The sequence below is a fragment of the uncultured Capnocytophaga sp. genome (genome assembly GCF_963525585.1).
Lineage (GTDB): Bacteria > Bacteroidota > Bacteroidia > Flavobacteriales > Flavobacteriaceae > Capnocytophaga.
On record NZ_CAURLX010000011.1, the window covers coordinates 1 to 57,671 of the forward strand.

59 protein-coding genes and 1 pseudogene (1 of these 60 running past the window's edge) are annotated in these 57,671 nt (G+C 33.1%); 28 read left to right on the forward strand and 32 right to left on the reverse strand.

What is annotated here, in order from left to right; all coding sequences use genetic code 11:
• The 6 genes and pseudogenes from RYK20_RS04120 to RYK20_RS04145 all read right to left on the reverse strand — a co-directional run.
• Positions 1–555: pseudogene (locus tag RYK20_RS04120) on the reverse strand (hypothetical protein); the annotation flags it as partial.
• A gap of 364 nt (positions 556–919) precedes the next feature.
• Positions 920–1,351: an Rrf2 family transcriptional regulator gene (locus RYK20_RS04125; RefSeq protein WP_297978453.1), complete on the reverse strand. Its 432-nt coding sequence runs from the start codon at positions 1,349–1,351 to the stop codon at positions 920–922.
• Between the two features lie 16 nt (positions 1,352–1,367).
• Positions 1,368–1,703, reverse strand: a complete 336-nt coding sequence (locus tag RYK20_RS04130) for a heavy metal-associated domain-containing protein (protein WP_314894514.1) — start codon at positions 1,701–1,703, stop codon at positions 1,368–1,370.
• 72 nt (positions 1,704–1,775) lie between these two features.
• A complete protein-coding gene (locus RYK20_RS04135; RefSeq protein WP_297978451.1) occupies positions 1,776–2,204 on the reverse strand; it encodes a hypothetical protein in 429 nt (142 codons plus the stop codon).
• Between the two features lie 238 nt (positions 2,205–2,442).
• Positions 2,443–3,036, reverse strand: coding sequence for a lipoprotein signal peptidase (locus RYK20_RS04140; protein WP_297978450.1), 594 nt, complete (start codon positions 3,034–3,036; stop codon positions 2,443–2,445).
• Positions 3,037–3,104: 68 nt separating this feature from the next.
• Positions 3,105–3,551 carry a type I restriction enzyme HsdR N-terminal domain-containing protein gene (locus RYK20_RS04145; RefSeq protein WP_314894515.1) on the reverse strand — a complete coding sequence of 149 codons (447 nt, stop codon included), beginning with the start codon at positions 3,549–3,551 and terminating at the stop codon, positions 3,105–3,107.
• A 43-nt stretch (positions 3,552–3,594) separates the two neighbouring features.
• Here RYK20_RS04145 and holA point away from each other — a divergent pair, with 43 nt between their 5' ends.
• Positions 3,595–4,596, forward strand: a complete 1,002-nt coding sequence (gene holA / locus RYK20_RS04150; protein ID WP_314894516.1) for a DNA polymerase III subunit delta — start codon at positions 3,595–3,597, stop codon at positions 4,594–4,596.
• On the opposite strand, the gene RYK20_RS04155 is transcribed toward holA, so the two are convergent.
• The 3 genes from RYK20_RS04155 to RYK20_RS04165 all read right to left on the reverse strand — a co-directional run bounded on the left by RYK20_RS04155 (position 4,593) and on the right by RYK20_RS04165 (position 8,524).
• Positions 4,593–5,888, reverse strand: a complete 1,296-nt coding sequence (locus RYK20_RS04155; protein WP_314894517.1) for a hydroxymethylglutaryl-CoA reductase, degradative — start codon at positions 5,886–5,888, stop codon at positions 4,593–4,595. The two genes, holA and RYK20_RS04155, sit on opposite strands and share 4 nt — an antisense overlap.
• Positions 5,889–5,917: 29 nt before the next feature.
• Entirely contained in the window at positions 5,918–7,192 is a 1,275-nt protein-coding gene (locus RYK20_RS04160) for a M64 family metallopeptidase (protein WP_311455590.1), read from the reverse strand.
• A gap of 72 nt (positions 7,193–7,264) precedes the next feature.
• Positions 7,265–8,524, reverse strand: coding sequence for a sigma-54-dependent Fis family transcriptional regulator (locus RYK20_RS04165; RefSeq protein ID WP_297978419.1), 1,260 nt, complete (start codon positions 8,522–8,524; stop codon positions 7,265–7,267).
• Between the two features lie 135 nt (positions 8,525–8,659).
• Here RYK20_RS04165 and RYK20_RS04170 point away from each other — a divergent pair, with 135 nt between their 5' ends.
• Positions 8,660–9,520 carry a YicC/YloC family endoribonuclease gene (locus RYK20_RS04170; protein ID WP_314894518.1) on the forward strand — a complete coding sequence of 287 codons (861 nt, stop codon included), beginning with the start codon at positions 8,660–8,662 and terminating at the stop codon, positions 9,518–9,520.
• 51 nt (positions 9,521–9,571) lie between these two features.
• On the opposite strand, the gene RYK20_RS04175 is transcribed toward RYK20_RS04170, so the two are convergent.
• Together RYK20_RS04175 and dnaA are read right to left on the reverse strand one after the other, a co-directional pair.
• Positions 9,572–10,036: a low molecular weight protein-tyrosine-phosphatase gene (locus RYK20_RS04175; protein WP_314803068.1), complete on the reverse strand. Its 465-nt coding sequence runs from the start codon at positions 10,034–10,036 to the stop codon at positions 9,572–9,574.
• A gap of 1 nt (position 10,037) precedes the next feature.
• The gene (dnaA, locus tag RYK20_RS04180; protein ID WP_297977777.1) at positions 10,038–11,465 is read right to left on the reverse strand and encodes a chromosomal replication initiator protein DnaA; all 1,428 of its coding nucleotides are present in this window, start codon (positions 11,463–11,465) and stop codon (positions 10,038–10,040) included.
• Positions 11,466–11,630: 165 nt separating this feature from the next.
• Here dnaA and RYK20_RS04185 point away from each other — a divergent pair, with 165 nt between their 5' ends.
• The 6 genes from RYK20_RS04185 (at position 11,631) to RYK20_RS04210 (ending at position 17,593) form a co-directional block, all read left to right on the forward strand.
• Positions 11,631–12,032 carry a thioesterase family protein gene (locus RYK20_RS04185; RefSeq protein WP_314894519.1) on the forward strand — a complete coding sequence of 134 codons (402 nt, stop codon included), beginning with the start codon at positions 11,631–11,633 and terminating at the stop codon, positions 12,030–12,032.
• An 80-nt stretch (positions 12,033–12,112) separates the two neighbouring features.
• The gene (thiL, locus tag RYK20_RS04190) at positions 12,113–13,159 is read left to right on the forward strand and encodes a thiamine-phosphate kinase (RefSeq protein ID WP_314603168.1); all 1,047 of its coding nucleotides are present in this window, start codon (positions 12,113–12,115) and stop codon (positions 13,157–13,159) included.
• Positions 13,160–13,195: 36 nt separating this feature from the next.
• Positions 13,196–14,776 (forward strand): SPOR domain-containing protein, encoded by a 1,581-nt coding sequence (locus RYK20_RS04195; RefSeq protein WP_314894520.1) that lies wholly within the window; start codon positions 13,196–13,198, stop codon positions 14,774–14,776.
• A gap of 115 nt (positions 14,777–14,891) precedes the next feature.
• Positions 14,892–15,656 (forward strand): alpha/beta hydrolase, encoded by a 765-nt coding sequence (locus RYK20_RS04200; protein ID WP_311455580.1) that lies wholly within the window; start codon positions 14,892–14,894, stop codon positions 15,654–15,656.
• The gene (gene yihA / locus RYK20_RS04205) at positions 15,657–16,271 is read left to right on the forward strand and encodes a ribosome biogenesis GTP-binding protein YihA/YsxC (RefSeq protein ID WP_314894521.1); all 615 of its coding nucleotides are present in this window, start codon (positions 15,657–15,659) and stop codon (positions 16,269–16,271) included. It begins immediately after the preceding gene.
• Positions 16,272–16,282: 11 nt separating this feature from the next.
• Complete coding sequence (locus tag RYK20_RS04210) at positions 16,283–17,593, forward strand: AMP-binding protein (RefSeq protein WP_314894522.1); 1,311 nt, start codon at positions 16,283–16,285, stop codon at positions 17,591–17,593.
• On the opposite strand, the gene RYK20_RS04215 is transcribed toward RYK20_RS04210, so the two are convergent.
• The 5 genes from RYK20_RS04215 to pncA all read right to left on the reverse strand — a co-directional run bounded on the left by RYK20_RS04215 (position 17,590) and on the right by pncA (position 21,702).
• Positions 17,590–18,585: a glycosyltransferase family 2 protein gene (locus tag RYK20_RS04215; RefSeq protein ID WP_314894523.1), complete on the reverse strand. Its 996-nt coding sequence runs from the start codon at positions 18,583–18,585 to the stop codon at positions 17,590–17,592. The genes RYK20_RS04210 and RYK20_RS04215 overlap by 4 nt on opposite strands.
• A gap of 42 nt (positions 18,586–18,627) precedes the next feature.
• Complete coding sequence (gene aroB / locus RYK20_RS04220) at positions 18,628–19,686, reverse strand: 3-dehydroquinate synthase (RefSeq protein ID WP_314894524.1); 1,059 nt, start codon at positions 19,684–19,686, stop codon at positions 18,628–18,630.
• Between the two features lie 26 nt (positions 19,687–19,712).
• Positions 19,713–20,141, reverse strand: a complete 429-nt coding sequence (locus RYK20_RS04225) for a GNAT family N-acetyltransferase (protein WP_314894525.1) — start codon at positions 20,139–20,141, stop codon at positions 19,713–19,715.
• Positions 20,142–20,238: 97 nt separating this feature from the next.
• Positions 20,239–21,093, reverse strand: a complete 855-nt coding sequence (locus RYK20_RS04230) for a glycosyltransferase family A protein (RefSeq protein ID WP_314894526.1) — start codon at positions 21,091–21,093, stop codon at positions 20,239–20,241.
• A gap of 12 nt (positions 21,094–21,105) precedes the next feature.
• On the reverse strand, positions 21,106–21,702 hold the full coding sequence (gene pncA, locus RYK20_RS04235) for a bifunctional nicotinamidase/pyrazinamidase (RefSeq protein ID WP_314894527.1): 597 nt from the start codon (positions 21,700–21,702) through the stop codon (positions 21,106–21,108).
• 150 nt (positions 21,703–21,852) lie between these two features.
• On the opposite strand from pncA, the gene dnaG reads away from it, so the two are divergent.
• On the forward strand, positions 21,853–23,820 hold the full coding sequence (dnaG, locus tag RYK20_RS04240) for a DNA primase (protein WP_314894528.1): 1,968 nt from the start codon (positions 21,853–21,855) through the stop codon (positions 23,818–23,820).
• A 4-nt stretch (positions 23,821–23,824) separates the two neighbouring features.
• Here dnaG and RYK20_RS04245 read toward each other — a convergent pair whose 3' ends face one another.
• From RYK20_RS04245 to RYK20_RS04260, 4 genes are read right to left on the reverse strand one after another with little or no spacing between them, the layout of a single operon-like run.
• Complete coding sequence (locus tag RYK20_RS04245; RefSeq protein ID WP_314894529.1) at positions 23,825–25,006, reverse strand: aspartate aminotransferase family protein; 1,182 nt, start codon at positions 25,004–25,006, stop codon at positions 23,825–23,827.
• Entirely contained in the window at positions 25,003–25,689 is a 687-nt protein-coding gene (aat, locus tag RYK20_RS04250) for a leucyl/phenylalanyl-tRNA--protein transferase (protein ID WP_314894530.1), read from the reverse strand. The genes RYK20_RS04245 and aat overlap by 4 nt, the downstream gene beginning before the upstream one ends.
• Positions 25,690–25,724: 35 nt before the next feature.
• Complete coding sequence (locus RYK20_RS04255; protein ID WP_314894531.1) at positions 25,725–27,635, reverse strand: putative porin; 1,911 nt, start codon at positions 27,633–27,635, stop codon at positions 25,725–25,727.
• 48 nt (positions 27,636–27,683) lie between these two features.
• Positions 27,684–28,787 (reverse strand): formimidoylglutamase, encoded by a 1,104-nt coding sequence (locus RYK20_RS04260; protein ID WP_314802408.1) that lies wholly within the window; start codon positions 28,785–28,787, stop codon positions 27,684–27,686.
• A gap of 258 nt (positions 28,788–29,045) precedes the next feature.
• On the opposite strand from RYK20_RS04260, the gene RYK20_RS04265 reads away from it, so the two are divergent.
• The 4 genes from RYK20_RS04265 to fbp all read left to right on the forward strand — a co-directional run bounded on the left by RYK20_RS04265 (position 29,046) and on the right by fbp (position 33,466).
• On the forward strand, positions 29,046–29,972 hold the full coding sequence (locus tag RYK20_RS04265) for a PfkB family carbohydrate kinase (RefSeq protein ID WP_297979335.1): 927 nt from the start codon (positions 29,046–29,048) through the stop codon (positions 29,970–29,972).
• 3 nt (positions 29,973–29,975) lie between these two features.
• Complete coding sequence (locus RYK20_RS04270) at positions 29,976–31,877, forward strand: amidophosphoribosyltransferase (protein ID WP_314894532.1); 1,902 nt, start codon at positions 29,976–29,978, stop codon at positions 31,875–31,877.
• A gap of 160 nt (positions 31,878–32,037) precedes the next feature.
• The gene (locus RYK20_RS04275) at positions 32,038–32,391 is read left to right on the forward strand and encodes a winged helix-turn-helix domain-containing protein (protein WP_314603155.1); all 354 of its coding nucleotides are present in this window, start codon (positions 32,038–32,040) and stop codon (positions 32,389–32,391) included.
• 64 nt (positions 32,392–32,455) lie between these two features.
• Entirely contained in the window at positions 32,456–33,466 is a 1,011-nt protein-coding gene (gene fbp, locus RYK20_RS04280; RefSeq protein WP_314894533.1) for a class 1 fructose-bisphosphatase, read from the forward strand.
• A gap of 51 nt (positions 33,467–33,517) precedes the next feature.
• Here the strand turns inward: fbp and RYK20_RS04285 are convergent, their stop codons facing one another.
• Positions 33,518–34,627, reverse strand: coding sequence for an adenylate kinase (locus RYK20_RS04285; protein WP_314603154.1), 1,110 nt, complete (start codon positions 34,625–34,627; stop codon positions 33,518–33,520).
• Positions 34,628–34,746: 119 nt separating this feature from the next.
• Between RYK20_RS04285 and RYK20_RS04290 the strand changes: the two genes are divergently transcribed.
• Genes RYK20_RS04290 through RYK20_RS04315 form a run of 6 tightly spaced genes read left to right on the forward strand, consistent with a single transcriptional unit; the run spans position 34,747 to position 39,824 of the window.
• Positions 34,747–36,111 (forward strand): exonuclease domain-containing protein, encoded by a 1,365-nt coding sequence (locus RYK20_RS04290; protein ID WP_314894534.1) that lies wholly within the window; start codon positions 34,747–34,749, stop codon positions 36,109–36,111.
• A 59-nt stretch (positions 36,112–36,170) separates the two neighbouring features.
• Positions 36,171–36,716, forward strand: coding sequence for a redoxin domain-containing protein (locus RYK20_RS04295; RefSeq protein WP_297979346.1), 546 nt, complete (start codon positions 36,171–36,173; stop codon positions 36,714–36,716).
• Positions 36,717–36,743: 27 nt separating this feature from the next.
• The gene (locus RYK20_RS04300; protein ID WP_297979348.1) at positions 36,744–37,370 is read left to right on the forward strand and encodes a PASTA domain-containing protein; all 627 of its coding nucleotides are present in this window, start codon (positions 36,744–36,746) and stop codon (positions 37,368–37,370) included.
• A gap of 44 nt (positions 37,371–37,414) precedes the next feature.
• The gene (locus RYK20_RS04305; RefSeq protein ID WP_314894535.1) at positions 37,415–38,080 is read left to right on the forward strand and encodes a hypothetical protein; all 666 of its coding nucleotides are present in this window, start codon (positions 37,415–37,417) and stop codon (positions 38,078–38,080) included.
• Positions 38,077–39,102 (forward strand): RluA family pseudouridine synthase, encoded by a 1,026-nt coding sequence (locus RYK20_RS04310; protein ID WP_311455549.1) that lies wholly within the window; start codon positions 38,077–38,079, stop codon positions 39,100–39,102. The genes RYK20_RS04305 and RYK20_RS04310 overlap by 4 nt, the downstream gene beginning before the upstream one ends.
• Before the next feature lie 35 nt (positions 39,103–39,137).
• The gene (locus RYK20_RS04315; RefSeq protein ID WP_314894536.1) at positions 39,138–39,824 is read left to right on the forward strand and encodes an RluA family pseudouridine synthase; all 687 of its coding nucleotides are present in this window, start codon (positions 39,138–39,140) and stop codon (positions 39,822–39,824) included.
• A gap of 73 nt (positions 39,825–39,897) precedes the next feature.
• On the opposite strand, the gene RYK20_RS04320 is transcribed toward RYK20_RS04315, so the two are convergent.
• The 5 genes from RYK20_RS04320 to RYK20_RS04340 are packed head-to-tail and all read right to left on the reverse strand — an operon-like array spanning position 39,898 to position 44,652.
• Positions 39,898–40,542 carry a rhodanese-like domain-containing protein gene (locus RYK20_RS04320; protein ID WP_314894537.1) on the reverse strand — a complete coding sequence of 215 codons (645 nt, stop codon included), beginning with the start codon at positions 40,540–40,542 and terminating at the stop codon, positions 39,898–39,900.
• Positions 40,543–40,561: 19 nt separating this feature from the next.
• Positions 40,562–41,584, reverse strand: coding sequence for a UDP-glucose 4-epimerase GalE (gene galE / locus RYK20_RS04325; protein WP_314894538.1), 1,023 nt, complete (start codon positions 41,582–41,584; stop codon positions 40,562–40,564).
• A gap of 22 nt (positions 41,585–41,606) precedes the next feature.
• Positions 41,607–42,455, reverse strand: coding sequence for a mechanosensitive ion channel domain-containing protein (locus RYK20_RS04330; RefSeq protein ID WP_314894539.1), 849 nt, complete (start codon positions 42,453–42,455; stop codon positions 41,607–41,609).
• 8 nt (positions 42,456–42,463) lie between these two features.
• The gene (ftsA, locus tag RYK20_RS04335; RefSeq protein ID WP_314603145.1) at positions 42,464–43,873 is read right to left on the reverse strand and encodes a cell division protein FtsA; all 1,410 of its coding nucleotides are present in this window, start codon (positions 43,871–43,873) and stop codon (positions 42,464–42,466) included.
• A 59-nt stretch (positions 43,874–43,932) separates the two neighbouring features.
• A complete protein-coding gene (locus RYK20_RS04340; RefSeq protein WP_314894540.1) occupies positions 43,933–44,652 on the reverse strand; it encodes a hypothetical protein in 720 nt (239 codons plus the stop codon).
• 213 nt (positions 44,653–44,865) lie between these two features.
• Between RYK20_RS04340 and RYK20_RS04345 the strand changes: the two genes are divergently transcribed.
• The 5 genes from RYK20_RS04345 (at position 44,866) to RYK20_RS04365 (ending at position 49,166) form a co-directional block, all read left to right on the forward strand.
• Complete coding sequence (locus tag RYK20_RS04345) at positions 44,866–45,783, forward strand: UDP-3-O-(3-hydroxymyristoyl)glucosamine N-acyltransferase (RefSeq protein ID WP_314894541.1); 918 nt, start codon at positions 44,866–44,868, stop codon at positions 45,781–45,783.
• A 17-nt stretch (positions 45,784–45,800) separates the two neighbouring features.
• A complete protein-coding gene (locus RYK20_RS04350; protein WP_314894542.1) occupies positions 45,801–47,081 on the forward strand; it encodes a glycosyl transferase family 1 in 1,281 nt (426 codons plus the stop codon).
• Between the two features lie 118 nt (positions 47,082–47,199).
• A complete protein-coding gene (locus RYK20_RS04355; RefSeq protein ID WP_314894543.1) occupies positions 47,200–47,679 on the forward strand; it encodes a hypothetical protein in 480 nt (159 codons plus the stop codon).
• A 199-nt stretch (positions 47,680–47,878) separates the two neighbouring features.
• Positions 47,879–48,379, forward strand: coding sequence for an Imm26 family immunity protein (locus RYK20_RS04360; protein ID WP_314894544.1), 501 nt, complete (start codon positions 47,879–47,881; stop codon positions 48,377–48,379).
• Between the two features lie 307 nt (positions 48,380–48,686).
• A complete protein-coding gene (locus tag RYK20_RS04365; protein WP_311455530.1) occupies positions 48,687–49,166 on the forward strand; it encodes a hypothetical protein in 480 nt (159 codons plus the stop codon).
• A 119-nt stretch (positions 49,167–49,285) separates the two neighbouring features.
• Here RYK20_RS04365 and RYK20_RS04370 read toward each other — a convergent pair whose 3' ends face one another.
• The 3 genes from RYK20_RS04370 to prmA form a co-directional block, all read right to left on the reverse strand.
• Positions 49,286–49,450, reverse strand: coding sequence for a hypothetical protein (locus RYK20_RS04370; protein WP_314894545.1), 165 nt, complete (start codon positions 49,448–49,450; stop codon positions 49,286–49,288).
• 577 nt (positions 49,451–50,027) lie between these two features.
• A complete protein-coding gene (gene ribD, locus RYK20_RS04375) occupies positions 50,028–51,074 on the reverse strand; it encodes a bifunctional diaminohydroxyphosphoribosylaminopyrimidine deaminase/5-amino-6-(5-phosphoribosylamino)uracil reductase RibD (RefSeq protein WP_314894546.1) in 1,047 nt (348 codons plus the stop codon).
• Positions 51,075–51,076: 2 nt separating this feature from the next.
• Positions 51,077–51,907: a 50S ribosomal protein L11 methyltransferase gene (gene prmA, locus RYK20_RS04380; protein WP_314894547.1), complete on the reverse strand. Its 831-nt coding sequence runs from the start codon at positions 51,905–51,907 to the stop codon at positions 51,077–51,079.
• Positions 51,908–52,050: 143 nt separating this feature from the next.
• Between prmA and RYK20_RS04385 the strand changes: the two genes are divergently transcribed.
• The 4 genes from RYK20_RS04385 (at position 52,051) to RYK20_RS04400 (ending at position 55,765) form a co-directional block, all read left to right on the forward strand.
• Positions 52,051–52,914, forward strand: coding sequence for a helix-hairpin-helix domain-containing protein (locus RYK20_RS04385; protein ID WP_314894548.1), 864 nt, complete (start codon positions 52,051–52,053; stop codon positions 52,912–52,914).
• Positions 52,915–53,012: 98 nt separating this feature from the next.
• Positions 53,013–53,792 (forward strand): DUF3108 domain-containing protein, encoded by a 780-nt coding sequence (locus RYK20_RS04390; protein ID WP_311455524.1) that lies wholly within the window; start codon positions 53,013–53,015, stop codon positions 53,790–53,792.
• Between the two features lie 5 nt (positions 53,793–53,797).
• Positions 53,798–54,445 carry a pyridoxamine 5'-phosphate oxidase gene (gene pdxH / locus RYK20_RS04395; protein WP_314894549.1) on the forward strand — a complete coding sequence of 216 codons (648 nt, stop codon included), beginning with the start codon at positions 53,798–53,800 and terminating at the stop codon, positions 54,443–54,445.
• A gap of 138 nt (positions 54,446–54,583) precedes the next feature.
• Entirely contained in the window at positions 54,584–55,765 is a 1,182-nt protein-coding gene (locus tag RYK20_RS04400; RefSeq protein ID WP_297979129.1) for an SPOR domain-containing protein, read from the forward strand.
• Between the two features lie 151 nt (positions 55,766–55,916).
• Here RYK20_RS04400 and RYK20_RS04405 read toward each other — a convergent pair whose 3' ends face one another.
• The 3 genes in view from RYK20_RS04405 to ccoN are tightly spaced (at most 9 nt apart) and all read right to left on the reverse strand, a layout consistent with a single transcriptional unit that may run on beyond the window.
• Entirely contained in the window at positions 55,917–56,774 is an 858-nt protein-coding gene (locus RYK20_RS04405; RefSeq protein WP_297979130.1) for a cbb3-type cytochrome c oxidase N-terminal domain-containing protein, read from the reverse strand.
• Positions 56,771–56,962, reverse strand: a complete 192-nt coding sequence (locus RYK20_RS04410) for a CcoQ/FixQ family Cbb3-type cytochrome c oxidase assembly chaperone (RefSeq protein WP_297979133.1) — start codon at positions 56,960–56,962, stop codon at positions 56,771–56,773. The genes RYK20_RS04405 and RYK20_RS04410 overlap by 4 nt, the downstream gene beginning before the upstream one ends.
• A gap of 9 nt (positions 56,963–56,971) precedes the next feature.
• Positions 56,972–57,671: the end of a cytochrome-c oxidase, cbb3-type subunit I gene (gene ccoN, locus RYK20_RS04415; RefSeq protein ID WP_311455520.1), read on the reverse strand. It continues 1,493 nt past the right edge of the window; only the last 700 of its 2,193 coding nucleotides appear in the window; its start codon lies beyond the right edge, outside the window; the stop codon is at positions 56,972–56,974.

Consider the following 57,671-nt stretch of genomic DNA (forward strand, 5'->3'; position numbering starts at 1 on the left):
AAACTCACTATCATACCAGCCAGCCCCTGTTTTTAAATCAATAATCCCTTTCTTCTGCAAAAAATTCATCACATAATCGATCTTTATCTTCCCAAATTTTTTATCTTCATCTATGATAGTGAGAGAGCCCTTTCTATCATAAAGTAACGTTTTTCCTATATGAGTATATATGCCCACAGACATCATTTCTTTTTTAATATATCCATCCTCATAGAATTCTTTATAAATTGAATAATAAGGATATTTGTGCACAAGTTCTTCCTGAAAATATGTTTCTTCTATAACACCTTTTTTTTTGAAAGTTTCGTCTTTCTCCATAGCTATAATAATATTTCCATTTTCTCTTATGTAATGATACCCATTCTCTTTATATTTTTTATATAACTCAAAATCAAATTTTTCTCTTTCTACGGGTTGCCCCTTACAAGTAATGCTCAATAATAATAAAAATAAGAATACAGATCTCATAAAGTTTATTTTTAGTGGCTGAAATGATTTACCCCAAAAGCCTTTTCTTATTTCGTTTAGCTTGGTGTTTTTCCCTTTGTTTATCATTGTATATTGTTTATGTTTTTATAATATATGAAAATCAATTTTTCCCTTTTTCCATACTTTTGCAAAAAAAAACACTCAAATTTCAGTAATGAAAAAAGCAAACCTACTCACAAAAAAAATTTTGTAATCAGGCTTACTTTTATCAAGAACTTCACATTGGCTAAAAAGTTAAGGCTAGTATTACACGTTTTACCACTGAAAATATCATAATATATTTAACCTTTAAACCTCTACAAAGATAATGAAAATTATAAGAAGTGGTTCGTTTATTGATTATTTTTTTTATTTTCTATTTCTTAGTAGCTCAAATAATTGTTTTTTTCAATCTTATAAACGCAGTTATACTCCAAGAACAAATAAAATGTTATATCAATAAATAGGTTTCTCCTTTTTTTACTTTATCAGCAAAATATTCTATACTATGTTTTTGAAGTTCTTGGAGGAATTGTAATTTAAAAGGATAAACAGCATAATGCATAGGGCAAGGTGTTTCTTCTGAACATTTTCTTAATCCAAGAAGGCAATTAGCAAACTTATCTATTCCATCTATATAATGAATGATATCCACCAAAGGAGCTTTTGCCTTTTGCTCCGTGAGATAAAAGCCTCCTCCAGGACCTTTGGAAGAACAAATAGCTTCTTTCTTTGCTAGAGTTTGTAGTAACTTAGCTAAAAAAGCTGTAGGGATATGTAGTGCTTCTGCTATCTCTCGGACTCCTATTTTATTTTCTACAGAAGAATTAACTGCCAGATAAAGGACTGCATTTATAGCATATTTACTTGAATTGGAAAGCATTATCAGATTTTTTTAGTTATTTTAATACTTTATAAGCGTCTCCTCCGTTCATTCCTTCAATGATGGAGATAAGAGTACTTTCTGTAACCTGCTCTTTATCATAGGAAATGACAGCCTGCTTTGATTCAAAATCCACTTTAGCTGACTGAACACCTTGAGTTTGAGATAGTTTTTTCTCTATATTAGCCGCACAACCATTGGCGCACCTCATTCCTTCTATCTCTAGGGAAACTTTTGTAAGGTTTTCATTTGAGATAGATTCTTTATGATTATCAGCATTTTGCTTATTGGGAATATTATTAGAACAACCCAAAGAAAGCGAAAGAATAAATAATAAAATAATTTTTTTCATCATAATATCAAATAAAATATAGAAAAAAAGCTCTCCACTTGGAAGAGCATTTTTATTGTTAGGTAAACTATATTAGAAGAATAATCTTCTTCTTACAGTTTGTTGTTCTTCTGTTGAAGGAACATAGCTTTCTTCTACTGCCTTGAAGAACTTCTCGTGTAACATCTTAGTAATAGCGATATTATACTTAGAACCATCAAGGATAAGATGCACTAAGAACTGACGATTATTTGATGAGAATAATACGTGTAGTTGTTCTTTAAGGGCGATTTCAATACGTTCTATATTTTTATCATTAAGCCCTTCTACATATCCTAATGCCTTAGTAGCCTGTCTTAAGATTTCTACTTGGAAAGCACTTGAAAGACGGTTATCTACACTACTAGCTGCTTCATAAGCAATAGTATTACCATCATTTGTACTTACCACAGTGATAGAGATAAATCCTGGCACTTCTTGGTGCATAGATTTTACATACGTTTCAAATAGATTTGTATCCATAAAATTACTCTTTATTTACTTGTTCAAATTTTGCACAAAGGTATAAACTTTTTTTTTATTTAAAAATAAAATGTCACTTTTTTTTCAATTATTTTTGAAATCATCATTTTAGCACCTCCAAAATGATTTTCTTCATACAAATATATCCACAATAAATTCGTTAATTATTCTAAAAAAATAATACTGAAAATAATTTTATTGTGAATTAAAATAAAATAAATATTATTGAAAATCAAAATTATTTCTTAAATGCAGCCTTATTAAAAATTATCAACAATCCTACAGCTATACTGATTGATGTGTCTGCAATATTGAAAATAGGATCAAAAAAAGTGAATCTTGTTCCTCCATAATAAGGTATCCATTCAGGAAGAATTGTATCAATCAGAGGGAAAAAGAGCATATCTACTACCTTTCCGTGAAAAAGAGTACCATAAGGATGTTCACTCATAAAGGTTGCTACATTATTTATACTTGTATCAAAGATAACGCCATAGAAAACGGAATCAATAATATTTCCTAGAGCTCCAGCAAAAATAAGAGCTATTGAAATAATTAAAATCTTTGAGGATTTTTTCCTTACAGAGTCCCACAACCAATAGCCAATTCCTATTATGGCTACTATTCTGAAAAGAGTTAGGGCAAGCTTTCCATACTTACCAGGGATTCCCATCCCCCAAGCAGCCCCTGGGTTTTCGGCAAAGCGTATATGAAACCAGTCAAAAATATGAATAGACTGATCTATCATAAAATGTGTCTTGATATAAATTTTACTTGCTTGATCTAATAAAAGTATAAGGAATATAATAATAGTAGCGTGTGATAATTTCATATTTAGTAAAAAATAATTTGCCTGCAAAGATACAACTTTTAATGATTTGTAATAACTTTTTTAATGTTTTATTTGTAAAAATCAGGAAGTTCCTCAAGAAATACATACTTTTGATTTACATAATCTATTTGATAGAAAATATGATGTAATCCATTGGTAACCATCAGGTTTTCAGCCTTTAAAGTCATATTATAGCGGGCTATTTGGTCAAAAATTTGCTGTGTTATTTTCACCTGAGGAGCTTTACATTCCACCGCTAGGAAAATGCTACCATCTGAACGATAAACTACAATATCATACCGCTTAGTTAGCTGATTTACTTGTATTTGCTTCTCTACATTCATCAAGGACTGAGGGTATTTTTTTTCTTTTAAAAGAAATTGTATTGTATGTTGCCTAACCCACTCCTCTGGAGTAAGAGAGACAAATTTTTTTCGTACTATATCAAAAATATATAATTTATTTTCACTATTTTTGAACCGAAATTCATACAATGGGAAATTTAATATTTGCATAGGTGCAAATATACAAAAAGTATATTATATAAGAATATAAAAAATGAATGAAGTTGAAAAAATTTTAGCTGAATTAGAAAAGAAAAATTATAGTCCTATTTATTATTTATATGGGGAGGAACCTTTCTTTATTGATGTTATCAGTGATTACATTGAGCGGAATGTTCTCTCTGATGATGAAAAAGCTTTCAATCAACAAATTGTATATGGAAAAGATATTACTATAGATGCTCTAATTCATTATGCCCGTGAGTACCCTATGATGGCGGAAAGAAGAGTCATTATAGTTAAGGAGGCAAAGGAACTTAACAGAACCATAGCCAACTTAGAACCTTATGTGAAAAATCCTTCTCCTACTACCCTCTTAGTAATCTGTTATAAATATGGGAAAATAGATGGAAAAACTAAATTGGCTAAGGAACTTAATAAGTATGTTTCCCTAGAAAGCAAAAAGCTATATGAAAGTGATACCCTTAAATGGATTACTAAGTATTTGAAAGATAATAATTATACCATTACGCAAGTGGCAAGCCAACTCTTAGTTAGCTTTCTTGGCATAGATTTAGGGCGTATAGCTAATGAGCTGAACAAGCTCAAGATTATTCTTCCTAAAGGTACAGAAATAACTCCTTCTCATATAGAAGAAAATATAGGTATTAGTAAAGATTTCAATGTATTTGAACTACAGAATGCTATTGGGAAAAAAGAATTTCCTAAAGCTATGCAGATTATCAAATATTTCAATGAAAACCAGAAAGACAATGCTATGCCTATGATTACTGAGAACTTATATCAGTATTTCAAAAAATTATTTATCTATTCTAGCTCTATCGGAAAGGCTGATGCTGAACTAGCAAGAGAAATGGGTATCAATCCTTTCTTTCTAAAAGATTACAAGGTAGCTGCAATGAATTATCCTTTGAAAAAGATTAGTTTTTGTATGGAAGTAATCAAGCAAACAGATCTTAAGAGTAAAGGTGTAGAGAGTGGTTCCATTAGCTATTATGACCTTCTTAAGGAGCTTATAGTAAAGATAATTTTTTAGCTACTCCTTAGTTGATTAAGGAACTGTACTACTTCTCTATGAGAAACCGTTTTATCTATGAAATGTGCTATCACCTGTTCTTTTTCCTGAATAGTTGCTCCTAATTGATTAAGTATATTTACCAGATGCATTTTCATATGCCCTTTCTGAATACCGTGAGTAATAAGAGAGCTAACAGCTGCGAAATTCTGAGCTAATCCTACACAAGCAATAATTTTCATAAGAATCTCAGCTGTAGGATTCTCAAGAATTTTCAAAGCTATCTTTACCATAGGATGAAGCTTAGTAAGCCCTCCAACAGTTCCTATTGCTAAGGGTAGTTCTATTTTAAAATGAAATCTATCTTCCTTTATATAAGCCTGTGTAAGGCTCTTGTATTTTCCTCCTCTACAGGCATAGGCGTGGCAGGCAGCCTCCACTGCTCGAAAGTCATTACCTGTGGCAATCACTACAGCATCTACCCCGTTCATCACTCCTTTATTATGAGTTACCGCTCTATATACATCTGCATCAGCTACAGCGATAGCCCGAACAAAATCCCTAGCAAAAATATTACCTTCTATATCATTATAGGTCATTTCACTTAAAGGAGCAGAAACTTCTGCCCGTACCAGACATTGAGGCGTATAGTTAGAAAGTATACTCATAAGAACCTCCAGAGAGCCTTCCGAAAGATGGATGAGAGCTTCTCTCTCTATTATTTGAGTCATTTGCTCAAGGCAGGAGTTAATAAAATTAGCTCCCATAGCATCACCTGTAAGGAAAGTAACAAACACTTGATAGTGATGTTCTAAATTATCAGTCATATCCTTAAGTATAATAGAAGAAATTCCTCCTCCTCGCTTACGCATATTTTCAGTGAGAGGTTCTGTTTCTTTATACAATATAGGCTCTATTTGATTAAAAAAGTTAAATAATATTTGTTTATCCCCCTCATAAAACAGATGTATATGACCTACTTTTTCCATACTCTGCACCTCGCACTTGAAACCACCTCGTTCTGACCAGAACTTCGCTGCCTTACTAACAGCTGCAACTACAGAGCTTTCCTCCAGCACCATAGGTACTGTATAATAATGTCCATCTATAGAAAAATTAGGTGCTATAGCAAAAGGCAACAGATAATTACCAATTGTATTCTCTATAAAATCATCGTGTAACAATTGAAGCTTCTCATCTGATAAATCATATTTAGAAAAAATCTCTAACTCTTGCAGATTATTCGATAGATATTTATTATAAACCCAATTTCTCTTTTCTTGTTTATTAAGTTTGGAAAAACCTTTTATCATAATGTATTTTTACCTGATATTTGTTGAATTTATTCTGTATAGAGACGCATTACTCGTTCTATCGCTCGAGTACAAATAGGACAAAAACCTTTTGGCTCATTGGATTTCATTCTACAATCCTGCATTGGACTATAAATTCCTTTAGATAGATATCCTCCTCCTTCAAAAGCTCCTATTTTATTCTTATATTTTTCAGTACGGGGTGTAGGAATAGGAGTCTTTTTATCCATCATATCTTTCCATTTACTCTGAAAATCAACCAAAGTGGTGATATTTGCTTCCCAAGGCTCCAGCTTCAAGTTATAGCGATTTCCCATATCTGTATCATAGTAATATTCATCGGCAAGACCTATAAATCCGTGCCCAAATTCGTGAACAAATACTTTATCAGAAAGCCGATCATCTGCTGTAACCAAATTTAGAAAATTATAAAATCCCCCTCCTCCATATTGATCAGTATTGACAAGAATACAAATCTGATCATATGGTAATTGTCCTGCTACATCAGCTACTTTGAAAATAGAAGGACAAGTAAGATAATATGGAATATCAAAAGTGTAGAAGTGTGTGTCAAACAATGTATTTTTATAAATCCTTTCTCCATCTATATCTGTTCCTTTCTCTAAAGAAGGAGCTTCTATAGCATAAATATTAAAATCTTGTTTATGTTTATCATATGGAGGTATTGTAAAAAGGTAATCTACCATTCTTTTCACATCACTGATAAACTTAGGAATATCATTTTGAGTATAGCCTTCTGGTAGAAAAACAAGGTCAACTTTTTTATTAGACTCCCCGTTATGTAAGATTGTTGTTACCGGATATTCTCGAATTGATTCTTTTATTATATGATAATCATCAGGAAGTATTTCTTTGGAATACAGGCTCTTGAATAATCCATCACTATATTTTCTTCTAGAAATTTCTACAATAATGGGCACTTTAGGAAAAGGTATTTGTAGAGGTATTTCAAATATTTGTACAGAATTTTTATCTTTTTCAGAACTCTGCCATTCCTCTACCAGTGTATTAAACCCCTTGGAATATATTATTTTATTCTCCTTAGCATCTTTTACTTCTATACGATATTCTCCCTGATTAGGGTGAATTAAGTGTGTATATGAGCCTCCAAAAAAAGGCTCCTGCTTCAGTCCTTTAAGAGATACAAAGGTGTTCTCTGAAGTTCCATAAAAATAAAAATCCAATCGTAAAGATTCTTTTGTAAAATAAGTATCATAAGATACTTGAGCTTTACCCAACCAATGACTTAATATCAAGAAAGAAAGCAAAAATATGTTTTTCATAATTAAAAATTTATATCTCCCTTGCAAAGATACAATTTTTTCCCTATAAAAAGAAATTTTTTAGCAGTAAATTTATTCTAATTTGTATTGCTTAATTTTTCTATAAAGGGTCCTCTCTGAAATTCCTAACTCTTTAGCTGCTTCCTTGCGCTTACCTCGATGTCTTTCTAATGATTTTTGGATAAGTTCAACTTCTTTATCCTGCAATGAAATAGGCTCTTCTTCTTGTATTTCTTCAGCAAAATCATAATTATTATGTTTATTGATTATAGAGGATGTTTTCTCGTTAGCAAGAAGCATCATTGTAGGTTCATCAGTATCTTTAGGATAAGTAACTTCCTGAGAACCGTATATTTTATGTATTAAGTTCTGGTTTTCTTCTTGTACTTTAGTCGTATTTCCTTCGTGAATGAGCTTGAAAGTAAGTTGCTTAAGATCATTCAAATCATTTCTCATATCGAAAAGAACTTTATAGAGAATCTCTCTCTCTGAAGAAAAATCATTCTCTGCCTTAGCTTGTGATACAGTAACAGGAAGATTATTACCTGCATCCTGAGGTAAATAAGAAAGAAGTGTCTCTGCTGATATTTCACGTTTTTGTTCTACAACAGAAATTTGTTCAGCTATATTCTTAAGTTGCCTAATATTACCAGGCCAACGATAACGAAGTAATTCCCTTACAGCTCCCTCTGAGAGCTGAATAGTAGGCATTCTGTATTTTTGGGCAAAATCTGAAGCAAATTTCCTAAATAATAAGTGAATATCTTCCTTTCTATCTCTCAATGGAGGAAGAAAAATTTCAACTGTATTTAACCTATAATATAAATCCTCTCGGAAAAGCCCTTTCCTAAGAGCATCTTGCATTTTGACATTAGTCGCCGCCACAATACGTACATCAGTTTTGCGAGGTATGGAATCGCCCACACGGATAAATTCGCCATTCTCCAATACACGTAGGAGCCTTACTTGAGCTGTAAGAGGTAGCTCTCCTACTTCATCCAGAAAGATAGTCCCTCCATTAGCCTCTTCAAAGTAGCCTTTTTTGTCCTCTTTTCCTGTATGTGTAAAAGTCCCTGCCTTAAATCCAAAGAGCTCCGAATCAATCGTTCCCTCTGGGATAGCTCCACAATTAATGGCTATATATTTCCCGTGTTTTCTATTAGAAAGTGTATGAATAATCCTAGCAAAAGCCTCCTTTCCAACCCCACTCTCTCCTGTTATAAGAACAGAGACATCCGTAGAAGCAATACGAACAGATTTTTCTATAGCAAGGTTTAGCTTAACATCATTCCCTATGATGCCAAAACGCTGTTTTACTGATTGAATGTCCATTTTATGGATTCCTAAATTAAAAATATAAAAACTTGGCAAATGTACAAAATTAATTTACAATACACAATTTACAAAGAATATTTGCCTTATCTAAAATATTTTTTATTACCTTTGCAGTTACAAATACATAGTTATATGATACAATCAATGACGGGTTTTGGAAAGAGCTCATTCCAAGTGTATAATAAGAAAATCACCCTTGAGATAAAATCACTTAATAGCAAATCCATAGACCTCAATATCCGTATCCCTCAGATATATAAAGAAAAAGAACTCTTCCTTAGAAAAATTATCTCTGATTATCTAGAACGAGGTAAAGTAGATTTTATCCTCAGTATAGAGAACTCATCTGAAAACACCTCTTCTTCTCTAAATATTCCTGTAATTCAGGGATATATTAAGCAAATGCAACTTATTACTCCTGAGGCTCCAGAAGTAGAACTTCTTAAAATGGCTGTACGTATGCCTGATGCACTTACCACTCCACTAGAAGAAGTTGATGAACAAGAGTTTAGCCTAATAGAAAAGAATCTTTACCTTGCTCTTGAACAATTAAAAGAATTTCGTTCTACAGAAGGAAATATACTAAAGAAAGATTTCTTGTTACGTATTGATAATATCCGAAAATATTTAGAACAAATAGAAATAATAGATATTGAACGACTTTCTGGAATACGTAATCGTATGGAAAAGTCAATTGAAGAAATTAAAGAACGAGTAGATGCAAATCGCTTTGAACAAGAAATTATTTTTTATCTTGAAAAATTAGATATTACAGAAGAAAAAGTTCGCCTTGCGAATCATCTCAACTACTTTATAACAACCTTAGAGGAAGCTCAATCCAATGGAAGAAAACTTGGATTCATTGCTCAAGAAATAGGAAGAGAAATAAACACTTTAGGTTCTAAAGCTAATAACGCCCAAATGCAACAAACTGTAGTTCTAATGAAGAATGAATTAGAGAAAATAAAAGAACAAGTATTGAACATATTATAATTATAGAGAACTCTAATTTGTAGAGTTCTCTATATAATTGAGAATTAAAAACTATATCTTTAATTTACTTGAAATTACCTCACAGGCTTCTTTTATTGCTAAATAAGTAGATATGAAATCTTTTTCATCACCATAGTATGGATCTGGTAGTTCTTTCATCTTCATTGGGGTATTAAGTTTATCCAATAAGAAAGATACTTTCTCCTTGTGTTCTTGGGAATTAGATAAGCTCAAAACATCTCTATAATTATTCTTATCCATTACAAAAATATAATCAAACCTTTCAAAGTCTTCCTTTACAAAAACTCTTGCCTTTAAGGATGAAATATCTATACCATATTGCTTTCCAACCCAAATAGAACGTTTATCTGGAGAATCTCCTATGTGATACCCTGCTGTACCAGCAGAATCTATTAAAAAAGAATTTTTGTCTAACATAGAACGTAATACACCCTCTGCCAAAGGAGAACGACAAATATTCCCCAAACAGACCATCAGTATACGTATCTGCTTCACTTTATTGCTTTATTTTTAAGGTCAAATCTGACAAGAATTTCCTAAACTGCTTATCTGTTTCATTGAGATTATCTACTGTTTTACAAGCGTGTAACACAGTTGCGTGATCTCTTTTTCCTATATATTTTCCTATATTTGCAAGAGATAATTTTGTATATTTTTTAGCAAAAAACATAGCCAACTGACGTGCTTGAACTACGTGCCTTTTCCTTGTCTTGGACTGTAATTCTTCCACTGTAAGCTGGAAATATTCAGAAACAATCTCTTGTATATACTCTACTGTAATCTCTTTCTTTATATTTTTTACAATCTTATCAACTGCTTTTTTAGCCAAATCAAGTGTTATTTCTCTCTTATTAAAGAGAGCTTCAGCCATAAGAGAAGTATTTACTCCTTCAAGTTCTCGGATATTTGTTTTTACATTTTGAGCTATATAATCCACAATTTCTTCGCTCATCTGAACACCATCACGGTATAAAATAGCATCTAAAATACGCTTTCTTGTCTCATAATCTGGTATTTGTAATTCTGCTGAAAGTCCCCACTTAAAACGAGAGAGTAGGCGCTGTTCTACATCTTGTATATCAACTGGAGCTTTATCAGAAGTTAGAATTAATTGCTTCCCATTCTGATGAAGATGATTAAATATTTGGAAAAAAACATCTTGTGTTCCTTGCTTAGAAGCAAAGAATTGTACATTATCTATAATAAGAACATCTATTTGCTGATAAAAATGAATAAAATCTGGACGATTATTATTCTTTGCTGCAACAGCATATTGCTTTGTAAAATCTTCAGCCTCAATGTATAACACTTTTTTCTTTGGAAATTTCTCTTGGATTTCATTTCCTATTGCGTGAGCTAAGTGAGTTTTACCAAGCCCAACTCCACCAAATATAAATAACGGATTAAAAGAAGTTCCACCTGGCTTTTGTGTAATAGCCATCCCTGCTGAACGGGCTAAACGATTGCTTTCTCCTTCAATAAAAGTATCAAAATTTTTATTAGGATTCAGTTGTGAATCTACTTCCACTTCCTTAATCCCAGGAACTGCGTAAGGACTAAATGGTTCTTGAGGTTTCTGCCCATAACCTAATCCCCCTACATCTGTTTTAGATTTTCGGTTTGTACTAGGTAATTGCTCTGTAGCTTGCTCTACTTTATTAGGATTATTCTCCATCTTGATATTATAAATCAATTTAGGACGAGTTCCTAATTCCTTAGTCAATGCACTCCAAATCAAATCAATATAATGATCCTCTAGCCATTCCATAAAGAACATACTAGGTACCATTATCACTAATGTATTATCTGAATTAAGTTCCACAGGTTCTATTGGCTTGAACCAAACTTCAAAAACTTCATCAGTTACATTATCTTTGATAAAGGACAAACAATTTTCCCAAATATTTCTTACATTGGCATTCATTAGTTGATATAATTTTTATACTTTTGCGTCTGAAAAAATAAGCAATAAATCATTGGGGCAAAGTTGCAACTTTTTTTTGAATAAAAAAAATTTTTTGAACTTTTTTTATAGTTCATATTCATTTATAAGTAGTGTTTTGTTTATCAATTAATTACATTAATTTTTATGGAAGATAAATTTATTTTTCAAATTCGCACTCGGTATGGAGAAACTGACCAAATGGGAGTTATCTACTATGGTGTTTACCCTCAATACCTAGAGGTTGCTAGAGTAGAGTGGCTTCGTAGCTTAGGCATCTCTTACAAAAAATTAGAAGAAATGGGAATTATGTTACCTGTAGTCTCTCTGCACATTGATTATAAAAAGCCTGCTGTATATGACGAACTTTTATCAATAGAGACTTCATTAAGGGAAAAACCTACTTCAAAAATCATTTTTGATTATCAGATATTTAATGAAAATAGAGACCTAATCATCTCAGCAAATACTACTCTTGTTTTTGTTGATAAGGTATCTTTCAAACCTATAAAATGTCCTACTTTTATCCTTGAAAAAATTCTTTTTTAAAATTTATTTCCTAATTCTTTCAAAATTATTGGAATTAGTAATTTATTTATTACCTTTGTGGCGAAAAACACTCATAAATTATGCTTGAAAATAAGAATATATCTAGAACAGAGCTTTCTGAAATAGGAGAATTTGGTTTAATAGATATTCTAACAAAGAACTTTCCTATAGAAAATCCATCTACTATTAAAGGAATAGGAGATGATGGAGCTGTAATAGATTTTGGGAATGAAAAAGCTATCATTTCTACAGATTTGCTTATTGAAGGAGTGCATTTTAACCTTGCTTATGTTCCTCTGAAACACTTAGGATATAAGGCTGTTATGGTGAATCTTTCTGATATTTATGCAATGAATGCTATTGCTACTCAGATAACCGTTTCTATAGCTGTCTCTAATCGTTTTCCTTTGGAAGCCCTAGAAGAATTATACGAGGGAATTCGACTTGCTTGTAATCATTACAAAGTAGACTTAGTGGGGGGAGACACTACCTCTTCTACGCGAGGACTCATTATTTCTATTACGGCGATCGGAAAGGCTTCATCTGATAAAATTACTTATCGAAACGGAGCGAAAGAAAATGACATAATCGTAGTTAGTGGAGATTTAGGAGGTGCTTATATGGGATTACAGGTGTTAGAAAGAGAAAATGAAGTATTCAAGATAAATCCAAACTCACAACCTGATCTTGATAATTACCAATATCTTATAGAACGACAATTAAAACCCGAAGCCCGTCAGGATATTGTTTTATTATTAGACAAACTTGGGGTTAAGCCTACTGCAATGTTGGATATTAGCGATGGACTTTCCTCTGAATTATTACATATATGCAAGCAATCCCAAGTAGGTTGTAGGCTGATGGAAGAGAGAATTCCTCTGGATCCTACTTTGATAAATGCTTGTGAGGAATTTGAATTAAGTAGTACAATGATAGCTCTTAGTGGAGGAGAAGATTATGAATTACTTTTTACAATTTCTCCATCCGATTATGATAAAATTAAAGGAAATCCCAATCTTAGTGTAATTGGTTATATTACTGATTATTCTCAAGGTTGTAATCTTATTACTCGTAATAATGAAGCTATTCCATTAGTCGCCAGAGGATGGAATTCTTTTAGGCAATAATATTTAGTTTTTCAGTTAATAATTAAAACAATCATTATGAAAACATTTTTTTATTTTATTTTTTTAACATTTATAACAGCTATAACCGCTCAAGAAAGTGACACACTAACCACTCGTTATAAAGTCCTTGCAAAAGGAAGTCTTTTTGTTACAGGAAATAATATATTGAATAGACAAGAAAAGAAAACCTCTGCCAATGACCCTAATAATGATATTTCTGGAAGTAGAAGTAATGATGATTTAACGATGGAATATATTGATATTGATAGAGATAAGCATACTTTTTCTTCCAGTTCATCCTCTGTTATTATTCCTAAAAAAAGTAAAATTTTATTTGCAGGACTTTATTGGACAGCCACTTATCCTTTTGAACGAGGAGAGAAAAAAGGAGATAAAATCTCTATAGTCGATACTCGAAGAGAACCTGTTGAGGAGGTCTTATTAAAGCTTCCTAAAGGGAAATATACTCCAATAAAAGGAGAATTTGTATTTGATGGAAATACTGACTCTCGATTTATAGAAAAAAATGCTCCCTATATCGTTTTCGCAGATATTACTTCTTTGGTTCAGAATGCTAAAAGATATGATGGAGACTATACTGTAGCCAATATTCGTTCGGCAAAAGGCTCCATTGAGGAGGGGGCTTGTGCTGGTTGGTCTTTAGTAATTGCGTACGAAAATACACAAGATCCGCTTAGAAAAATAGAAGTAAAAGATGGATTTATAGAAGTCAAAAATAGTAAAGATATTATTTTCAATAATTTCAAAATCCCTTCTAGTAGAAAAGAGGTCTTCCCTATCCTTATAGGAGGGGCTCTGGATGCTGATCTCCAACAAGGAGAGAATAAAATAGGTGTTTTTTCTAAAAAAGTAGGCGTTTATCTAGAAACAAAAACAAGAAAAGTTAAAAATTTCCTAAATAGTTCTGTCACTTATGCAGAAGACTATTGGGAAAACAGAAAGCCTAATAGTAAAAACACATTAGGTTTTGATATTTTTTCACTAGAAGTTCCTAACTATGATTTTGAAATATTTCCCATTGGAGGAGATTTTCTGAGAGTTAATTTCAGTACGACTAAGAATAATTTCTATACTTTTTTACTAGGTCTTGCTATTGATACAGAAGAAAATATCTCTCTAAGAGACGCCGAAGTAGATAAAATTCTCGGGAAACCTACCCAAAAACCAGTCGCTACGCCTACAGATAATGTAGCTCAAACGACTCCAAAAGAAAGTTCTCCCATCTCTAACGTTTCTCAGCCAGCAACACCTAAAAACAATACTACAAATACTAGTGTGGCACCTAATAAGCCTGAAACTATTCCTTCCAATGTTCATAGAATAAGTGCTGAAAATGTAAAAAAAGGATTCTACCTAATACTTGGAGCATATTCTAATAAGCAAAATGCTGAAAAATATATGTTTAACTTAAGGCAAAAAGGCGTTCACGCTGAAGGTTCCTTCTTCTACCCTACCAAGAACCTATACTATGCTTATTCATACTATGTTTCTTCCTATGAAGAAGCTTTAAAAAAGCAAAAAGAAGTCAATAGTATAAAAAATGGAAAGCCTGAACTTGAAAAAATGAAAGATGTTTGGATACTAATTGTGGAATAAGTATCAGAAAATCAATAATAAGGAATCATATATTTTATTGAAAATATTTTTTATATCAAACACCATAGATTTGATAAATATTTCATACTTTTGTAGTCTCAGAATTTGATTAGTAATGATAAATTTATTTCGAAAAAAAGAAGACAAATTTTCATATATAGAAAAGGGAGAAGGTTCTCCTATAATTCTTTTACACGGACTAATGGGAGGGCTTAGTAACTTTGATAAAGTCATTGACTTTTTTTCAAATAAATACAAAGTAATTGCTCCAGAGCTACCTATTTATGATTTACCTTTGCTCTCAAGTACTGTGAAAAATTTAACAAATTGGTTAGCAAGATTCATTACTTACAAAGGATTTGAAGAAGTTATTCTCTTAGGAAATTCTTTGGGAGGGCATATAGCTTTATTATATACCAAGCTTCATCCTCAGAAAGTGAAGGGACTCATCCTAACAGGAAGTTCTGGGCTATATGAGAGTGCTATGGGTGATAGCTATCCCAAAAGAGGAAGCTATGAATTTATCCAGAAAAAATGTGAAGATGTATTCTATGATCCTAAGGTTGCTACTAAAGAACTTGTAGATGAGGTATTTTCTATTGTTAATGATAGAGGTAAAGTAATCAAAACACTCTCTATCGCTAAGAGTGCTATTCGGCATAATATGGCAAAAGATCTCCCTAAAATGATGACTCCTACTTGCCTTATCTGGGGGAAAAATGATCCTGTAACACCTCCTAAAGTAGCCGAAGAATTCTATGAATTACTCCCTAATGCTACTCTTATCTGGATTGATAAGTGTGGGCACGCTCCTATGATGGAACATCCTGATGAATTCAATAATCATCTTCTTAGTTGGTTATCTAACAATAATTTATAAATGGAAATTAAGCAGGCTACCTTTGTAATAAGTAACACAGATGTAAAAAAGTGTCCTACGCACTCACTTCCTGAGTATGCTTTTATTGGACGCTCCAATGTGGGAAAGTCTTCTCTTATTAATATGCTTACTAATCACAAGGGGCTTGCTAAAACGTCTTCTAAACCTGGAAAAACTCAATTAATCAACCATTTCCTAATTAATAAAAACTGGTACTTAGTTGATTTGCCTGGATATGGTTATGCACAAGTTTCTAAGCAATCTAAAAAAACTTTCCAGAAATTTATCACTGATTATTTCAAAAAACGTAAGGAATTAGTCTGTGCTTTTGTTCTTGTCGATATCCGTCTTGAACCTCAGAAGATTGATTTAGAATTTATGCAATGGTTAGGTGAGAACCTTATTCCTTTTTCGATTATCTTTACCAAAGCTGATAAATTAACAGAAAAATCTATCACGGACAATATAGATAGGTATAAGAAGAAATTATTAGAGAACTGGGAGGGCATTCCTCCTTTCTTCATAACATCGTCAGAGAATAAAACAGGTAGAACAGAACTTCTTACATACATAGAAGAAATAAACTCCTCTCTAAAAGAAAAAAATATCTTTTAATCAGGCAAATAATGATACCAGATATAGAAAGACAAAGCAAAGAAATAATCAAGCAGTTTCAAGAGAAAAAATTACAAGAGTTATTACACTATCTGAACAAATATTCTCCTTATTATCAACGACTCTTCAGAGAGAACTTTATAGATATTTCACAGATTACCACTCTAGAAGATCTTTGCAAAATCCCCTCTACTTCCAAAGATGATTTACAACAACACAATAGAGATTTTCTATGTGTACCTCCTACAGCTATTGTAGATTATGCTGCTACCTCTGGTACTTTAGGGCTCCCCGTAACTTTTGGATTAACTGAAAATGATTTAGACAGATTAGCATATAATGAAGCTATTTCGCTCAATTGTGCTGGTATCCAAAAAGGAGATATTGTACAGCTTATGACTACTATTGACCGGAGATTTATGGCAGGGCTAGCCTACTTTTTGGGAATTCGTAAGCTCGGAGCAAGTATTATTCGAGTAGGAGCTGGTATTCCCGAGTTGCAATGGGACTCTATTACTTCTCACAATCCAAAATTCCTAATAGCTGTTCCTTCATTTCTATTAAAAATGATAGAATATGCTGAGAAAAATAACATTGATTACTTAAATTCCTCTGTAAAAGGAGTCATTTGTATAGGAGAAGCTCTTCGTCTTCAGGATTTTTCCCCAAATCTGCTTACTAAGAAAATTATGGAAAAATGGCCTTCTATTGAACTATTTTCCACCTATGCCTCTACTGAAATGAGTACAACATTTACTGAATGTAATCATAAAAGAGGAGGACATCATCATCCTGAGCTAATTATCACTGAAGTATTAGATGAAAATGGAAAATCACTTCCCTACGGAGAATATGGAGAACTTACAATAACGACTCTTGGGATAGAGGGAATGCCTCTTCTTCGCTTTCGTACAGGAGATATAGTTACTCTGTATGAAGGAACTTGTTCTTGTGGAAGAAATACCCTCAGAGTGAGCCCTGTTTTGGGAAGAAAACAACAAATGATCAAATATAAAGGCACAACCCTATATCCTCCTGTATTAATGGATTTGCTTTCTTCTTTTGGACAAATAGAAAATTACATTATTGAAATCAGTAATAATGAAATCCTAACCGATGAAATTCTCATAAAAATAGGTTCTCACACTCCTAGCGAAAGACTGAAAGAAGAGATTGCAGATCATTTCCGAGCAAAAATACGCGTTGTTCCTAAAATAGAATTTCATAAAATTGAAGATTTAGAAAAACAACTCTATCCAAAAGGCAATCGAAAACCTTTGAAATTCATAGATAAACGTATAAAAGATAAGAATGTATTCTAATTTTTGATGTTTTTAAAGAGTTTTATTTTTCTGATGTAATAAAGATAAATAATGGATTGTACAAGAAAATAATTTTTTTGTACTGATTTTTCTCTCTTTCGATAAAAATGAACTATATATCTATAAAATGAAAAATGTGCTTTTATGATAGCTATAGTATTTATTAATTTCCCTTGAAAAACAAAGTAAATACCCGCTATTCCATCCTGAACCATCCTAAAGAAAATAATAAAAATTAATCTTTCCTTAGGAAGATTTTTTAAAAGCGTAAAAAGACTATTACGAAAGTTTAGATATACCTTTTTAGGATTTTCGTATGATAAAGTTGCTGCCCCCAGATGAAATACTTCAGACTTACCTGTGTAATATACCTTATCCCCCCTATGTAAGGCTCTCCAACAGAGATCAATCTCCTCCTGATGAGCAAAAAAATCTTCATCAAATCCATTTAATTCCAGAAATACAGATTTTCTGATAAAAAAACATGCTCCTGAAGCCCAAAAAATCTCTCTATCATCATTATATTGTCCATTGTCCTCTTCTAAAGTATCAAAAATACGCCCTCTACAAAAAGGAAAACCATATTTGTCTATATATCCACCTGCCCCACCTGCATATTCGAATAAACTTCTATTGTTATAAGACTTTATTTTAGGCTGTATAATAGCAATTTCTTTATTTTCTTCAAAAATAGAAATTATAGGCGTTATCCAATCTGGAGTTACCTCTACATCGGAATTAAGTAAGCAATAAATATCAGCATCTATCCTTTTGAGTCCTTCATTATACCCCTTCGCATAACCATAGTTTTTAGAATTTTGGATAATTGTTACTTCTGGAAAATTATTTTTCAGAAAATTTATAGAATCATCTGTTGAAGCATTATCTATAATATATATTTTAGCTTCTTTAGAATAGGAAATTACTGATGGTAAATAATTCTCTAGAAGATGCTTTCCATTCCAATTAAGAATGACTACAGCTAATTTCATATTAAAATATTTTTGTGTCTCCTTATTTTCTCCAAAGTAAAACTATTCGAGATAATAATCAAAAGCTTCATAGATAACACTTTCTTCAACTTCTATGTTCCATATAGGAGTAGCTATATCTTTAAGTAAGACAAAATAAATATGACCATAAGCATTTTTCTTATCATACTTAAGAAATTTAAGAATTTTATCAATTTCTGCTGAAGTAAAATTCTCCTTGGGAAAATATTCTAATAGCGTTTTTTTTATCTCATTGAGCTTACTCATAGGAAAATCAAGTGTTTTATAGGATAGAAATGAAGCTAAGATCATTCCTATAACGACAGCTTCTCCGTGTAATAATCTCTTTTCCCTATGTTTTATTGAATATGATTCAATAGCATGTCCCAGAGTATGTCCAAAATTCAATATTTTACGTATATTTTGCTCTTTTGGATCTTCAGATACAATTTTATTCTTAATTTCTATCGATTCAAAGATAATTTCTTCAAGATTTTCGGTAGTAAATGTATCCAAATGTTTCATTTTTTCCCAATAAAAAGAGGATTGAATAAGACCGTGCTTGAACATTTCAGCAAGTCCACTGCGAAACTCCTCTTTAGGAAGTGTATTAAGATAGTTTATATCTATGAGAAGAAGTTTAGGATTATTGATAATCCCTACCTGATTTTTCAAAACTCCCAAATCTACTCCTGTTTTTCCTCCTATAGAAGCATCCACCATCGCTAAAAGGGTAGTTGGTATATTAATAAAATCAATGCCTCTTTTGAAAGTAGAAGCAACAAAACCTCCCATATCAGTAATAACTCCTCCTCCTATATTTATAAGCAAGCTTTTCCTATCTGCCCCTAAATCAGAAAGTGCATTCCAGAGAGAGATACAAGTCTCCAAATTCTTATTCTCCTCCCCTGCTTCCACTTCTATAATTTCTACTTCAAAAGGGAATTTCTGTAGAAATGTATAGACGCAACATTCGTGAGTATTAGTATCCGAAATTAAAAATATTTTAGAATATTTTTCCTTATTAATCCACTCTGATAAATATTTATATCCATCTTCTCCAAAATAAATCGTATATTCTTTTGTTTTTATCTCTTTCATTAGTTTGTAAAATTAGTCATAGAAATCTATCTTAAATTTTTCTGAAAAGCCTCTCTTTCTCCATCTCTCACCTGAATTATACCACAATAAGCATAATTTTTCTTTTCTAAAATATGTTTCATCACATAATTATCAAAATTTGTATCTACTCGAATTGAAAAAATAGAAATTTCCATAGAAATTTCTTCAGCCTGATCCATTATGTAAGAGGCAATCCCTTTCCCTCTGCCTTTCTCCCCTACAGCCATTCTGTGTATCACTGTATAAGGCTCATTATTAAGCCAAGCCCCTTTTATTTCTTTGTAAGTAGGTTCCTCCTTGTGACTGATTACTACATAAGCTATAATTTCCTGTTCTAAAGTAACTACATAGGCATATCCTTGTGCTATATCATTCTTTATAGTTTTCTCAAAAGGATAGCCATCTTGCCATTGTTGGCTTCCTTTTTGTTTCATAGACTCTTTTGCAAATAGAATAATATCCCAAACACATTTAAAATCTGAAATTTCTGCTTTTCTAAAATATTTTTCCTCCATTTACCCTTCTTAATTTCTATTTTTTCAATAATATTTTTTTTAAAATCATCTTTTTTCTATAACTTCTAATCCATTCTCCTTCTTCCTCAGTGACTAAAAAGGGATTATTTAGCTTCTTTCCTCTAAAATATCCAATTATATAATCAATAAATAAAGAAAATTTTCTCTTTTTATATGACAACTTAAGGCTTGCTAGGAAAGAAAGAAAAAAACCATAACGCAATCGATAGAACATCTCTCCTTGCATATATTGGGATTGCTTGTTATAAGCACTTGCTGTAGGTCTCAGATGCTTAACTATCAGGCTATCATCTACTTTTACTTCCCATTGATGGTACAGAGCTAATAATTCATCCACGGTATCCCACCCCATTGCTTCTTTTAGCCCTCCTATGGCTTGAAAGCAACTTTTTCTATAAGATTTTAAGGCTCCTCTAAGATGGTTTTTATTGGTAAGGCTCTCTAGCACCCACTCCCCTTTTTTTTCTATACTACAAACACCTCCACATATTCCTATTTTAGGGTTATTTATAAAATAGTTATTAAGTGTTTCTAAATAATTAGAAGGGAAAATAAGGTCTGCATCAAACTTACATATAATATCGACCTCTTCTAGCATTGAGAGTCCTGAATTAAAAGCTTGTACAACTTTCGCTCCTGGCAACCTAGAAATAGAGGAATTACGGTAATTACTCTGTATATTAGGATAATTTTGACAATAAAAAGATAATACCTCCTGAGTATTATCAGAGGAATTATCATCTATAACGATTATTTGATAAGGTAAATAGGTCTGTGCTAATAAAGAATCAAGAGTTAAAGACAAAAACTTTCCTTCATTATGAGCAGGAATAATTATCCCAAATCGCATCTTCTTAGATATTTATGGAAGCAAAGTGAAGTTCGAATAGGTGATAAGCTCCTTTTTCTGAGCTTCAAACTGTTCTTGACTGATAGCTCGAGTACATTTTTCGTGCAAGAAAACAGAATACCCAAGATTCAAGGCATCTATCATCGAAAAATATACACAATAATCTGCTGCCAAGCCTACAAAATGAAGCTCCTTAATGTTTAATCCTTTCAAATATCCATTAAGTCCTGTGTCTTTTAGCTTTTGATTATCAAAAAAAGCACTATAACTATCTATATTAGGATCCATTCCTTTTCGGAATATAGCTGCTACAGTATTAGTGTGTAATTCTGGACAGAAATCAGCTCCTGAGCTTCCTTGCACACAGTGTGGAGGCCAAAGTGTCTGAATATAATCATCTTTAGTTACTGAATCAAAGGCTTTTTTATCTTTATGCTGTGTAAAAAAGCTAAAATGATTCTCAGGATGCCAATCTTGGGTAGCTATAACGTGACCAAATTCAGTAATAAGCTGATTCACAGGACTTATTATAGACTGTCCATTAGGAACTGGTAGGCTACCTGTGATAAAATCATTTTGAATATCTATTAATATAAGTACTTTAGACATAAGTTAATAAGAATAAATAAATTAAACACCTTTTAGGTACAAAGATACAATTTATTGCCAATATAAACAAATTTTTTTACCTTTGTCTCCTGAAATAATATAGATGCAAATAAGAATTCATACCTTATTGAGTATCAAAAACAAATAATAATGATTACCAAAGAAAGCATAGATAAGGTATATGATGCTATTCGTATAGAAGAAGTTATTGGTGATTTTGTACAGCTAAAACGGGCAGGTTCTGGATACAAAGGATTAAGCCCTTTTACTAACGAACGCACTCCAAGCTTTTCTGTATCTCCCTCTAAGCAAATCTGGAAGGATTTCAGTAGTGGCAAGGGGGGAAATGCTATTGCTTTCCTGATGGAACACGAACATTTTTCCTACATAGAAGCCATTCGATATTTAGCAAAAAAATATAATATTGAATTGGAAGAAACAGAACTAAATGATGAAGAAAAGGAAAAAGCCAATGAAAAAGAAAAATTATTCTTGGCAAATGATTTTGCTAGAGATTTTTTCCACCAATCATTATTAGAAAGTGAAGAGGGAAAAGCCATAGGTATGACTTATTTTAAAGAAAGAGCTTTCACTGATGAGACTATAAAAACTTTCCAATTAGGATATGCTATTGACCAAAAGAGTGCCTTCACCGATACAGCTCTTAAAAAAGGAATAAAATTGGAATCTCTTGAAAAAACAGGACTTACCATTGTAGATGAGCAACAACACAAACTAGACCGCTTCAGAGGACGTGTAATTTTCCCTATTCTCTCTATGAGCGGGCGTGTTCTTGGATTTGGAGGACGTATTCTTTCCACTGAAAAAAAATTAGCCAAGTACCTCAACTCCCCAGAAAGTGAAATTTATCATAAAAGTAATATCTTATATGGTCTTTTCCAAGCTAAAAGCTTTATTAGTAAAGAAGATAACTGTTACTTAGTAGAAGGATATGCTGATGTAATTCAGCTATATCAAAGAGGAATCAAGAACACAGTAGCCTCAAGCGGTACAGCTCTTACTCAAGAACAGATACGCCTAATACACCGATTTACACCCAATATTACAATCCTTTATGATGGAGATTCAGCTGGACTAAAAGCAGCTCTGCGGGCTGGTGATATGATACTAGCAGAAGGAATGAATGCACGCATTTGTACCTTTCCTGACGGAGATGACCCTGATAGTTTTGCTAAAAAGAATCCATTAGAAGATATTTTAGAGTATTTTAAGGAGAATATACAAGATTTTATCCGATTCAAGGCATCATTATTAATCAAAGAAGCAAATAATGACCCTCTTAAGCGTGCTGATACAATCCGAAATATGATTGAGAGTATCTCTAAGATAAGCGATAATATCAAAAAAGAGATATACATCCGTGAGTGTGCTCAAATTATGGATATATCAGAACAAGTTCTTTTTGCTTCTCTTTCTCAAATATCCCAGCAACAACTTCTTAAGGCTGATAAAGAACTCCAGAGATCCAAAAAGGAACCGAAACCTCTCTCCGTTATAGTTCCTCAGGAAATCAACCCTATTCTAACATTAGAAAAAGAACTCATCAGATATCTTTTATTATATGGCCTTGAAGAATGTACTTTTGAAGAAAAGTTTCTTTTCTTTGATAAAGAAACAGGAGAAGAAAAAACACAAATATTCTCACAAAAAATGAAAGTTTTTGAGAAATTATTCTTAGAGCTACAAGCTGATGAAATAGAGTTAAGCACTCCTGAATTTAGAGATTTTTATACTTTTTTTATGAAGAAATTCCAAGAAGGATTACAAGATACATCTTCAATTATCAATGAAATCCCTCTTGAAATAGCCAATCAAGTCGCTTCATTTCAAGCTCAAGAAGAAAGCCTTCATCTAGATAAATGGTTTAGTAAAAAAGGGGTCGTTGTCAAGTCCAAAATAGAGGAGCTTCCTTATACTATCACAGGAATTATCCTAAATCTACGCAAAAGATTAATTGACAATAAAATAAAAACTCTAAAAGAAGAAATCTCTATCCTAGAAAATGAGGATAAAGACCCTTCTTCTATTTTCCTTGAAGTAATTGAATATAATACACTTAAAAATACTATAGTAAAGCGTTTAGGGTGGAATATGTAATGCTTTATCCTTTATAATTTTCAATTGCTTCTAAGATTATAGCACAACCTTTCTCTATTTCCTCCTCCGATATAGTAAGAGGTGGAGAAATTCTCACTGCACGAAGCTCAAATAACAACCAAAAGAATATAAAACCTCGCTGATGTGCATATAAAATAATGTGATTAGCCAAGTCTATATCTTCTACAATTACAGCAAGCATTAATCCTTTACCATTAATGGATTTTATTTTAGGATGCTGTAAAAGTTTCCTGAAAAGTTGCTCTTTTTCAAGAGTTTCCTGTATCAAATTTGTATGTAATAATTCCTTCAATGTTGCTAAAGAAGCAGCCGCCACCACAGGATTTCCTCCAAAGGTAGTAATGTGAGACATCTTGGGATTATCAGCAAGTAAGTGCATCAAATCATATGAAGCTACAAAAGCTCCACAAGGTAAGCCACTTGCCATTCCTTTTCCTATAGCTAAAATATCAGGAACTACATTATAATTTTCAAAGCCAAATAACTTTCCTGTTCTACCAAAACCAGGTTGTATTTCGTCCAAAATCAATAATGCTCCTACTTCTTCACAACGTTTCTTTACTTTTAACAAATAGTCATTCTCTGGAGTGATAAAACCAGCTCCTCCTTGGATAGTTTCAAGAACAACGCCCGCTGTTTTAGTCGTGATTTTCTCTATTTCTTTCTCATTATTGAACTCTATCCAGGCTACATCTGGTAAGAGAGGACGAAAAGGTTGTTTACGAAGCTCATAATCCATAATACTCAAGGAGCCTTGTGTATTTCCGTGATAAGCCTTTCGAGCCGCTATAATCTGAGAACGTCCTGTTGCTCGTTTTGCTAGCTTAATGCTCCCTTCTATTGCTTCTGTTCCTGAATTTACAAGATATGTAGTTTCCAATGGATCAGGAAGATTCTCCGCTAATAATTTACAAAATTCCACAGCTGGAGCTTGAGCATATTCTCCATATACCATTACGTGCATATACTTACTAACTTGCTCTTGAATAGCTTTTACCACCTTAGGATGACAATGTCCTAGAGTACAAGCAGATACTCCTGCAACAAAATCCAAATAAGCCTTTCCTTGAGTATCATAAATATAAGATCCTTCTGCCCTTTCTACTTCCAATCCTAATGGATATAATGAAGTAGGTGCTTGATATTGTAAAAATTCTTCTTTCATTTTTGTTCTGATTGTTTCATTTTCTTTATTCTAAGGAGAATATTTCCTTGTAATAGGATTTTCATATATTCTGCTCTAGGAATTTCAAAAGCTCCTAGATTATGTAGGTGATCATTATATACTTGACAGTCCAATAGTAAATAATTTTTATCCTTAAGTTCCTTTACTAGGCTTATGAAAGCTACTTTACTAGCATTAGATTCTTTCGAAAACATACTCTCTCCACAAAAGATTCCATTTCCTAAATCCACTCCATAAAGCCCTCCTACCAGTTGTTGGTCTTTCCATACTTCTACAGAACGAGCCAACCCCAATTCATATAATTTTGTATAAGACTCTATAATACTATCACTTATCCAAGTGCCTTGCTGATCTTTCCTAAAAATATCTTTACAAGAGGTAATTACCTCCAAAAAATTTTGATTAAAAGTTACAGAGAACATATGCCTATTAAGAATATTTCTCATCGTTTTATTCACTTTGTAATCCTTAGGAAATACCACCATTCTCTTACTAGGAGCCCACCAAAGAATAGGTTCTTCTTTATTAAACCAAGGGAATATTCCACTCTTATAAGCTAAAATAAGCCTTGGAACAGACAAATCTCCCCCAATTGCGAGAATACCTGTTTTATCAGCTTGCTCGACAGGAGGAAAAAAAAGATTTTGGGTTAGTATATACATTAAAATATTGGTTACATAACAAAAAATTCTTTACATTACTTGAAAAAATACCAAATAATACCCAACCGGATTTTCCAATCTCTGTAGGGTTGTGAAGGGGCTACATAATAATTATTATTACCTAAAAGTGCCTCCAGATGTTCCACCGTAAAGAAAATCCTCATTGTTCGCACTTTTGCATTAAGAAAGAAATCTGTAATAGAATAATTTCCTATTTTTTCTCTTGATTGAACTTCAAAATCAGCGATCAAAGGATTATACTGATTGGCATAATAACGTGTAAAATACCTAAAAGATAAGCCTGTCTGTAAATACATTGCCTTTTTAAACAAATATGAACTAAAATACAAAGTATTACGTGTGGTAAAAGAAGGCACATTGAATATATTGTCGCTATTCTGTAGTACCTGCTGATACATAAGAGTATTATCTAGGCTCCATTTACCAAAATGTAATTCTTTTTCACCTACTATTTTAAGATATTGTATATTTCCAGCATATTGAGAAGGCTGTGATAGCCCTCTTTCTCTATTATTAGTAGAAACTAGCTTAAAATAAGTGTAATTATTGATATTAGTGATATCTAATGAAAGTTTTCCCCATTGCGTTTTTGCACTTGCGAATAAAGATTGTATATTCTCCTTGGAAAAATCATCCAGATGATACCAATTATAATTTTTATAATCACTTTGATAAAGTAAAAAGTTGAAATTAGGCACTTTAGAAGTTAGATTCACACCTGCTGAAAGAGTGTTTTTTTCATCAAAATCATAGGACAAACTCCCTTTGAATTCTGTACCTAATAATTTTCCTAAAATCATTTGTTCCGCTTGTGCGTCGATAGAGAATCCTTTATAATATTTTTGCCAATGCCCCCCTAAGCCATAATCTGTTCCTTTAATTTGGTGAGGTATGAGGTTTCCCGAAGTATCTATAAAGATACCTTTTGCAAAATAATTATAAAAATAAGACTTCCCATAAAGATATGTCTTTCCTAAGTACGGCAAAGAAAGCTCTGCTCCTATCCTATTGGTAAAAGTTTGTAAAGAATGCTTATCGTGAAGGTTCCTTAGTGTGAAACTTTCCCCAAAAAAATTATTTGTCGCTACAGCTGACTGGTCATAATAGTAATTTTTTGTTTCATAAAGCATTTGGTGCTTTAGAAGGACTTCCGAGTTTATTTCTCCTGAAGAACGTAAAAAATTATACTGATGCTGTAAGAAATAATGCTTTGTTATCTGAGCAGAAGTAACATCCGAAAGAGCTATATCAAGCCTTGCACGGTTACGAAACTGCTGTTCTCCTTGCGAAAACTGTTCAGGATATAATAACCCTCCATTCTCTTGCCTACTAACGTCCTGATTGGCATAATGAGTCATCAGCAAGTATTTTTTATTCTTAGAAAAATAGGAACCTCCTATAAAAAAATTCCCTACTGAAGAGAGAATATTCTTATAATCTCCTAATGAACGTAAGGCATTATAACGAACAAAAAAATTAATTTCAGGAGTTAGGTTGGCTGAAAAGAAAGATTGTAACATCTGTCCTTGTGAAATTCCTGACTTAAAAGAAAACTCTGACATCGGAGTCGGAAGTCTATAATAAGGAACATCAAGAGCTTCTGTAAAATAGAAACTATTCCCTCTCATTCCAAAATTTGGAGTAATTCCATTTTTTCTATAATCATAAGCCAGTGAAGTATAAGTCTGCCCCATATTCTGGAATGGAAGATAAGCAAAGAGATCCTTTCTAAGAGGATTTTGCTTATACATAGCCTTTACAGTAAGAGTTGTATCTATAGAAATTGTATCTCTGAAGACAGAAATAAGTTTGTAATCACGAGATGACAATTCTATACTATCTTTCTGCTTTATTTTAGGTCTTATTGACTTAAATCTAATACTATCTTGTGCAAAAACACCTATAGAATATAATATAATTAGCAAAAAGAATAGTTTTTTATACATTTAATTTCTTATTTTAATAAAATTACACTAAAGCAATGTTTTCTGATACAAGTTCCACCAGCGTTCAGGAATAATTCCTTCACAAGCTCTTAAATAATCTTTCTCTGTACAAGGAAGCATAGAAGTACCTAAGGAATCTTCATTAGGAAGTATCCACCAGCGACCCGTACGATTACTTTTATAAAATTCTATTGTGAAATCTTCCAGAAGAACTATATGTTTTGTATAGTTTGTATCATTTATAGTAGGAAATTCTTTTATTCTGAAATTAACTCCTTCTATAAAGTACCATAATATTTCTCCTAGTAGCATTCTTCCTCTTACTGTATTGGGAATATTAGATATTCCCAAAACCGAGAGCTGAGAGCTCAATCCCGCATACCTACTTATAGTACATATTTCTCTTCCTGTGAATCCATTGACTAATCCCTCTGGTTCGTCTATATCAGAAGCCTGAATAGATGTCATATTTAGGCTCATAATATCTATATTTCTCAGAATAGGCTCTACTTGCTCCATATATTGAGTAATTTCCCCTAAACGATAGCTCTCAAAGTACATTTTTTGTAGTAAATCCTTTGATTCTTGTGGATTATAGTACGTTTGATAACCTATATTAGTAAAATGTTGCAAATTTGTTGGCGGTTCCATCAGTATACGGCTCACATAGCTCTGCTCAGAAAAGATTTCAGTATCATCACCAAAATCAAAAAAAGCACTTACTGAAGCAATATTCACAAGCTGTTCCAAATGGTCAAAAGCACGATACAAAGCATAGGTATTATCCTGATTTCCTCCTATTAATACAGGTATTATTCCTCTTTTTAATAGATATAATGAAGTCTCCTTAATAGCTAAAAAAGTATCTTCTTGAGTGATTCCTTCTGGAATATTACCTAAATCTGCCAATGAAACACCCCAATTCCCTAAGTAAAGAGAATAAAAATACTCCCTGAATGAATTTTTTAGTATATTCTCGCTATTATATAAAGAAAAAAAAGCTATTTGAACACCATCTAGAGAAGGAATTCCTTCTTTTCTTGTATGCTTGAGTATTTTTCCTCCTATTGTTTGTGGAAAATAGCTTTTATTTATAAAATAATCTTCTATAGGATATAAGAAATCTAACATCTTAAAAAATATGACATTATTATATCTCTAAAATTTATTTTTTAGAGTCGTGCAAAGATACATATTTATGTCTATCCTACAATAAAATTAGTAAATTTTGTGAGTCTTATTTTTTATTTGGTATTTTTTTATTGGTTTTTAAGTCAATAAATCAGAAATCTTTACATTCTACATAATAGAAATTTATAAAGTATTTTTCTTTGGAGTATCAAAAAAAATTGTACCTTTGTACCTTTCTTTTCAAGACTAAACTAAAGTATGAATAATAAGGTATTGACTGTAGGTTCTTTAGCCTTTGACACCATTGAGACTCCTTTTACAAAAATAGAAAAAACTATGGGAGGAGCAGCGTCTTATAGTGCCTTGGCTACATCTATATTTGATGTGGAACAAACATTAGTATCGGTTGTAGGAGAGGATTATCCTTCTTCTTTTATGCAAGTTTTTGTAGATCGTGAAATAGATATCTCTGGAGTAGAAATTGTAAAAGGAGAAGATACTTTCTTCTGGAGCGGTCGTTATAAGACCAATATGAACGAAAGGGAAACACTTGAGACGAAAGAAAATGTATTGAGAGATTATACACCAATATTACCCCTTAATTTTAGAGATGCTTCCTTCATCCTCTTAGGAAACTTAAGCCCCAAAACTCAGCTACAGGTCTTGGAACAGCTTGAAAATCCCAAGCTAATATTATTGGATACAATGAACTATTGGATAGAACACAGTTCTGAACTACTAGAACAAGTAATCTCTAAAATAGATGTTCTTTGTATAAATGAAGAAGAAGCCCAATGCCTTACCAAAGAAAGAAGCCTTATTAAAATGGCAAAAACACTCCAAGATAAAGGTGTTTCTTATATAATTATAAAAAGGGGAGAATATGGAGCTATGCTCTTCCATCAGGATAAGTGTTTCTTTACACCTGCCTTACCCTTAATAGATGTATGTGACCCCACAGGAGCAGGTGATACTTTTGCAGGAGGATTCATAGGATATATAGCTAAAACAGGAGATACTTCTTTTGAAAATATGAAAAATGCACTTGCATATGCCACGACCTTAGCTTCTTTCTGTGTAGAAAATATAGGAACTGAACGATTACTTACAGTAAGCAAAGAAGAAGTACTTCGTCGTCTTTTCTGCTTAAAAGAATTAACCCAATTTGATATTAATATTGTTTAGAAAATGAGTGATGCTATAAAACACGAATGTGGAATTGCTCTTCTAAGACTTCTCAAGCCTTTAGAGTATTATAAGGAAAAATATGGATCCGCTTTCTATGGTATCCATAAAATGTATCTGTTAATGGAAAAACAACATAACAGAGGACAAGATGGAGCTGGAATTGCCAATATAAAGTTGGATATGGAGGCTGGAGAACGCTATATTAACAGAGTTCGCTCAAATGATACCCAATCTATTCAGGATATTTTTAAGCAAATAACCTCACATATCAATGATATATTAAAAGCATCTCCTGAAATCAAAAATAATATACCAGAACTAAAACGTCTTATTCCATATTTGGGAGAAGTATATTTAGGACACGTTCGTTATGGTACTTTTGGGAAAAATAGTATAGAAAATGTACACCCTTTCTTGAGGGAAAATAATTGGATTTACCGAAATCTAATCTTAGCTGGGAACTTTAATATGACTAATGTTACTGAACTATTTAATAGATTAGTAGAATTAGGACAGCACCCTATAGCAAAATCAGATACTATTACCATTATGGAACGTATTGGGCATTTCTTGGATATGGAAGTGGAGGAATGCTACCGAAGACTCAAACAAAATGGAATAAGTAAAAAAGAAGCTTCTCCACTGATAATGGAACAGCTAGACGTGATCAAAATTCTCAAAAAAGCAGCTTCCCGATGGGATGGAGGTTATGCTATGGCTGGAATTATAGGGCACGGAGATGCGTTTGTAATACGTGATCCTGCAGGTATTCGTCCTGCTTATTATTACAAAGATGATGAGATAGTTGTAGTAGCTTCTGAAAGAGCTGTTATTCAGACTGCTTTCAATGTTAATTTTGAATCCATACAAGAGATTCCTCCCGGAGCTGCTATTATAATTAAAAAAAATGGAAGCAGTTTTATAGAGCAAATATTACCTGTTCTGGAAAGGAAAGCCTGTTCTTTTGAGCGAATATACTTCTCTCGTGGAAGTGATCAGGAAATTTATCTGGAAAGAAAAAAATTAGGTGCTTTACTATTACCAAAAGTACTTAAATCAATTGATAATGACCTTGATAACACCGTTTTTTCTTATATCCCCAATACAGCAGAAACTTCTTTCTATGGGCTTATAGAAGCTGTTTCAGAGAATCTTAACGAGGAGAAAAAACAACTTATTCTTCATTCTAAGAAATCTCTTACTGAGGAAGAACTTACACGAATTCTTTCTATCCGACCTCGTATTGAAAAAGTCGCTATAAAAGACGTTAAGCTTCGGACTTTCATTACAGAAGATGCTGGCAGAGAAGATATGGTAGCTCACGTGTATGATATTACTTACGGATCTGTTCGGAAAAATAAAGATAATCTAGTCATTATTGATGATAGTATTGTTAGGGGAACAACTCTTAAGAAAAGTATTCTCAATATTCTTAATCGGTTAGAACCTAAGAAAATCACTGTGCTTTCTTCTGCTCCTCAAATTCGTTATCCTGATTGTTATGGAATAGACATGGCTAGATTGGAGGATCTTATTGCTTTTGAAGCAACCCTTGAGTTACATAAACAAAGAGGAACCTATGGAATCATAGAGGATATTTATAAAAAATGTCTCCTACAGAAATCAAAGCCTGATGAAGAAATTGTTAATTATGTAAAAGAACTTTACGCCCCTTTTACTGATGAAGAAATCTCTCAAAAAATTACCGAATTGTTACGTCCTGAGGCGATGCAATGTGACTTAGATATTATCTTCCAGAGCGTGGAGAATTTACATAAAGCCTGCCCTAAAAACTTAGGTGATTGGTATTTCACAGGTAATTATCCTACTCCTGGAGGAAATAGAGTGGTAAACCAAGCTTTTATCAACTTCTATGAAGGAAATAAACAAAGAGCTTATTAAAATTCAATTATAATAAACTACTAGAATAATTATGATATATTGAGTATTTATAACATTACTTATTCAAGCTATATCCCAAGATAATATTAGTTTTTATGTACTTTGACTTAATATAATTAATAACAGATAACCACAAGAGGTAAATCAAAAAGATAAAAATATGGAAAATCTGAAAATTAAAGGAAATATTTGGATAGAGACAGAATCAGGATTAGAAATTGGAGCTATAAAAGCCTCTTTATTGGAACAAATTGACTTATTAGGTTCTATCTCAGAAGCAGCAAAAAAACTAGATATTCCTTATCGCCGTGCTTGGGGAATGATACAAGAAATGAATACCCATTCGTCATTTGAAATTGTAGCCAAAGAAGCCGGAGGAAAAGCTGGTGGACATAGCATCCTTACTGAAGAAGGAAGAAAAATACTCCAATATTTCAAAGATATAGATAACTCTCTGAAACAATATGATAAGGATAACAATAATAATTGTTTCACTGGTTGGAAAGATATATAAAAAGTTATTGTATATATGCAAAAAAAATTGTAAATTTGCATAACAATAAAAGAAAAATACTGATATGGAAGAAAAAAGTCTGCCCACCTTGGGTGAGTTCATTATTGAAAAACAGCGTGATTTCAAGTACTCTTCAGGAGAGTTCTCACGGCTGATAAGTTGTATTCAAATTGCCTCTAAAATGGTAAATAGATCCATCAATAAAGCTGGAATAGCCAACATATTGGGTGAAGCTGGAAACCAGAATGTGCAAGGAGAGGAACAACAGAAATTAGATGTTATTGCTAATGAAACTTTCATCAAATCACTTTCTCAACGAGAAGTAGTTTGTGGTATTGCCTCTGAGGAAAATGATAGCTTCATAGAAATCAAAAGTGGAGCCAATTCTGAACTAAGCAAATATGTTGTTTTAATTGATCCCTTAGATGGCTCTTCTAATATTGATGTGAATGTCTCTGTAGGTACTATCTTTTCTATTTATAGACGAATTACCCCTGCAGGAACCCCCGTTCAGCTAGAAGACTTCCTACAAAAAGGAGTTAATCAAGTAGCTGCAGGATATATAGTATATGGTTCCTCAACAATGCTTGTATATACAACAGGAAATGGAGTAAATGGATTTACCTTAGATCCCTCTTTAGGAAGCTATTACCTTTCACATCCTAATATTAAATTCCCACAGAAAGGGAAAATATATTCTATTAATGAAGGGAATTATATTAAATTCCCTCAAGGAATTAAGAATTATATAAAATACTGTCAAGAAGAACAAGGAGATCGCCCTTACACTTCTAGGTATATAGGTTCCTTAGTTGCTGATTTTCACAGAAATATGATAAAAGGAGGAGTATATATGTATCCTTCGACTTCACAATCTCCTAACGGAAAATTGCGACTATTATATGAGTGTAATCCAATGGCTTTCCTAACAGAACAAGCGGGAGGAAAAGCTTCCAATGGATTTGAAAGAATTTTAGAAATAGAGCCTTCTGAATTACATCAGCGCATACCTTTCTTCTGTGGAAGTCGTGATATGGTAGATACTATTGAAAAATTTATGAGAGAAGCCCAATAACTAAATAAAAAATACCCATTATTTTATTAATAATGGGTATTTTTTTATTTACTATAAAATATCTATTACTTTGGAAAGTCTTTCTGTAATTTCTTCTATAGAGCCTATACCATTTATAGAATGATACTTCCCTTGCTTTTTATAAAACTCTATAAGAGGAGCCGTTTTGTTATTGTATTCTTCAAAACGGAATCGAATTTTATTTTCATCCATATCATCTGTACGACCACTGACCTTTCCTCTTTCTATAAGCCTTGATATTAATATTTCATCCTCAGCATCAAGTGCTAAAGTGCCACTAATATTCATATTTTTAGAAGCTAAAAACTGGTCTAAGGCTTCTGCTTGAGCTATGGTTCTAGGAAAACCATCAAAAATAAATCCCTGAGCATTAGGATTTTTCTCTATTTCTTCTTGGAGCATCTTGATAGTTACTTCATCAGGAACCAATCCTCCATTATCCATATAGGATTGAGCCAATTTCCCCAATTCTGTATTTTCTTGTTTATGCTTTCTGAATAAATCTCCTGTAGAAATATGGATAAGACCATATTTTTCTTTCAAGAAAGCCGCCTGTGTACCTTTCCCTGCTCCTGGTTTTCCAAATAAAACCAAATTTTTCATATTTTCTATATTTAATTGATATATTTCCGGAAGATTTCTACCTAATTCGTCATAATCTAATCCATAACCTACAATAAATCGATTGGGTATAGAGAAACCTATGTTATGCACTTCTAAATTCTTTTTATAAGCTTCTGGCTTAAAAAATAGAGTTACAATACGCAAAGAAGCTACTTTTTTATCTTCAAAAAAAGCATAAATTTCCTCTAAAGTATTCCCTGTATCCACGATATCTTCTAGTACCACAACATCTCTTCCTTCAATATCAAAAGGAAGCCCAAAAAGTTGCTTAACCTTATGTGTAGTTTGCAAGCCTTCATAAGAAGAAAATCTTACAAATGATACCTGACAATCCCCTTTATATGCTCGAATAAAATCAGAAGCAAACATAAAAGACCCATTGAGAATAGAAACAAAAAGAGGAATTTTCCCTTTCATTTGTTCAGCTATCTCTTTTGTTAGTCTCTCCACTTCTATGGCTATTTTCTCTGCTGAGATGTATGGACGAAACTCTTTGTTATGTATCTTGATTAGCATAAAACGAATTTTTGAAGCTACAAAGTTAATATTTTTTTTCAAATTGAAAAAGTTTTTCATACTTTTTCTTTTGAAGAAATACAAAAATATTCTATCTTTGCAGTGCTAAATAAAATATTTTGTACGCTATCCTAGATATCGAAACTACGGGAGGAAAACTCAATGAAGAATCCATTACTGAAATTGCTATTTATAGATTTGATGGTATTTCTGTAACTGATCGCTTCATTTCCTTGATTAACCCTGAGAGAAAAATAGATACATTTGTCCAAAAACTAACAGGAATATCTGATAAAATGGTGCGTAATGCTCCTAAGTTCTATGAAGTAGCTAAGCGTATTGTAGAGATTACAGAGAATTGTGTTCTTGTAGCTCATAATGCTTCATTTGATTATAGGATGCTTCGCTTGGAATTTCGCAGATTAGGATTTGATTTTCAAAGAAATACAATCTGTACTGTAGAAATGTCACAAAGATTACTTCCTTCACAAAAATCATATAGTTTAGGAAAGCTAGCCCACTCATTAGGAATTCCTCTAACAGACAGGCATAGAGCTAATGGTGATGCTTTGGCTACTTTACATTTGTTCAAATTATTAATTACTAAAGATATTGAAAAAACTGCCCTGACAAAATATGTTAAGCAAAATATAAACAATTCTATCTCCTTTCATTTGTTATCCATTTTGGATACATTACCTAATGAATTAGGAATATACTATATTTACAACAAAGAAGGTAATATCATCTTTTTATCAAAGGGAAAAAATATATACAAATCTGTAAATGAACATTTTACATCTTCCCGTAGAAGAGATATTTACATACAAAAGAATGTAAGTAAGGTAATGTACGAACTCACTGGAACAGAACTTATAGCTTCCTTAAAAGAAAAACAAGAACTCTCTGTAAATACCCCTCTACTTAATAAAACTAAAAAAGAAAAAGAGTTTCCTTACACCTTAATAGCAAAAACTACCTCAAAAGGATATACAGCTCTTTCCATAGAATTAGCGACACCTTCACAAGAGATACTTGCTATTTTCAGAACGAAAGAAGAAGGACTAAATTTCCTTTTCAGAATAACTGAAGAATATACTCTTTGCACTAAAATTAATGGTTTTTCACAGGCTAAGACTTATTGCTTTAATCACTCAATAGGCAAATGTAATGGAGCCTGTATGAGCGATGAAGCTCCCGAAGAATATAATATCCGAGTAGAAAAGGCTCTTGAACAATATACTCTTCGAGAGAGAACTTTTGTAATCCTTGATAAAGGGCGTTCTTTAGAAGAAAAAAGTATCATTTTTATCGAAAGAGGGTGTATCAAAGGATATGGATTTGTCCAATTAAACCACCAACTTGAAAGCCGATTCTTACATAATATTATCCAACCCATTGAGCACACATTCAACAATAGATATCTTGTAGAATATTCACTGAGAAAACACTCTTTAGCAAGACAAATTGCAATAAAAGACTAATATATTAGTTGCTATAATATTTTTTTTGTACCTTTGCCACTCAAAATTATCATAAAACTATGAAGAGACGAACTGTCTTTAATTTAGTAATCTTTGCTTTTATCCTCTCTTTTTTCACAACTAATTTAGGATATGAATCAAAAATATTATTGCAAAGAATTTTCTCTTCTCAAGCAATAATACTTCCTTCTGAGGAACAATATTTGATAGATCCAGACTGGACTCTCAAGGATAGAAATAATAAGGAATTTTCTTTTTCTCGCTCCAATGGAAAAGTAAAGTTTGTCTATTTCTTTTCTTCTTGGAGAGCTATGAGTATCGCAGACCTCATAGGAATCCAAAAGCTATATGATGACTATTCTCAAAAAGTAGATTTCTATATCATTACCAATGAACTTCCTGAGCCTGTAGAACAAAAACAGAAAGATAGAAAATTTACCTTTAAGGTAACTTATCTTATTCAAGAAGTAAAAATGCCTTTTGACCCTGAAAAAATACCTTCTGGTTACATTATTGACCAGAATAATAAAGTTATCGCACAAGGCTTTGGAAATACTCGTTGGAATAGTGACAAAGTACGTACTCTATTAGATTCTCTTTTATAAAAATCAAAAAATACAAATATAATCATAATGAAAAAGATATTACAAAATAAGGATATTCGTTTTTGGGGGCTTCAAGTTCTCTTAGCTATTTTGCTTGTATGTACACTAATATATATAGCTCTTATATCTCTGGATAGCTGGACTCGCCATAATGAGTTTGTAATTGTCCCTGATTTATCTTCTAAACCCTTGAGTGAAGTTGAGAAAATCCTAGAGGATAATCACCTTCGGTTTGAAGTAGTTGATTCTGCTAACTATAATGATAAAATTCCCAAATATGCCGTTATCAGCCAGAGTCCTGAAGCCAATGAAAAGGTTAAGAAAAATAGAAAAATATACCTTACTTTAAATCCATCTAACTACCCAAAAGTTACAATACCTAGAGTTATCCAGCTTACTTACAGAAGTGCTGATGCTACCTTAAAGTCTGTAGGGCTTTCTGTAGGGAAGGTAACTTATGTGAATAATATTGGAAAAGACGTCGTTCTTAGAATGTTTTACAAAGGAAAAGAAGTAAAACCAGGAGACTTACTTATCAAGAAATCTATTGTAGATTTGGAATGTGGTAACGGATTTGATCCCAATAATCCTGAAATAAATTTCCCAACAAGTACAACTGAAGATAATTCACAAGAAAATCAGATTGATTTCTAAATTATTGGAAACCAATTTGTAAGTACTTTTAACAAACTCAATTTATGAAATCAAGAAAGATACTCTTTTCTCTCTTTTTTATAGGAATTATTTTCACTTCTTTCTCTCAGAAAAAATACAAATTATATGTAGAAGGAGAAAAACATTGGGCTTATAGAGAGAACGTTCTCACTGATTTTGTATATGCTTTTTGTACTAAGAATTTTGAACAGATGGCAACTTCGCCTATAATAGCTGACAAAGAAAAAACAACTCTTTTCGAAGAAATTTACAACGAATTATTAAAAAATATTCCTAAAGATAATAAGGAAAAACAAATTAGTTTGTTTTTTGGAGAAAGAGAAATGAAATTTGGAGAGCGAAAAATTACTAAAAAGCGTATATTCTTTATGAATTTCTTTTTAGGAAATCTCCAAGAAAAGCGAAATGATGCTTTTTTCCAAATTTATCTTATCGGAGATACAAAAGAAGCCAACTTTATGTGTAAATCTATTGATATTCCTAATAAAAAAGATATAATTTCATATAAAGAACCTTCTCCTAAGGAAAAATTTAAATATCAAAAGGATATTATGGATGAATTTTCCTCTAATGCACTCTCTGAGGACAATCACAAAATTCTAGAGGAGTATTTTGAGAAAAGGAAACGTTGGAAAAATCTTTTTATTGAAGAATCTTTAGATAATTTATCTTTTAATTACGCCGAATGAAAGAAATAGAAGAAGACTTCTCCACTGATGATGAATTATACGAACACTATAGCTTCAAGGCTGGGAAAGGACAAGAACCATTACGAGTAGATAAATTCTTAATGAATTTTATTGAGAATGCCTCTCGTAATAAAGTCCAACAAGCTGCAAAAGAAGGTAATATATTTGTCAATGGGATTGCTGTAAAACCTAATCATAGAGTAAAAGCTAATGATGAGGTTAAAGTAATGTTTTCTCACCCTCCTCACGAGTATCTACTTGTTCCAGAACCTATTCCTTTGAATATTGTTTATGAAGATGAAGAACTTATTATTATTAACAAACCTGCAGGATTGGTAGTACATCCTGGTCACGGAAATTATCAAGGCACTCTTATTAATGGACTTATTTATCATTTCGAGCATCTGCCCCAGAATAGTTCACAACGTCCTGGATTGGTACATAGAATAGATAAAGATACGAGTGGGCTTCTGGTCATTGCCAAAACAGAATATGCAATGAATCATCTCTCCAAACAATTTTTCAACAAAACTAGCGAACGGGAATATATAGCTCTGGTTTGGGGAAATATAACTGATGATGAGGGAACTATCATTGGAAATATAGGAAGGCATCCCAAAAATAGACTACAAATGGCTGTCTTCCCTGATGGAAGTCAAGGAAAGGAGGCTATTACACACTTCAAGGTACTTGAAAGATTTGATTATGTAACTCTTATTTCTTGTAGACTAGAAACAGGAAGAACTCACCAAATACGAGCTCATTTTACCTCTATAGGACATCCTCTTTTCAATGATGAACGGTATGGAGGTGATAGGATATTAAAAGGAACTTCTTCTGCCAAATACAAACAATTTGTAGAAAATTGCTTTAAAATACTTCCTAGGCAAGCACTACACGCCAAAACATTAGGAGTAGAGAAACCCTCCACAGGTGAATTTCTTCGATTTGATAGTTCTCTTCCTGAAGATATGGTAGAATGCATAGAAAAATGGCGGATTTATATACAAAATCGTCTATAATAGATATAATTCCCGTAAAAAAACTAAATAAGTAAATGAAAACTTCTGTTGAAAATTTACAAGTTCTCTATGAGGATAATCATCTCATTGCTATTAATAAGCGAGCAGGGGATATTGTCCAAGGTGACAAAACTGGAGATATTCCCTTGAGTGAAATCATTAAACAATATCTTATCAGAAAATATAATAAAACAGGAGAAGCCTATCTGGGAGTAGTTCACCGCTTAGATAGACCTACTACAGGGGTCGTTCTTTTTGCCAAGACATCTAAAGCGCTTCCTAGATTAAATGCTTCTTTTGCTAATAAAGATGCCGTCCAAAAACGATATTGGGCTTTAATAGAAAAGAAAAAAATTATTCCTAAAGAAGGAACCCTTACACATTGGCTTGTTCGCAATACAAAACAAAATAAATCTTATGCATATCCTCAAGAGTGTCCCGATTCACAAAAAGCAGTTCTTAGTTATAAAATACTTAAGGAACTTGACCATTATCTATTAGTAGAAATTACACTACTTACAGGAAGACATCACCAAATTCGTAGCCAATTTGCCCACTTGGGATGTCCCCTGAAAGGAGACTTAAAGTATGGAGCCAAACGCAGTAATCCTGATGGAAGCATCTGCCTACACGCTCATTCTTTAGAATTTATTCATCCTGTAAAAAAAGAAAAAATTACACTTACGGCTCCCCTACCCAGTTCTTTTGAAAAAATTTTCTAAAAAAATAGTTCTACATAAAAGAGATTAAAAAACTCTAATATGTAGAACAAAATATTTGGCTTGTAACAGAATTCTATTTGAAGTATTTTGTTTTGGTTAGTATAAATACATTTTCTTCTTCTACACCTATTACTTCGTGTTCCACATCCACTGGGATATCATAAGTATCAAATGTATTCAAAAGAATTTCCTGATTATTAATAAGAAAACGCAATTTTCCTTTAATTACAACAAGGATAGCGGGTTCATTGGTTGTATGTTTTTTGAGGACTGCTCCTTTTCCTAGAGCCACAGCTACTTGCTTAATTCCTTCAGCTCTCTTTATAATAGTAACTGTTTGTTCATCTGAACGAAAAGTAAGTTGATCTAGTAGATTTTTTTTCTGTAAAGCAGCAACTTCTTGATAAGTACCTCCATTTACTGCCTCTATATTATACTTGGCTAGTATTTTTTTTGCTTGTTCGGCTCTTCTACCCGCTCTACAGAATAAAATAATATTTGTTTTTCCTTGGAATTGTCCTTTCTCTATTTCTATTTTATTTAAGGGAATATTTACCGCATTAGCCACACTTCCTTTAGCAAATTCTTCTGGAGTTCGAACATCTACAAGAAAAACATCTTTCTCATTAATAAGTGTTGCCAATGATTTTTCTTGTGCTTTTACTATTGTTGTTCCTAGTAATATAAAAAAAATACAAAATAAGTTTATTATTCTCATTTCTAATATTATTTAAAGATTATTTCCCTCTTAATTTCTTTTCCCAATTCCAAGCTGATAGAAGTGCGTCCTCCAAGGTCAGTTCTGCTTTCCATAGAAGTTCTTTATTAGCTTTATAAGTATTTGCATAAGCCGAAACTACGTCTCCAGCCCTTCTTCCTACTATTTTGTATGGAAGAGCTTGCCCTGTTACCTTTTCAAAAGCCTTAATTACTTCTAATACAGAAGAACCTTTTCCTGTACCTATATTAAAAACTTCATAGTTAGACTCATTATTTTCTTTAAGAAGTCTTTCAAGAGCAGCTATATGTGCTTTAGCTAAATCTACCACGTGAATATAATCACGGATACAAGTACCATCAGGTGTTGGGTAATCATTTCCATATACAGAAAGTGATTCACGTAAGCCTATAGCTGTCTGAGTGATATAAGGAACTAGGTTCTGAGGAACACCATTAGGCAATTCCCCTATAAGGGCTGAAGAATGAGCTCCAATAGGATTAAAATACCTTAATGAAATAGCTTTAATATTGGCAGATATATGACAAGTATCTCGAATTATTTCTTCGTTTATTTGCTTAGTATTACCATAGGGGGATTCGGCTTGCTTAAAAGGAGCATTCTCAGAAACAGGTAGTTCATCAGCTTGACCATATACTGTACAAGAGGAACTAAATATAAAAGAGACTTTTTCTTTTTTCTGAAGTTCTTGGAGAATATAAATAAGAGAAGCTATATTATTTTCATAATATAATAAAGGCTTTTCAACACTCTCTCCGACTGCTTTAGAAGCTGCAAAATGGATAACTCCTTCTATAGAGGTGTAACGCTGAAAGAAATCTTGTACTTTACCTTTCTCTCTAAGATCTATTTGCTCAAAAGCAGGCTTTTTACCTGTAATTTTACTAATTCTATCTAGCACTTCTATAGAAGAATTTGATAAATTATCAATAATAATCAACTCATAACCAGCTTGTTGTAATTCAACAACTGTATGAGAACCTATAAATCCTAAACCTCCAGTTACTAAAATAGTTGGCATATTTTTCTATAATTTTGTTTGTCTAATTTTTATCTGTATAAGTAATATGGATATCCCTTTGTGGAAAAGGAATTTCAATATTTTCTTGATCAAATTTTATTTTTATATTTTCCATCAAATAAAAACGAGTATCCCAATATTTTTCTGTATTTGACCATATTCTTAGAGATAAATTAACGGAACTATCTGCTAACTCCTCTACATATACAATAGGTGCTGGCTCCTGAAGTACAGTAGGGCATTCTTTTGCTAAGGAATATAGAATTTCCTTTGCTTTCTTAATATCTGAGCCATACCCTATTCCTACCATAATCTTATCTCGACGTTTATTATTTTGAGAGTAGTTGATAATACTATCCGAAAACAAAGGACCATTAGGAATCATTACTTTCTCATTCCCAAACTTAATTAATGTAGTATAGAAAGTTCCTATACGTTCTACTGAGCCTATTTGTCCTTTTGTTTCAATTGTATCACCTACCTTAAACGGCTTCAAAATTAACAACATAATCCCCCCTGCAAAATTAGAAAGAGACCCCTGTAGTGCGAGACCAATAGCAACTCCTGCTGCTGCTAAAGCTCCTAAAAAGGAAGATACTGGCACACCTACTTTCTGTATAACTGTCAAGAAAAGAACTATATAAAGAAGCCAACGTAATAATTCATTAACAAAATTCTGAATCGTAACATCTACTTCCCTATTAATCATTAAGCGTTTTACAAACTTCCTGATAAACCTACACAGCCATATCCCTACAAATAAAAGTATTATAGCTCCTATAAGATTTGGTAAAAAAGAAATAATCTTATCAACAAACTTAGTTGATAAAAGACTTACTTCCGAAAAAGATGATGAAATATTCTGTTCCATAATTACACTTAATTCATTGTTCTAAAGAAATCTGTAATTTTCTCTGATATAGATTTTATAAAGGTTTTACCTTCAGCCTTATTCTCCTCAGGTTTCTCTTCCTCAGTAGCTTGAATTGGGCTAGGTTCTATTTCCTTTTCTATCTTCACATCGGTTACAGGAAGTTCTTGTGAAGTTTCTTCTACGGAAGCTTCTTCACGGGATTGAGCAAACCCCATACGTTGTTCTTCAGCACGTTCATTCTCTATAGCATTCAAAAGAAGTCCTATTGAAGTTGCATAAATAGGTGATTCAAGCTCTTTAGGAGTATTATTAGCTAGGTGCTTATTGGGCAAACCAATGCTTGTGGTAATACCTGTTACATATTCAACCAATTGTCTCAAGTCCTTTAGCTCGCTTCCTCCTCCTGTAAGGACGATCCCTGCAATAAGTTTTTTACGAGGATCATTATAACCATAATTATTTATTTCATTAAAGATAGCTTCTATAATCTCTATCATACGACATTTGATAATATTAGCTAGCGTAGTTACTTGGATTTGCATTGGAGGTCTATCTTTGAATCTCTGGATATTAATCACCTCATTTTCTTTTGTACTTTGGGGCCAAGCAGAACCAAACTTAATTTTTAATGATTCAGCGTGTTTTTCAGAAACATCACATCCTGCTACAATATCCTTATTGATAACATTCCCTCCAAAAGGAATAACTGCTGTATAACGAATATATCCTCCTTTAAAAATAGCCAAATCAGTTGTCCCACCTCCTATATCTACCAAGGCAACTCCTAATTCCTTTTCTTCATCTGTCAATACTGATGCTGCAGAAGCTATAGGTTCTAATGTTAATCCTTTTAGTTTTATATTTGCATTAGCAATACATGTATGGATATTTTTAATAGGAGTTACTTGCCCTGTTACAATATGAAAGAGCCCTTCTAGCCGTGCCCCTACCATTCCTATAGGCTCACGGATATCATCCTGATTATCTACCTTATACTTTTGAGGTATAATATGAATAATTTCTTGCCCTGGGAACATATTTTTCATTCCCCTGATGCGAGAAGAAAGCATCTCCATATCCTCCATAGTAATCATTTGGTCAGGATTCTTTCGGGTAAGATAATCTGATACTTCATCACTATTAATATGAGACCCTGCAATTCCTACATAAGCCTCTGTAATAGTGATTCCAGCTTTAGCTTGCGCTTGTGTAACGGCTTGCTGAATGGCTTTAGTAGTTGTTAATATATTATCAACCATCCCTCGAGAAATTCCCTGACTCTTAGCTTTTCCATAGCCTAAGATTTCTAGTTTCCCGAACTGATTTTCTGCTCCTACTACAGCTACGATTTTTGTCGTTCCGATATCAATTCCTACAAAATATTTCTTCTGATTCATTTGAGTTTCCATTTTCATCTCTAAAATTTTATTTTACGATTTTCTTATATTTATGTTGTTTTATGTTTTATTAATAATTAATTAATATTTTCTTCTAAATCCGTATTATTAGCCTTTACACAAACTACCTGATTGGTATATTGAAGGTTAATCTGTGCATATTTATCTAGGAAATGATCCTTAGAAGCTTTTTTATAAAAAGATTTTAAGTTATTGAATTTCATATGAATATTATCACTATTTCCTATATATACCAGAAAATCAGTATCTCTCATTCTTGCTGAGAAAGTTCCTTTTTCTGAGATAATTTCCACGATATTCTCTTTTAGAAATTGATCTGTATATATATACTTAAGAATATGATAAGCATCCTGCCAAACAGTTTCTGTAACTCCCCTAACTATAGGCACTCTAGCTGAATAAGCATTGGAAAGAGGCATTCTATCTCCTTGCATATCCATATAATAGAACTGATTATTAGCATATACTCTTGCTATAGGTTCTCGTTGCTTTACAATAATCTTAAGAATCCCATCAATTGTAAGATAAATATCAGCTTTTTCTACCATTGGGCTAGCATTCAATTGCTTTTCCAATAAGCTTATTTTCAATTCCTTAAAGGAGTGTTCTTCTGCATTTTTTGTTGCAAATAATAAGCTCTCAATAGCATCATTTGTAATATATTGTATAGTTGGGTTCTCTACACGAAATATCTCAATTCTCTGAACCTTACGGATATTATTTCGATGAGTAGCGAAAGATTGCAATATAATAGGAAGTCCTATGATACAGCTCATTTTCAGTAATTTAGAAATATTATTCCATTTATTATTCATCAGAAAATTATCTATAAAATTCTATGGCAAAAATAATAATATTTAGTTGCAAGAGATAGTGATTTACCCCATTTTTATTAACAATTTAAAACTTGTTTTTTTATGAAAATTTTACTATTTTGTATTTTTCATTTTCACTACTTTTGCATTGAATTATCTCAATATTATAGTACAATGAAATTTCCACATACTTACACTCTAGAACAAATAGCTACTATTATAGGTTGTGATTTCGTAGGTGACAAGGATTTCCCCATTCTAGGAATGAATGAGATTCACGTAGTAGAAAGAGGAGACATTGTTTTTGTTGATCACCCCAAATATTATGACAAAGCCCTACAATCCAAGGCTACTACTATTTTAATCAATAAAAAAGTAACCTGCCCAGAAGGAAAAGCTCTTCTTCTATCTGAGGATCCTTTCCGTGATTTTAACAAACTGACTCTTTTCTTCAAGCCTTTTGAGCGAGCAACCTCCCTAATAGCTCCTACTGCCAAAATTGGTGAAAATACGATTATCCAACCAGGAGCTTTTGTAGGTAATCACGTGGTTATAGGAAAGAATTGTCTCATTCACGCTAATGTTTCTATCTATGATCATTGTGTAATCGGTGATAATGTAACTATTCACTCTGGCACTACTCTCGGTGCTGATGCTTTCTATTATAAGAAACGCCCAGAAGGCTTCGACAAGCTCCTATCTGGAGGTCGTGTAGTAATAGAAGACAATGTAGACCTCGGAGCTCTCTGCACTATAGACCGAGGCGTAACAGGTGACACTACTATCAAGCGAGGTACCAAAATTGATAATCACGTACATATTGGGCACGATACTATAGTGGGAGAAGAGTGCCTTATAGCTTCTCAAGTAGGTATTGCTGGCTGTGTAGTGATAGAAGACAGAGTTACTCTGTGGGGACAAGTGGGAATTACTAGTGGAGTTACCATAGGCGAAAAAGCTGTTATCCTCGCACAGAGCGGTGTAACTAAATCCTTGGAAGGCAACCAGACCTATTTCGGTTCTCCTGCTGAAGAGGCGCGTAAAAAATATAAAGAACTCGCTTCTGTAAGAAATCTTTATGAAAAACACTAGCAGATAGCCCAAAGGAGATGAAGAAAGCACTTGTAATCACCTACTATTGGGCTCCTGCGGGAGGACCTGGCGTACAGCGTTGGCTAAAGTTTGTTAAGTATTTGCGCAACTTTGGCGTAGAACCCATCATATATACGCCTCTAAATCCTACCTACCCTATGGTAGATACCCATATAGCCGATGATTTACCTCAGGACCTGACCTTACTAAAGACAAAAATATGGGAACCCTACTCCTTAGCCTCTCTTTTCTCCAAAGAAAAAACAAAAAAAATAAGCGCAGGCATTATCCCTTCCAAAAAACTCTCTTGGATGGACAAATGTCTGCTTTGGGTACGAGGAAACCTCTTTATTCCTGACGCTCGTATCCTGTGGGTACGCCCTTCAGTGAGGTTCCTAGCTGATTATATAACTGCCCATAACATAGATACCATTATCACCACCGCTCCGCCCCATAGCATACACCTAATAGGGCTTCACCTAAAAGAAAAATTCCCCTCCCTACGGTGGATAGCCGATTTTCGTGACCCTTGGACTAATATTGGCTACCATTCACAGCTATTACTTACTGCCAAATCTGCTCGGAAACATCTTTCTTTAGAACGAAAAGTACTACAAACTGCCGATACACTCATCGTAACCAGTCCTAGCACCCAGAGAGAGTTTCAAGCAAAGACCCAAAAGCCTATTGTACTCATCACCAATGGTTATGATGATACTTTTACCGAAAAAATACCCCTTTCTCCCTCTTTTTTACTCTCTCATATAGGTTCGTTACTCTCCGAAAGGAATCCAGAAACCCTCTGGAAGGTATTAGGAGAGATGATACAAGAGAATACTGACTTCAGGAAGGACTTACGTATCTGCCTGGCGGGTAAAGTAAGTGAAGAAGTGTTTGCCTCTATTGATAAGTATGGGCTCTCTTCCTTTTTGGAATATAAAGGATACCTATCACATACTGAAGCCCTTACGCTACAGCATACCTCTCAGCTGCTCCTCCTCTTGGAGATAAATCACCCGAAGACAGAAGGTATTATCCCCGGCAAACTCTTTGAATATATGGCTTCTCAGAGACCTATCCTTGCTCTCGGATTCCAACAGTGGGATGTTAAGGATATTATCTCACAAACCCAAACAGGTACGACGCTATCGGTAACTGATGCGAACGCTATCAAGCAAGCTATCAACCATTACTACACCCTTTACAAGGATAATAAACTACACTCTCAACCCGTTTCCATAGAGTCCTATCATAGAAAAGCACTCACTCAAAAGCTTAGCAAAATCATTCTAGGATAAAAAACAAAGGCTCTCAAGGTTATCACAAGACCTTTAGGGTTCTAAAACAAGTTCGGGTTCAATCTATCAATGATAAAATGATAAATACAAGTATTCCACAAATAATCAGAATGAATATATGCAAGTGGCAATTATCTATGATATAAGAAAAGACTATATAAAGGCTGTTGAGGCTTATGAAATGCTTATCAGAAATGATGATGCTCTCCCTGATTATTATATCAATCTGAGTTTTTTATACTGGAGCTTTGCTTTTGAATGGTACGAATTTGTAATTCCTAACAATATACCCGATTATTGGGTGAAAAAAGGAGGAAATGAATTCCTAAAAGTATTAGATTCAGGAATAAAAAAGTATCCTAAAGACATTGAATTACATTTTTGGAGAAGATATTTCCTTCATACAAGCTACGCTGAGGATTTTACAGAAGAAGAATGCCTAAATTTATTCGATTTGTACGGTCATAAGAATAAAATTCCTTATTTTTTCCTCTATCAATGTAATCATATAAGGTATAAAGAACAAAAAGACGAACTCTTAGGTATCATAAAAGGAAAAGAAACAGCAAAAAATCTATATATAGCATCTTTATTATAACCAAAATCAATCTATTAGCGATGTTTTCAGCTTCATTTATCCTTAGAAGTCTAACAAAACCTCTTCTGAGAAGTACTAAACGAAGCTGGTAAGGTACAAAACAGAATCTGTGAATAGTATAAAGTACTATATTCTATCTCTGAAAGAGATAAATCATAATCAAAGTACTCAATACAGCAAAAAAATACAATTGAAATCTATGAATAAAGAGAAAAAGAATTCCAAGAAATATGGAAATGTGTATCAGATTACGCTACCTAATAATAAATATATTTATGTTTGCTGGATAGGAGAATGCCATTTTGGATTTTTTAATTACTATTCTGATGAAGCTACAACAGACCTAAATAAACTTCTATCAGAGGGGTTCAAAATGTATAAATCTGGAAAAGAAACTGCTATCACGAAGAAAATATGGAAATTGATAGAGTATATTGATTTAGAGAAGGAAAATATTAGCTTTCCAGACCTAGCTATATTCCTTTCGTATAATAAAGAACACTTTATAGAATCTTCAAGAATTATGAGAGATGGAAATCCATATATAGTTCCTGTTGAATACTATATATCACTACTAAAAAAGGGATATGTATATGGATTCTTTGATAATTACAAGAGCTTTGAATTATGGTTGAGTAATTATTTTGAAACCTATCCTGATGTTGAAAAAATATTCCCTCTCCCTGAAAAATATAGGTAATAGTAACATATCAAATCTCTCGCTAAGTCCTCAGTATAACAAGGAATATTTTTACTACTGAAGTCATTTTGTGACTCATACCTACTATAACAAGAACTCATAGTTCTATTATATGTAGCAATACAACTTTTATTAATTGAGGTAGTATTATTTCACATATCAATAAGATAAATCACAAACTAGATACTCGTACTATCAGAGAAAAATATACCTCTCAAATCAGCCTACGAAAAATTTTATCTAAAATATTTTGCTATTTCGGAATAAAATCTTACCTTTGGCTCATTAATCATAAAATTTTAAAAATATGTCCTTCGCCAATTACAACAGTCAGCACTTCACTGAAGAAGAGTTTGCTAGGATACAAGATGCTTTGAATACCTTAAAGCAAGTATGTGAAAAGTATTTGGTTAATCTTTCTGCTGATGAAAGACAAAAATACGGTCGAGTGAATGAGCAGAACAAGCTCCTAGTTAATAAAGTGTATGATTATCACAAGCATCAGGCTGAATTACAAGCTCCAGAGGTCAATTGGGAAGAGTTCGATAAGGATTATATTTCTCGCCAGCGTTTGGAATCTATTACTAACCTATTAGAAAGAATCAGCATCGGTCTTTATAATGCTAAGATTATGCACGACCACGATAATTACCAAGCGGCTCTTACTGATTACGCTTATGCTTCCTACAAAGCAGGTACTCTTGACCCCAACTTTGAGAAAAAATACAAAGACCTCAAGCAATTCTTTACCAAAGGAAAAACTAAAAACACCAACAAAGAATCTTAAAATCCATCTGTACTATTTCCAAACTCCATTGAAGTATTCTAGAAGTACTTTGATGGAGTTTTTTAATGGTCTATATCCTGTTTTTAGTATTCTGAAAGCTATTTTAGCTCATTTGTATACTATTTTAAGTGCTTCGTTGGAGTCTTAGAGTGCTCCGTTGGAGTCTGAGAATGCTCCGTTGGAGTCTGAGAATGCTCCGTTGGAGTCTTAGAGTACTCCGTTGGAGTTTTAGAGTGCTCCGTTGGAGTCTGAGAGTGCTCCATTAAAGTCTGAGAATGCTCCATTAGAGTCTGAGAATGCTCCGTTGGAGTCTTAGAGTGCTCCGTTGGAGTCTGAGACTGCTTCGTTGGAGTCTAAAAATGCTTTTGCTAGTGCGAGCTTGTAGCTCGTACCTATAATAATAGGAATTTATAACTCTGAGAATGCTCCGTTGGAGTCTAAAAATGCTTTTGCTGGTGCTAGCTTGTAGCTCGCACCTATTATAATAGAAATTTATAACTTTATTATTATGAGAAATATATTTTTTACTAGTAAATATAATATATAATTAGAAATCTGATATAAATGAACCTCTCCTTACCATATCATATAGAAAAAATTAGTTTGCTGGATAGGTAAATAAGATATAAAAATATAAAAATTTGAGTTCATATAGACTTATTTGGATTTATCAACGAATCCTTATTCATTTTTAATAAGTAAAGAGGAAGTTTATCAAAGTAAAATCCTTTTTATACATAATCAATATTATTCTATATATGATAGAAATAAAACACGAGCATCTTGCTCGTGTTATTGAAATTAAATATAGGAAATAAAATATTGTTCTAATGTGAAGAGAGATTCTATAGATTTCAAAAACTATAAATCAGACGATGAATTTTTATATATAAATAGGTGATCACCTCCTATGTTATGTATTTTTACTAGATTGGCTTGTAATAAGGGCGCTTTTGTTCCTTTCAAGAATTGACTATTTCCTACAAATACACGTGCTTCGTCCCATAATCCTTTTTCTATGAATTGTTGAAGTACTTGAGTGCCTCCTTCTACGATAAGGCTTTGTATTTGTTTTTCATAGAGATAGTTACAAACTTGTTCGGGCATAGAAAGACCCGAAGAAAGAGGTACAAAAGACACATTGGAGGTATTGGAGACCTCTTTAGAGGTAAAAACAACGGTATTCCCTCCCTGAAAAATAGCCGAAGAAGCTGGTAGAGAATGGTCAGCATCTATTACTAATCGCAACGGATTATTCCCTACCCAATGCCGAGTTGTAAGGGAAGGATTATCTTTTATAATTGTATTCTTCCCAACCAAAATAGCTTCCTCCTGAGCTCTCCATAAGTGCGTGAGCTGTTGAGAAAAATCATTGGAAATCCATACGGGAGTATTTGTATCCTTGTGTTCAGGAGCAATAAAGCCATCTGCTGTCTGTGCCCATTTGAGAATAATATACGGGCGTTTGCGAGAATGAAAGGTAAAAAACCGAACATTCAGGGCTTGGCATTCTTCTTCCAATACACCTAAAACGACTTCCCTGCCAGCCTGTTGGAGCCTTTCTATTCCTTTTCCAGACACTTTGGAATGAATATCGGTACAACCAATTACTATTCTAGGAATTTCCTTTTCTATAATTAAGTCGGCGCAAGGAGGTGTTTTACCAAAATGAGCACACGGCTCTAGGCTTACATATAATGTACTTTCCTTAAGAAGATTTTTATCCTTGACCGAACTAATCGCATTAACCTCTGCGTGGGGTTCACCAGCCTTAGTATGCCACCCCTCCCCTATGATTTGCCCATTATGAACAATCACACTCCCTACCAAAGGATTAGGGTAAGTATATCCCATTGCTTTATGAGCTAAGGAAAGGCATCGCCACATATATTTTTCGTCTGTTGTCATAACTACTGACGTTGGAATTTCGCTGATACCCAATTATTTCTTTCTATATAGCTAACGAAAGTAAGTCCTACCTCTCGGCATCGTTCTTGTATGGCTGGTAAGTCCTCCAGATAGAACCCACTGACCAAAAGAATCCCTTCAGGTAGCAAATCCTGAGCGTAAGCCGGAATATCCGATAGCAAGATATTACGATTGATATTCGCCAATATAAGATTATACTTCTCCCCAGCAATAGCAGAGGCATCGCCCTCTTTTACAATAATGAATGAACAATTGTTCTGCTGTACGTTCTCAGTTGCATTTTCCACACACCAAGGATCTATATCGATAGCCGTAATATCGCGAGCCCCACGGAGGGCTGTCATAATCGCTAAGATGCCTGTACCACAGCCCATATCCAATACTTTAATCCTCTCAAGAGATAGCGGAATGAGTTGCTGGAGCATCATATAGGTAGTTTCGTGATGTCCTGTTCCAAAACTCATTTTGGGAGTAATCACGATATCATAAGGAGTAGAAGGTTCCGGATGAAAATTGGCTCGTACCGTACAGATATCCTCTACAACGATAGGAGAAAAGTTCTTTTCCCATTCTTCATTCCAATTGACCTGTTCTATTTCTGTTACTTGGTAAGAAATCGTAAATTCTTCGTTCTCCAGCAGGGAAACATCCTCTAGGACATCCTCCCTCCAAAGGTTTTTAGGGATATAAGCCTTAACGCCAGTGGGTGTATCCACAAAGCTTTCGAATCCTACCTCTGCGAGTTCTGCCACAAGGATTTCTACACCCAATTCGATAGGAGTAACCGTGAAATCGTACTCAATATAATTCATATCAAATAAAATTTTTATTATTTTAAGAGGCACAAAAGTACAGAAAATGAGTAACGGAAGCAAATATTTTCTAAGGTTTATTTTTCTTTGTTATCTTTTACAAATATTGTATATTTGTCAGCCATTAGCAAGCCTTTTCACTGATGAAAAAATATACTTCAGGTTATTCCTTTTGGAAAAAACAACAGCAGCGAGGTGTTCTTGCCTTGCTTCTTTGTTGCGTTATATTACAGATAGCTTATTTCTTAGTAGATGTACCTTCTTCGTCAGCCTTTTCTCAAGAGCGGGTGATAGCTCTTCAGGAGCAAATAGACAGCTTAAAGGTACAAGAGAGCGAAAAAGAAAAGCAATATGCTCTGAGTTCATTCAATCCAAATTTCATTTCGGATTACAAAGCCTACATTTTGGGTATTTCAGCCGAGGAACTCTCCCGATTACAATCCTTTAGAGAAACGGGCAAATATGTAAATTCAGCAAAAGAGTTCCAAGCGGTTACACAAGTCTCAGATTCTCTCTTAGCTACTATAGAACCCCTAATGAAGTTCCCTGATTGGGTAACAAAGAAGAAAGAAAACTATCATTCATATGAAAAGAAAACTGAAAAAATCATTAAAAAAGATTTAAACACTGCTTCAATAGAAGATTTACTACCCATACGAGGAATCGGAGAAAAACTCGCTGACCGAATTATCAAATACCGAGTAAAAGTACAAGGATTTTCCTCTAAAAAACAGCTCAGCGAGATATATGGATTATCCGAGGATGTAATAACAGAGGTCTGGAAATATTTTGAACTCCTTTCTATGCCTGAAATTATAAAGCTTAACATCAATGAAGTATCTAAGAAAGAACTGTCAAAAGTTCCTTATTTGTCACACAAAGAAGTAGATGAAGTACTTATTTTCCGTTCCGAAAGAAGAACAATTAATTCACTTGATGAACTAAAAAGCATAGGATTTACTCCTGAAAAAATAGAGCAATTAGGCTGGTATCTGAAAGTAAATTGATTAGTTCTATTCATAAATTTATTAGAAAACTTACAAAATAAGCTAGCCATATAAAAAAATATAGTATTTTTGCCCCAATTTTTATTAGATAGAGTTTTATGAAAAAGATATTTTCTTTTGTATTTTGCTTTTTATTATCCTCATATTGCTTTTCACAAGAAGAAAGTGCTTTCCAAGAAGGAGAATATTTGAAATTTCGTGTTCGCTATGGAATTTTCAATGCTAGTTATGCCTCTTTATCCCTAAAAAATAAGGTATATGAAGGAAAAAATGTCTATCACGCCTTGGGAAAAGGAGAAACAACTGGATTGGCTAAGATTTTTTTTACTGTAAAAGACACTTACGAAAGCTATTTTGATAAAAATACAGGAAAACCTTACTTTTTTAACCGTGATATCTATGAAGGAGGTTATACAAAAAAGCTGAATTTCTTCTTTAACTTCAATAATAATTCTGTAAGAATCAAAAATCTAGAGAATAAAGAAGAAAAGACAATGCCTATACAGCCTGAGATAAAAGATGTTATCTCGGCACTATATTATTTACGTAACAATCCTAAAATGAACTCTCTGAATAAGAATGATGAAGTGAATATGGATATGATTTTTGATGACGATGAAGTATTCAAATTCAGATTAAAATTTCTAGGCAGAGAAAAAATAGAAACCCCATTAGGAGAAGTCAATACCCTTATATTCAGACCTTTAGTACAAGATGGCCGTGTATTCAAAGAGCAAGAAAGCTTAACTCTTTGGATTAGTGATGATTCTAATAAAATTCCTGTAAAAATTAAAGCTAGTCTTCGTGTTGGCTCTCTTGTAGGAGAAATTATCAACTTTAGTGGGTTGAAATATCCTACAGTACTCAAAAATAAATAAACTTTATGGAAAAAGACTTAAGTAATTTACGCCTTACTTATTCTCAAGGAGAACTTCTAGAAAAGGACTTACGAGAGAACCCTATGGAACAGTTCCAACAATGGTTCTTACAGGCTCAGAACTCTGATACTGAACGTGAAGCTTATGCTATGTCTGTTGCAACAATTGGTAAAGATGGATTTCCTAAAACTAGAGTTGTCCTCCTAAAAAAATTCACTGATGAAGGTTTCATCTTCTATACTAACTATGAAAGTGAAAAAGGAAAAGCTATTATGGAAAATCCTCATCTGTGCTTATCTTTTTTCTGGTCTACCTTAGAAAGGCAAATAATCATTAAAGGTATTGCCGAGAAATTAGCACCTAATCTCTCAGATGGGTACTTTGCCTCACGTCCTAGAGGAAGTCAACTAGCTGCTATTATTTCTTCTCAGAGTGAAGTTATTCCCTCAAGAGAATTCCTACAGGAGAGGCTGAATTCCCTAGAGAAAACTAGCAATGGAGCTCCTCTAAAGAGACCTGAAAACTGGGGAGGTTTTTTAGTTAGACCTATCTCTATGGAGTTTTGGCAAGGACGTCCTAATCGTCTGCACGATCGTATTCGATATTCTCTACAAGAAGACTATGATTGGAAAATAGAGCGATTAAGCCCTTAACAAACGTTAATAAAAAAGTAAATTTACTCACCAAACATATTTTTTATCAACATTTTATATATTTCTTTTCTTGCTTGGTAAAAAATATGTATTTTTGTGCCGAAAATTATCTTTAATAAAAAAGTAAAGAATAGATTTATGAAAAACTTGGATGTTTATATAGAGGACCTTATATTCAAGCATAATTGTGTTATTATTCCTGAATTTGGAGCTTTTGTTTCCAATAGAAAAGCTGCAGAACTAGCTTCTGATAAGTCCTTTTCCCCTCCTCAAAAGGAGCTTACTTTTAATTCACGCCTGACTTATAATGATGGTTTAGTAGCTAAGCATATTTCTGAGGTGGAACGTTCTTCCTATGAAGAAGCCCAAGAGTATATTAAATCTGTTGTTAATAGATGGAAACAGGATTTAGCCCTAGGAATGGAAGTTCGCTTGGCTAATATAGGAAAATTTACCAAAGGAACAGATAACAATATTATCTTCACTTCTCTTTCAAAGGAAAATTACTTAACAGATTCCTTTGGTATGTCTAGCGTAACTACAAAAGAAATTAATAAGACAGAGACCGGAGTAGGTGTAGAAATAGCTAATCCTAACGCACAAGAAAATAAACCAGGCTTAGTAGAGAATCCCAGTGTAACTCCTGAAGAGGCTGTTGCTGGAAAGCCTAGGCCCAAGATGCCTATCCCTATAAAATATGCTGCTGTAGCTATTGTAGGACTTTCTGCTATTGGTTATGCCGCTTATGCACTTCTCACTCCTAAAGAGAATCCTACCATTGCAGAAGTACAAACAGATCCTGCCAGAGTAGAGGAATTATTAAATGAAGAAATTGCTAAGGCCACCTATACTCCTGACATACCTTTGAATGCTACTGATATACAAGTAACTAAAGACCCTAATTTAGTAAAAAAACGTAAAGAAGAACAGAAAAAAGCTGAGCAAGAAGCTAAAGAAGCTGAGAGAAAAGCAAAAGAGGCTGAAAAACAAAGTGTTGCTACTACTAAGCCTACTTCTTCCAATAGTGATGCTACTAGTAGTAGTTCTTCAACAACAACTAACACAAGCTCAGGGGGGACTAAATTATCTGGTAATTTCTTCCTAATCGCAGGAGCCTTTAGTTCAGAATCCAATGCTCGTAATAGAGTTCGACAACTTAAAAATGATGGATATAGTTCTGCTGGAATGGTAGGGCAAAATGAAAAAGGATACTACCTTGTTGCTTACAAAGGATTTAGTTCTAGATCACAAGCAGAAAGTTATATGCCACAAATAAAAGGAAAAGGACTAAGTACTTGGATTTATCCGCCTGCCAAATAATTTTTTATAATATAGAAAAAAACAAATGAGTTCAAATATATATATATTTGAACTCATTTGTTTTTTTATTATGCTTATATTTTTATTATATTAGAAAAGAGAGCTAATCCTATATTGGACAGCTCTCTTCTTAACATAAGATTTATCTCCTTTATTCTTTCCAAACATCTCCTTCTGGAGCTTTTGGGCTTGCTGGTGTAGTTCCCTGTAACGAAAGTACATAACTAGCTACTTGCTGACGCTGTTTTGGAGAAAGTTTAGACTTCCAAGCAATCATCCCTTTACCAGCTCGTCCTCCCTCAGTAATAGTATGGAAAATATTCTTAATACCTCCTCCTAATACCCAGTGATCATCTGTAAGGTTAGGTCCTATTCCTCCTCCTCCATCAGGAGCGTGACAAACCATACAATTGGCTAAGAAAATACTCTTACCTTCTTGAATATTAGGTTCATCATTTAAGAAAGTTATATTATCTACATTAATAAGGTTAGGATTTGCTTTCTTAAACGCTTCTATAGCCAATTTGGCTTCATTCATTTCCTTTTCATATTCAGTTTTCTGGCTATCTCCTCCAAAGACTTCATATTTGAACAAATATATAACTGCAAATATCACACAAGCATAGAAAAGATATTTCCACCAAGGAGGAAGATTATTATCAAGTTCTTGAATACCATCATAATTATGATCTAATATTATTTCAGATTCTTTCTCAAGAGGTTTTTGGTCTATCAGTTTCTGATAAATACGTCCCCACCAACTATTTTGTTGCTGAAACTCTCGTTGTTGTTTCTGTTCATCAGTAAGCAAATTATCAATAATATCTTCTACTCGATAATTAATCATCTCTACGGCAATAAGAACTATTGCAAGAAAAACTAGGAAAATTGTAATAGAAGGAATTGATACGATAGCTGATGCTTCTTCAGTTCCATATATGTATTCTAGTAATAAAGCTACAAAGCCTAAGATAATCAGAATACGTATTAAAGCTAATAAATTTCTCATAAAATGTTGTTGTTTGAGTCTTCGTCATTTAAAGGAATATTACTGATTTCATTCAGATCTTTTTTCTTATAGGAAAAAACCCACCAAAAAAGGAGCACAAAAAAAGTAAAGCAAATTATTAAAGAAATAATAGGATAAATAGATACTCCATTTATTGTCTCCATATGGTGTTTTATGAACTTCATCATAATAATTAATTATTTTTGAGTAGTTTCTTTGTTTGTTTTTATATCCACTCCTAATCGTTGCAAATAAGCTATCATTGCAATAATTTCACGCTTTTCAATTGGTAAGAATTTCTCACCACGAATTTCGGCATTTTTCTTCGATTTTTCATAGCTAGAAACAAACCTAGGATCATTATTAAGATTATTAGCTATAGCCCGAGCTTGTATTTCAATATTTTTCTGAGCATATTGAAAATCCGCTTCATTATAAGGAACTCCTAGGCTAGCTAAAGTTCTCATCTTCTGAACAGTTCTATCTGTATTAAGCTCATTCTGCATTAGCCAAGGATAAGAAGGCATTATACTTCCTGTCGAAGTTTTTCTTGGATCAATCATATGATTAAGATGCCAGTTATCATTATATTTACCTCCTAATCGATGCAAATCAGGTCCTGTACGCTTACTTCCCCATAAGAAAGGACGGTCATATACAAACTCCCCTGCTTTAGAGTATTCTCCATAACGTTCTACCTCACTTCGGAAAGGACGTATCATTTGTGTATGGCATCCTACACAACCTTCTCGAATATAAATATCTCTACCTTCTAATTCTAATGGAGTATAAGGCTTTACTTCTGAGATAGTTGGAATGTTTTCTTTCACTAAAAGAGTAGGAATGATTTGTACAGCTCCCCCAATAGCTACGGCTATAGTTGCCCAAATGGTCATC

Excerpts from the sequence above, each read along its gene's own strand:
- RYK20_RS04125 (WP_297978453.1), bottom strand. The coding sequence starts at position 1,351 with ATGCTTTCCAATTCAAGTAAATATGCTATAAATGCAGTCCTTTATCTG.
- RYK20_RS04130 (WP_314894514.1), bottom strand. The coding sequence starts at position 1,703 with ATGAAAAAAATTATTTTATTATTTATTCTTTCGCTTTCTTTGGGTTGT.
- RYK20_RS04135 (WP_297978451.1), bottom strand. The coding sequence starts at position 2,204 with ATGGATACAAATCTATTTGAAACGTATGTAAAATCTATGCACCAAGAA.
- RYK20_RS04140 (WP_297978450.1), bottom strand. The coding sequence starts at position 3,036 with ATGAAATTATCACACGCTACTATTATTATATTCCTTATACTTTTATTA.
- RYK20_RS04145 (WP_314894515.1), bottom strand. The coding sequence starts at position 3,551 with ATGCAAATATTAAATTTCCCATTGTATGAATTTCGGTTCAAAAATAGT.
- holA (WP_314894516.1), top strand. The coding sequence starts at position 3,595 with ATGAATGAAGTTGAAAAAATTTTAGCTGAATTAGAAAAGAAAAATTAT.
- RYK20_RS04155 (WP_314894517.1), bottom strand. The coding sequence starts at position 5,888 with ATGATAAAAGGTTTTTCCAAACTTAATAAACAAGAAAAGAGAAATTGG.
- RYK20_RS04160 (WP_311455590.1), bottom strand. The coding sequence starts at position 7,192 with ATGAAAAACATATTTTTGCTTTCTTTCTTGATATTAAGTCATTGGTTG.
- RYK20_RS04165 (WP_297978419.1), bottom strand. The coding sequence starts at position 8,524 with ATGGACATTCAATCAGTAAAACAGCGTTTTGGCATCATAGGGAATGAT.
- RYK20_RS04170 (WP_314894518.1), top strand. The coding sequence starts at position 8,660 with ATGATACAATCAATGACGGGTTTTGGAAAGAGCTCATTCCAAGTGTAT.
- dnaA (WP_297977777.1), bottom strand. The coding sequence starts at position 11,465 with ATGAATGCCAATGTAAGAAATATTTGGGAAAATTGTTTGTCCTTTATC.
- RYK20_RS04185 (WP_314894519.1), top strand. The coding sequence starts at position 11,631 with ATGGAAGATAAATTTATTTTTCAAATTCGCACTCGGTATGGAGAAACT.
- thiL (WP_314603168.1), top strand. The coding sequence starts at position 12,113 with ATGCTTGAAAATAAGAATATATCTAGAACAGAGCTTTCTGAAATAGGA.
- RYK20_RS04195 (WP_314894520.1), top strand. The coding sequence starts at position 13,196 with ATGAAAACATTTTTTTATTTTATTTTTTTAACATTTATAACAGCTATA.
- RYK20_RS04200 (WP_311455580.1), top strand. The coding sequence starts at position 14,892 with ATGATAAATTTATTTCGAAAAAAAGAAGACAAATTTTCATATATAGAA.
- yihA (WP_314894521.1), top strand. The coding sequence starts at position 15,657 with ATGGAAATTAAGCAGGCTACCTTTGTAATAAGTAACACAGATGTAAAA.
- RYK20_RS04210 (WP_314894522.1), top strand. The coding sequence starts at position 16,283 with ATGATACCAGATATAGAAAGACAAAGCAAAGAAATAATCAAGCAGTTT.
- RYK20_RS04215 (WP_314894523.1), bottom strand. The coding sequence starts at position 18,585 with ATGAAATTAGCTGTAGTCATTCTTAATTGGAATGGAAAGCATCTTCTA.
- aroB (WP_314894524.1), bottom strand. The coding sequence starts at position 19,686 with ATGAAAGAGATAAAAACAAAAGAATATACGATTTATTTTGGAGAAGAT.
- RYK20_RS04225 (WP_314894525.1), bottom strand. The coding sequence starts at position 20,141 with ATGAAACAAAAAGGAAGCCAACAATGGCAAGATGGCTATCCTTTTGAG.
- RYK20_RS04230 (WP_314894526.1), bottom strand. The coding sequence starts at position 21,093 with ATGCGATTTGGGATAATTATTCCTGCTCATAATGAAGGAAAGTTTTTG.
- pncA (WP_314894527.1), bottom strand. The coding sequence starts at position 21,702 with ATGTCTAAAGTACTTATATTAATAGATATTCAAAATGATTTTATCACA.
- dnaG (WP_314894528.1), top strand. The coding sequence starts at position 21,853 with ATGATTACCAAAGAAAGCATAGATAAGGTATATGATGCTATTCGTATA.
- RYK20_RS04245 (WP_314894529.1), bottom strand. The coding sequence starts at position 25,006 with ATGAAAGAAGAATTTTTACAATATCAAGCACCTACTTCATTATATCCA.
- aat (WP_314894530.1), bottom strand. The coding sequence starts at position 25,689 with ATGTATATACTAACCCAAAATCTTTTTTTTCCTCCTGTCGAGCAAGCT.
- RYK20_RS04260 (WP_314802408.1), bottom strand. The coding sequence starts at position 28,787 with ATGTTAGATTTCTTATATCCTATAGAAGATTATTTTATAAATAAAAGC.
- RYK20_RS04265 (WP_297979335.1), top strand. The coding sequence starts at position 29,046 with ATGAATAATAAGGTATTGACTGTAGGTTCTTTAGCCTTTGACACCATT.
- RYK20_RS04270 (WP_314894532.1), top strand. The coding sequence starts at position 29,976 with ATGAGTGATGCTATAAAACACGAATGTGGAATTGCTCTTCTAAGACTT.
- RYK20_RS04275 (WP_314603155.1), top strand. The coding sequence starts at position 32,038 with ATGGAAAATCTGAAAATTAAAGGAAATATTTGGATAGAGACAGAATCA.
- fbp (WP_314894533.1), top strand. The coding sequence starts at position 32,456 with ATGGAAGAAAAAAGTCTGCCCACCTTGGGTGAGTTCATTATTGAAAAA.
- RYK20_RS04285 (WP_314603154.1), bottom strand. The coding sequence starts at position 34,627 with ATGCTAATCAAGATACATAACAAAGAGTTTCGTCCATACATCTCAGCA.
- RYK20_RS04295 (WP_297979346.1), top strand. The coding sequence starts at position 36,171 with ATGAAGAGACGAACTGTCTTTAATTTAGTAATCTTTGCTTTTATCCTC.
- RYK20_RS04300 (WP_297979348.1), top strand. The coding sequence starts at position 36,744 with ATGAAAAAGATATTACAAAATAAGGATATTCGTTTTTGGGGGCTTCAA.
- RYK20_RS04305 (WP_314894535.1), top strand. The coding sequence starts at position 37,415 with ATGAAATCAAGAAAGATACTCTTTTCTCTCTTTTTTATAGGAATTATT.
- RYK20_RS04310 (WP_311455549.1), top strand. The coding sequence starts at position 38,077 with ATGAAAGAAATAGAAGAAGACTTCTCCACTGATGATGAATTATACGAA.
- RYK20_RS04315 (WP_314894536.1), top strand. The coding sequence starts at position 39,138 with ATGAAAACTTCTGTTGAAAATTTACAAGTTCTCTATGAGGATAATCAT.
- RYK20_RS04320 (WP_314894537.1), bottom strand. The coding sequence starts at position 40,542 with ATGAGAATAATAAACTTATTTTGTATTTTTTTTATATTACTAGGAACA.
- galE (WP_314894538.1), bottom strand. The coding sequence starts at position 41,584 with ATGCCAACTATTTTAGTAACTGGAGGTTTAGGATTTATAGGTTCTCAT.
- RYK20_RS04330 (WP_314894539.1), bottom strand. The coding sequence starts at position 42,455 with ATGGAACAGAATATTTCATCATCTTTTTCGGAAGTAAGTCTTTTATCA.
- ftsA (WP_314603145.1), bottom strand. The coding sequence starts at position 43,873 with ATGAAAATGGAAACTCAAATGAATCAGAAGAAATATTTTGTAGGAATT.
- RYK20_RS04340 (WP_314894540.1), bottom strand. The coding sequence starts at position 44,652 with ATGAGCTGTATCATAGGACTTCCTATTATATTGCAATCTTTCGCTACT.
- RYK20_RS04345 (WP_314894541.1), top strand. The coding sequence starts at position 44,866 with ATGAAATTTCCACATACTTACACTCTAGAACAAATAGCTACTATTATA.
- RYK20_RS04350 (WP_314894542.1), top strand. The coding sequence starts at position 45,801 with ATGAAGAAAGCACTTGTAATCACCTACTATTGGGCTCCTGCGGGAGGA.
- RYK20_RS04355 (WP_314894543.1), top strand. The coding sequence starts at position 47,200 with ATGCAAGTGGCAATTATCTATGATATAAGAAAAGACTATATAAAGGCT.
- RYK20_RS04360 (WP_314894544.1), top strand. The coding sequence starts at position 47,879 with ATGAATAAAGAGAAAAAGAATTCCAAGAAATATGGAAATGTGTATCAG.
- RYK20_RS04365 (WP_311455530.1), top strand. The coding sequence starts at position 48,687 with ATGTCCTTCGCCAATTACAACAGTCAGCACTTCACTGAAGAAGAGTTT.
- RYK20_RS04370 (WP_314894545.1), bottom strand. The coding sequence starts at position 49,450 with ATGGAGCATTCTCAGACTTTAATGGAGCACTCTCAGACTCCAACGGAG.
- ribD (WP_314894546.1), bottom strand. The coding sequence starts at position 51,074 with ATGACAACAGACGAAAAATATATGTGGCGATGCCTTTCCTTAGCTCAT.
- prmA (WP_314894547.1), bottom strand. The coding sequence starts at position 51,907 with ATGAATTATATTGAGTACGATTTCACGGTTACTCCTATCGAATTGGGT.
- RYK20_RS04385 (WP_314894548.1), top strand. The coding sequence starts at position 52,051 with ATGAAAAAATATACTTCAGGTTATTCCTTTTGGAAAAAACAACAGCAG.
- RYK20_RS04390 (WP_311455524.1), top strand. The coding sequence starts at position 53,013 with ATGAAAAAGATATTTTCTTTTGTATTTTGCTTTTTATTATCCTCATAT.
- pdxH (WP_314894549.1), top strand. The coding sequence starts at position 53,798 with ATGGAAAAAGACTTAAGTAATTTACGCCTTACTTATTCTCAAGGAGAA.
- RYK20_RS04400 (WP_297979129.1), top strand. The coding sequence starts at position 54,584 with ATGAAAAACTTGGATGTTTATATAGAGGACCTTATATTCAAGCATAAT.
- RYK20_RS04405 (WP_297979130.1), bottom strand. The coding sequence starts at position 56,774 with ATGAGAAATTTATTAGCTTTAATACGTATTCTGATTATCTTAGGCTTT.
- RYK20_RS04410 (WP_297979133.1), bottom strand. The coding sequence starts at position 56,962 with ATGATGAAGTTCATAAAACACCATATGGAGACAATAAATGGAGTATCT.